Raw genomic sequence first — 50,201 nt, forward strand, 5'->3', positions numbered from 1 at the left:
TTAAGCAATGATAGAAGAAACCACACCCGCACCTACGGTACGGCCACCTTCGCGAATCGCAAAACGCAGACCTTCTTCCATAGCGATAGGTGCAATCAGTTCTACAGTGATGGCTACATTCTCACCAGGCATAACCATTTCTACACCTTCTTCCAAAGTAACCGCGCCGGTTACGTCGGTAGTACGGAAGTAGAATTGAGGACGGTAGTTAGCGAAGAACGGGGTATGACGACCACCCTCTTCTTTGCTCAATACGTATACTTCTGCTTTGAATTTGGTGTGCGGAGTGATGGTACCCGGTTTAGCCAATACTTGACCGCGTTCCACTTCTTCACGTTTGGTACCGCGCAGCAATACGCCTACGTTGTCGCCTGCCTGACCTTCGTCCAGCAGTTTGCGGAACATTTCAACACCGGTACAAGTGGTTTTTTGGGTTTCTTTCAGACCTACGATTTCGATCTCGTCACCAACGTGGATGACACCGCGCTCTACACGGCCGGTTACTACTGTACCGCGACCGGAGATGGAGAATACGTCTTCGATAGGCAACAGGAACGGTTTGTCCACAGCACGCTCAGGAGTCGGGATGTAGCTATCCAATGCAGCAGCCAGTTCAAAGATTTTTTCTTCGTAAGCTGCGTCGCCTTCCAAGGCTTTCAGTGCAGAACCTTGTACGATCGGGCAGTCGTCGCCTGGGAAGTCGTAGCTTGACAGCAAGTCACGGATTTCCATTTCAACCAGTTCCAACAGCTCGGCATCGTCAACCATGTCGCATTTGTTCATGAACACGATGATGTAAGGTACGCCTACTTGACGGGCCAACAGGATGTGTTCGCGGGTTTGCGGCATAGGACCGTCGGCAGCGGAGCATACCAAGATTGCGCCGTCCATTTGTGCGGCACCGGTAATCATGTTTTTAACGTAGTCGGCGTGCCCCGGGCAGTCTACGTGTGCGTAGTGGCGGGTTTCGGTTTCGTATTCTACGTGTGAGGTATTGATGGTAATACCGCGGGCTTTTTCTTCGGGAGCGTTGTCGATTTGGTCGTAAGCTTTTGCAGCACCGCCGAATTTTTTAGCCAAAATAGTAGTCAAAGCAGCAGTCAGGGTAGTTTTACCATGGTCAACGTGACCGATGGTGCCAACGTTTACGTGCGGTTTGCTACGTTCAAATTTTTCCTTAGCCATGAGCTAATTCCTTTACATTAAAGATCGATTAAAGAACAGAGGCCGTCTGAAAAATCATTTCAGCCTTTCAGACGACCTATTTGCCTGATTAGCCTTTACGGGCTTCAGTTACAGCAGCAGCTATGTGGGCAGGAGCTTCAGAATATTTCTTGAACTCCATAGAGTAAGTAGCGCGGCCTTGGGTTGCAGAACGCAGGTCGGTCGAATAACCGAACATTTCTGCCAGAGGTACTTCGGCACGGACTTTTTTACCGCCGATACCGTCATCATCCATACCCAATACGACGCCGCGACGACGGTTCAAGTCGCCCATTACGTCACCCATGTATTCTTCAGGTGTTTCCACTTCAACTGCCATGATTGGCTCAAGCAGAGCAGGATTGGCTTTACGCATACCTTCTTTGAAGGCTTGGGAAGCAGCCAATTCGAAGGCCAGTTGAGAGGAGTCGACGTCGTGTGAAGAACCGAAGATCAAACGTACGCGTACGTCAACTACTGGGTAGCCTGCAACGATACCGTTAGGCAGGGTATCGCGGATACCTTTATCAACAGACGGAATGAATTCGCGAGGAATCACACCACCTTTAATTTCATCGATAAATTCGTAGCCTGCGCCACCCGGCTCCATAGGTTCCATTTTGATCACAACGTGACCGTATTGACCTTTACCACCGGATTGTTTGGCGTGTTTGTATTCGGCTTCAACTTCTTTGCGGATGGTTTCGCGGTAAGCCACTTGAGGCGCACCGATATTTGCTTCCACGCCGAATTCGCGTTTCATACGGTCAACAATAATTTCCAAGTGCAGCTCACCCATACCGGAAATAATGGTTTGACCGGACTCCTCGTCTGTACGGACACGGAAAGAAGGGTCTTCTTTAGCCAGACGGTTCAGGGCGATACCCATTTTCTCTTGGTCGGCTTTGGTTTTCGGCTCAACGGCAATATGGATTACCGGCTCAGGGAATTCCATGCGTTCCAAGATGATCGGTGCGCTTTCTGCACACAAGGTCTCACCGGTAGTAACGTCTTTCAGACCGATAGCGGCTGCGATGTCACCAGCACGTACTTCTTCAATTTCAGTACGGTCTGCAGCAGTCATTTGTACCAAACGGCCGATACGTTCACGAGTGCCTTTTACAGAGTTCAATACGGTATCACCGGATTTCACGACGCCAGAGTAAACGCGGATGAAAGTCAGTTGACCAACGTATTTGTCGTTCAACATTTTGAACGCCAATGCAGAGAATTTCTCTTCATCGCTGGCTTGACGGCTGTCGGCTTCTTCAGTGTTAGGGTTAACACCTTGAACCGGAGGAATATCGGTAGGAGCTGGCAGCAATTCTACAACTGCGTCCAACATACGTTGAACACCTTTGTTTTTAAATGCGGAACCACACAACATAGGTTGGATTTCGCCTGCCAGAGTACGTTGACGCAATCCGCATACGATTTCTTCCTCAGTCAGCTCGTCGCCACCAAGGTATTTATCCATCAATTCTTCGCTGGCTTCTGCTGCGGCTTCAATCATGTTTTGACGCCATTCTTCAGCAGTTTCAACCAACTCAGCAGGAATGTCGCCGTAGGTAAAGGTCGTGCCTTTGTCAGCTTCGTTCCAAATGATGGATTTCATTTTCAGCAGGTCAACAACACCGCTGAAACTGTCTTCTGCGCCAACCGGGATTACGATAGGCACAGGGTTTGCGCGCAAACGGGTTTTCATTTGCTCGACAACGCGGAAGAAGTTGGCGCCTTGGCGGTCCATTTTATTTACAAACGCCAAGCGTGGCACTTGGTATTTGTTGGCTTGACGCCATACGGTTTCAGATTGCGGTTGAACACCACCCACCGCGCAGTAAACCATTACCGCACCATCCAATACACGCATAGAACGCTCTACCTCTACGGTAAAGTCAACGTGTCCCGGGGTGTCGATGATGTTGAAGCGGTGTTCTGGGAATTGTTTCGCCATACCGGACCAATAGGAAGTAACGGCAGCGGAGGTAATAGTAATACCACGCTCTTGCTCTTGTTCCATGTAGTCAGTAGTAGCCGCGCCGTCATGCACCTCGCCCAATTTGTGGGTCAAACCGGTATAGAACAAAATACGTTCTGTAGTAGTGGTTTTACCCGCGTCAATATGGGCGGAAATACCGATGTTGCGGTACAGGCTGATCGGGGTCTTACGAGCCATTTTATTAGCCTTTCAAAATTAGAAACGGAAGTGAGAGAATGCTTTGTTTGCTTCAGCCATGCGGTGTACTTCTTCACGTTTTTTCAACGCACCGCCGCGACCTTCGGACGCATCAATCAATTCGCCTGCCAAACGTAGGTCCATGGATTTCTCACCACGTTTGCGGGCCGCATCGCGAACCCAACGCATTGCAAGAGCCAGACGGCGCGAAGGACGAACCTCAACAGGAACTTGGTAGTTTGCACCACCTACACGGCGGCTTTTCACTTCCACGATAGGCTTGGCGTTTGCAATGGCTTCGTTGAATACTTCGATTGCTGCTTTGCCGGTTTTTTTCTCGATTTGCTCCAACGCACCGTAAACGATACGCTCGGCAACAGATTTTTTACCGTCAATCATCAATACGTTCATGAATTTAGTCAGCTCGACACTGCCGAATTTAGGATCAGGCAACACATCGCGCTTGGGGACTTCTCTACGTCTTGGCATTTTAATTTCCTTTAATCTATTCAGTTGGGTCAATTCCCATGAATACCCAAAAGAGTATTCACTTACTCGGCCGTTGTTCAGCTTAGGCGGCCGACGTGCCTATTTAAGCCCCTGTAATTATTTAGGACGCTTAGCACCGTATTTAGAACGGGCTTGTTTACGGTCTTTAACACCTGCAGTATCCAAGGAACCGCGTACAGTGTGGTAACGTACACCCGGCAAGTCTTTTACACGACCGCCGCGAATCAGTACGACGCTGTGCTCTTGCAGGTTGTGGCCTTCACCGCCGATGTATGAAATCACTTCAAAACCGTTGGTCAGGCGAACTTTACATACTTTACGCAATGCAGAGTTAGGTTTTTTAGGGGTAGTTGTGTATACACGGGTGCACACGCCGCGTTTTTGCGGGCAAGCTTCCAGTGCAGGCACTTTGTTTACGTACACAGGCTTTTGACGGCCTTTGCGTACCAATTGGTTGATAGTTGGCATATTTTCTCGTCCTGTTGAGTTAAATACTTGCCGACACCATGTCGACAAGAGTGGAATTATATTTTTATTGCAAGGCTTTAGTCAAGTAACTGATTAAAATTGTGTATTTTTATTCAGTTAAGATTGAGAGGCCATCTGAAAATAAAGAAACCGCAGACCAAAATCTGCGGTTTCTTTATTTTCAAGTCTTACCTAATCATTTGGTGGTAATATTAGAAAGATTTTCGGTCTCAGTAGCTATCTGCTCCACGTCATCCCACTGCTGATGGCGGCTACGGTGGTAAGTCAAACCTGTACCAGCAGGAATCAGACGACCAACAATCACGTTCTCTTTCAAACCACGCAATTCATCTTGCTTGCCCATAATGGCGGCTTCAGTCAATACGCGGGTTGTTTCTTGGAACGATGCAGCTGAAATGAAGCTGTCGGTGGACAAGGATGCCTTAGTGATACCTAACAATACATTCTCATAACGTGCAGGTTCTTTATTTTCGGCAACTGCTTTTTCATTTTCAGCCATAACGTCACCGCGTTCCACCTGCTCGCCGGTAATGAATACTGTTTCACCCGAATCAACTATGTTCACTCGACGCAGCATTTGGCGAATAATAACTTCGATGTGTTTATCGGAAATCTTCACCCCTTGGAGACGGTAAACTTCTTGCACTTCTTGGACGATGTAGCGAGCTAGGGCCTCAATACCTTTCAGGCGCAAAATATCGTGCGGATCTACAGCACCATCCACAATAGTTTCACCGCGATTTACCACTTGGCCGTCATGTACTAAAATTTGTTTCTCTTTAGAAATCAAAGTCTCATACGCTGCACCCTCGCTATCAGTGATAATTAGACGTTGCTTGCCTTTCGTTTCCTTACCAAATGAAACAGTACCGGTAATTTCGGCCAACATGCCTGCATCTTTAGGAATACGCGCCTCAAACAGTTCTGCTACTCGCGGTAACCCCCCGGTAATATCACGGGTTTTCGATGTTGCCTGAGGAATACGTGCCAATACGTCGCCTTTGCCAACCTCCTGACCTTCACGCACAGTAATCACCGCTCCAACAGGGAATGTCATTGATACTGGAGTCGAAGTGCCAGAAATACATACTTCCAAACCATTTTCATCCAACAGTTTCACAGTCGGACGCAGCAGTTTGGATGCACTGCTGGAACGGCGTTTACCGTCAATAACTACCAAAGTGGACAAACCGGTTACATCGTCAGTTTGTTTGGCAACGGTTACACCCTCTTCCACGTTCTCGAATTTCACCCAACCTGCGTGTTCGGTAATCATCGGACGGGTATGCGGATCCCAGGTTGCCAACGTTTGACCGGCTTTAATGGCTTCACCATCTTGAACCATCAAGATAGCACCGTAAGGCACTTTGTGGCGTTCGCGTTCACGACCGATGTCATCATGGATAACGACTTCGCAAGAGCGGCCGATGACAACCAATTCGCCTTTGTTATTGGCAACATAACGCATTTGGCTGCTGAATCGTGCCGTACCGTTGGATTTGGCTTCAACTTGGCTGGCTGCTGCCGCACGGGATGCCGCACCACCGATGTGGAACGTACGCATGGTCAACTGGGTACCCGGTTCACCGATAGACTGAGCCGCAATTACGCCGACTGCTTCACCGGCATTGACCAATTTGCCGCGTGCCAAGTCGCGACCGTAACAGTGTGCACACAAACCATGGCGGGTTTTACAAGTAATCGGAGTACGGACTTTGACTTCATCGACACCGGATTGGTCAATCATATCCACCAGTTTTTCAGTCAACAACGTACCGGCTTCAACCAAGGTCTCGCCACTTGACGGATCGACAACGTCAGACGCGGTAACACGACCCAAAATACGATCGCGCAATGCTTCAATCACATCACCGCCTTGTACTACCGCCTTCATAACAAAGCCGTCTGAAGTGCCACAATCGTCTTCAACAACGACCAAGTCTTGAGTTACGTCTACCAGACGACGGGTCAGGTAACCGGAGTTCGCGGTTTTCAATGCGGTATCCGCCAAACCCTTACGCGCACCGTGGGTCGCAATAAAGTATTGCAATACGGTCAGACCTTCGCGGAAGTTTGAGGTAATCGGCGTTTCAATAATCGAGCCGTCAGGTTTAGCCATCAAACCACGCATACCGGACAACTGTTTAATCTGAGCCGCAGAACCACGAGCACCAGAGTCTGCCATCATATAGATGGAGTTAAATGACTCTTGATCGACTTCTTTGCCATCACGATCGATAACCTTTTGTTTGGACAAGTTATCCATCATCGCTTTAGCGATTTTATCGCCGGCACGACCCCAAATATCCACAACTTTGTTGTAGCGTTCGCCGTTGGTTACCAAACCTTGACGGTATTGGTCTTCGATTTCTTTAACCTCGGCATTGGCTTCAGCCAACAAGGCTGCTTTTTCTTTCGGTATTTCCATGTCATCAACAGCAATGGAAATACCGCCTTTGGCTGCAAATCCGAAACCGGTGTACATCAAGTGGTCAGCGAAGATAACCGTATCGCGCAAGCCGCACAGGCGGAACGACGCGTTAATCAGTTTGGAAATTTCTTTTTTCTTCAGCGCCTTGTTGATGTACTCGAACGGCAGGCCTTTAGGCAGGATTTCGCTCAACAATGCACGACCGACAGTCGTTTCGTAACGGGTAACGACTGGCTCGAATTCGCCGGCTTCGTTTTTCATCCATTCACGCAGACGTACGGTGATTTTCGTACCCAGCTCAACCTGTTTGGTATGGTATGCACGATGCACTTCTTTCACATCAGCAAACAGACTGCCCTCACCTTTGGCATTGATGCGGTCTCGGGTCATGTAGTACAGGCCCAATACGATGTCTTGGGAAGGTACGATAATCGGTTCGCCGTTGGCAGGAGACAATACGTTGTTTGAAGCCAGCATCAGGGTGCGCGCTTCCATTTGCGCTTCCAAGCTCAATGGAACGTGTACCGCCATTTGGTCACCGTCAAAGTCGGCGTTAAACGCGGCACATACCAACGGATGCAGCTGAATGGCTTTACCTTCAATCAGGATGGGTTCAAACGCTTGAATACCCAAACGGTGCAGGGTCGGCGCACGGTTCAGCATAATCGGATGTTCGCGGATGACTTCTTCCAAGATGTCCCATACTTCCGGTACTTCTTGTTCTACCAATTTTTTCGCTGCTTTAACGGTAGAGGCCAGACCTTGTTTTTCCAGTTTATGGAAAATGAACGGTTTGAACAGTTCCAAAGCCATTTTTTTCGGCAGACCGCATTGGTGCAGACGCAGGTATGGGCCTACGGTAATCACGGAACGACCGGAGTAGTCCACACGTTTACCCAGCAGGTTTTGACGGAAACGACCGCCCTTACCTTTAATCATGTCTGCCAACGATTTCAGCGGACGTTTGTTGGCACCGGTCATGGCTTTACCGCGACGGCCGTTATCCAACAGCGAGTCAACCGCTTCTTGCAACATACGTTTTTCGTTGCGGACAATGATGTCAGGAGCGTGCAGTTCCAGCAGGCGTTTCAGACGGTTGTTACGGTTGATGACGCGACGGTACAAATCGTTCAAATCGGAAGTGGCAAAACGACCGCCGTCCAACGGAACTAGAGGACGCAAATCAGGCGGCAATACTGGCAGCACGTCCATAATCATCCACTCCAGTTTCATACCGGAACGGTGGAAGGCTTCCAACACTTTCAAGCGTTTGGCGATTTTTTTGATTTTGGTATCTGAACCGGTCGACTCAAGCTCTTGGCGCAGGATTTCGATTTCGCCTGCTACATCCAAGGTGCGCAACAATTCGCGGATACCTTCCGCACCCATTTTGGCATCGAAATCGTCGCCGTATTCGTCCAGTTTGTTGTAGTAGTCATCTTCAGTCAGCAATTGACGGCGTTGCAGCGGAGTCATGCCGGGGTCGGTCACAACAAATGCTTCAAAGTACAATACGCGTTCAATGTCGCGCAAAGTCATGTCCAGCACCATACCCAAACGAGAAGGCAGGGATTTCAAGAACCAAATGTGTGCCACAGGCGCGGCCAATTCGATATGACCCATGCGTTCGCGGCGCACTTTGGACAAAGTCACTTCCACGCCACATTTTTCACAGGTTACACCTTTAAATTTCAAGCGTTTATATTTTCCGCACAAGCACTCGTAGTCTTTGACCGGACCAAAGATTTTGGCGCAGAACAGACCGTCACGCTCAGGTTTGAACGTACGATAGTTGATGGTTTCAGGCTTTTTAACTTCGCCGTAAGACCATGAACGAATGGTTTCGGGAGAAGCAATGCCGATTTTGATGGCATCAAACTCTTCTTCCATGCCGGCAGTTTGCAACGGATTAAATAAGTTCAACAAATTCATTTTTGCTCCTTGAAGGAAGTATTTTTACCGCGTGGCGGATTTTCGATATTGGAAACGGTACGTTACGGTTTCAGACGACCTGATATTTTCAGATTTCGATTAATTCATTCTTATTCTGCAACCGCTTTTTCAGACGACCTTCAAAGAGGCCGTCTGAAAACTTCTGTTTAGTAACGTTCCAAATCAATATCCAAGCCCAGTGAGCGAATCTCTTTAACCAATACGTTGAAGGACTCAGGCATACCGGCATCAATTTTGTGCTCGCCTTTGACGATGTTCTCGTACATTTTTGTACGGCCTGTTACGTCGTCGGACTTCACGGTCAACATCTCTTGCAGTGTGTAGGCTGCGCCGTATGCTTCCAGCGCCCAAACCTCCATCTCACCGAAACGTTGACCACCGAACTGAGCTTTACCGCCCAGAGGCTGTTGAGTAACCAAACTATACGGACCGGTAGAACGCGCGTGCATTTTTTCGTCAACCAAGTGGTGCAGCTTCAGATAGTGCATCACACCTACTGTTACCTTGCGGTCAAACGGTTCGCCAGAGCGTCCGTCATACAGCGTGATTTGGGTTTTGCTGTCGTTAAAGCCCAGTTTTTCGACTTCAGGATCATTGCTCGGATAAGCCAAATTCAGCATTTCGCGGATTTCAGATTCTTTCGCACCATCAAATACCGGCGATGCGAAAGATGCGCCTTTACGCAGATTGGAAGCCAGTTCGATGATTTCTTCATCAGTCAGGGCATCCAAATCTTCTTTCTTACCGCTGCCGTTGTAGAGTTTGTTCAAGAACTCGCGCAGCTCGCTGGCTTTGCGTTGCTCTTTCAGCATACGATCGATACGCTCGCCGATACCTTTTGCCGCCCAACCCAAGTGAACTTCCAAAATCTGACCGATGTTCATACGGGAAGGTACGCCCAACGGGTTCAGTACGATGTCCACAGGACGACCGTCCGCCATGTAAGGCATATCTTCAACAGGCAGAATACGCGATACCACACCTTTGTTACCGTGGCGACCCGCCATTTTGTCACCGGCTTGCAGACGGCGTTTGATGGCGATAAAGACTTTCACCATTTTTTGTACGCCAGGCTGCAATTCGTCGCCTTGGGTCAGTTTTTTCTTCTTGATTTCGTACAACTCGTCCGCTTCTTCGCGTTTTTGTTGCAGACTCAATTTAATCAGTTCTAATTGTTTGGCCAAATCTTCATCAGACAAACGGATATCGAACCAATCGTGTTTACTAGGCAGACCCGCCAGATATTCTGTCGAAATTTCGCTGCCTTTGGCCAGCTTCATCGGACCGCCGTTGGCTTTTTGGCCGACGATCATACGCTCAATACGGTCGAATGCGTCGTTATCGAAAATACGCAACTGGTCGCCCAAGTCTTGACGGTAACGTTTCAGCTCAGAATCGATAATGGATTGAGCACGTTTGTCGCGTTGGATACCTTCGCGGGTAAAGACTTGAACGTCGATAACCGTACCGCTCATACCGGTAGGCATACGCAAAGAGGTGTCTTTTACGTCGGATGCTTTTTCGCCGAAGATGGCGCGCAACAGTTTTTCTTCCGGAGTCAGTTGGGTTTCGCCTTTAGGCGTTACTTTACCAACCAATACATCGCCTGCTTCCACTTCTGCACCGATGTAAACGATACCGGATTCATCCAAACGGTTTTGCATACGCTCGGACAAGTTCGGAATATCGCGGGTGATATCTTCCGCACCCAGCTTGGTATCGCGGGCAACGACATTCAATTCCTCAATGTGAATCGAAGTATAGCGGTCGTCTGCAGCTACTTTTTCGGAAATCAGAATCGAGTCTTCATAGTTATAACCGTTCCACGGCATGAAGGCGATAGTCATATTTTGACCCAAAGCCAATTCGCCCAAATCGGTAGATGCACCGTCAGCAATCAAATCGCCGCGTTGCAAAACGTCGCCGGCTTTGACGGCAGGACGTTGGTTGATATTGGTAGATTGGTTAGAACGAGTGAATTTAACCAAGTTGTAAATATCGACACCCACTTCACCGGCAGTCGCTTCATCGTCATGAACACGAATCACAACACGGTTGGCATCGACATACTCAACCACACCGCCACGACGGGCAACGATTGCAGTAGCAGAGTCAACAGCAACAGAACGTTCGATACCGGTACCAACCATCGGTTTTTCAGGACGCAGGCACGGTACGGCCTGACGTTGCATGTTGGCACCCATCAATGCACGGTTCGCATCATCGTGTTCCAAGAACGGAATCAGGGATGCCGCTACGGATACCACTTGACCGGTTGCCACGTCCATATATTGCACACGGTCAGGCGTTGCCATAATGGTTTCGCCTTTTTCACGACAAGTTACCAAGTCACCAATCAAATTACCGTCTTTGTCCAAATCAGCATTCGCTTGTGCAATCACATAGCGGCCTTCTTCGATGGCAGACAAGTAATCGATTTCCTCGGTTACTTTGCCGTCGATAACGCGGCGGTAAGGAGTTTCCAAGAAACCATAATCATTGGTACGTGCATAAACGGACAATGAGTTAATCAAACCGATGTTCGGACCTTCAGGCGTTTCAATCGGACATACGCGGCCATAGTGAGTCGGATGCACGTCTCGCACCTCGAAACCGGCACGTTCACGGGTCAAACCACCCGGGCCTAACGCAGATACACGGCGCTTATGGGTTACTTCAGACAAGGGGTTGGTCTGATCCATAAACTGACTCAATTGGCTTGAGCCGAAGAATTCTTTGATGGCAGCAGAAACAGGTTTCGCATTAATTAAATCATGCGGCATTAAGTTTTCTGATTCTGCCTGATTTAAGCGTTCTTTTACGGCACGTTCCACACGAGCCAAACCACTGCGGAATTGGTTTTCAGTCAACTCACCTACCGAACGCACACGACGGTTGCCCAAGTGGTCAATATCGTCCACTTCACCATGACCGTTACGCAATTCAACCAAAGTAGCAATAGAGGCAACAATATCTTCGACGCTCAGAACATAACCGCCTTTTTCGGCAGCACCTGCGAAAGTTTCGTTCAACAAACGGCCATACCAAGACTGCTGTTGTACTTCAGACAATTTTTGTTCATAAGTACGCGTATTGAATTTCATACGGCCTACGCGAGACAAATCGTAACTGTCTTCACTGAAGAACAAGCGGTTAAACAATTGCTCGACTGCCTCTTCGGTAGGTGGTTCTCCCGGGCGCATCATGCGGTAAATCGCAACACGTGCTGCTTGCTGATCAGCAGTCTCATCCGTACGCAGGGTATTGGAAATGTAGCCCCCCTGATCCAATTCATTAATGTAAAGCGTAGTAAGCTGTTTTACACCGTGGATATCAAATTTTGCCAACAATTCTTCAGTGATTTCATCATTGGCCACAGCCAATACTTCACCCGTTTCAGGGTCAATCAAATCCACGGCCAAAGCTTTGCCAATCAGGCTTTCCGGCTCCACATCCAAACGGGTTAATCCCGCATTGCTGATATCACGGATATTTTTTGCGGTAATACGTTTACCCTTAGCAACCAATACGTTGCCTTCTTTATCTAAGATATCAACTTTGGCAGTTTCACCTTTCAGACGACCTACGACCAAATCGGTTTGGACACCATTTTCAGACAGATAGAACGTTTCTTTATCGTAGAAAATATCCAAGATCTGCTCATTGTTGTAGCCCAAAGCCTTCAACAAAATCGTAACCGGCATTTTACGGCGACGGTCAATACGGAAATATAGCAAATCTTTCGGGTCAAATTCGAAATCTAGCCACGAGCCACGGTAAGGAATGATTCGAGCAGAGAACAACAATTTACCGGAGGAATGAGTTTTACCACGGTCATGCTCAAAGAACACACCGGGAGAACGATGCAACTGAGAAACAATTACACGCTCGGTACCGTTAATGACAAACGAACCACTTGGAGTCATCAATGGGATTTCGCCCATGTATACTTCATTTTCACGAACTTCTTTGACTGTCGGTTTAGACGCTTCCTTGTCTAAAATAACCAGTCGGATACGCGCGCGCAAAGGAGCTGCATAAGTGATTCCGCGCAATTGACATTCAGGAATATCGAACAAAGGCTCACCCAACGTGTAATGCACAAACTCCAGACGCGCATAACCATTGTGGCTTACGATAGGGAAAATAGAATTAAATGCAGCCTGCAGACCATCGTCAGTGCGCTGATCGAAAGCATTTTCTAATTGCAGAAATTTCGCATAAGAATCAATTTGTGTTGCCAACAAAAAGGGAACGTCCAATACGTTTTCTCGTTTTGCAAAACTCTTACGGATACGTTTTTTCTCGGTAAACGAATAGTTCATATACACTCCGAAAAGCAATTTTAAAGAAAGAGGTCGTCTGAAATAACGCCTATTGTTTGTATTATTTACATTTATTTAAACTTAACTTGCGAATAAATTGCAAATAAATGTAAATAACAAATTAACCTAATAATGATAAGCAAAATAAGGCTGGCAGAAAACTGCCAGCCTTCACAGGAAGCATCAAATTATTTGATTTCGACTTTAGCGCCGGCTTCTTCCAATTGTTTTTGAATGTCTTCAGCTTCAGCTTTAGAAACACCTTCTTTAAGAGTTTTAGGTGCACCATCAACGATGTCTTTAGCTTCTTTCAGACCCAGACCGGTAATTGCGCGAACTACTTTAATCACGCCAACTTTTTGGTCACCGGCAGAAGCCAATACTACGTCAAATTCAGTTTTTTCTTCAGCGGCAGCAGCACCAGCACCAGCAGGACCTGCAACTGCAACAGCAGCAGCAGAAACGCCGAATTTTTCTTCAAAAGCTTTAACCAAGTCGTTCAATTCCATTACGGTCAAAGAACCAACTGCTTCCAAAATGTCTTCTTTAGTAATAGCCATGCTATTTATACTCCAAATATTGTATTAAAAAATAATTGATTAACAGAAACAAAATTGATTAAGCGGCTTCTTCGCCTGCTTTTTTCTCTGCCAAAGCAGCCAAACCGCGCGCAAAGCCTGATACAGGAGCTTGCATAACGAACAACAGTTTGGACAACAGCTCTTCGCGGCTCGGAATAGAAGCCAACTCAGCAACCTGAGCAGCATTCATTACTTCACCATTGTAAGAACCGGCTTTAACTACAATCTTGTCATCTTTTTTCGCGAATTGGTGCAACACTTTAGCAGCAGCAACAGCATCTTCAGAAGCAGCATAAACCAATGGACCAACCATTTGATCAGCCAAAGCTGCGAATGAAGTACCCTCTACTGCACGACGAGCCAATGTGTTTTTCAGAACGCGCAAGTAAACGCCTTCTTTACGCGCATTTGCACGAAGCTCAGTCATACTGGAAACACTGATACCGCGATATTCAGCAACCACGAGAGTCTGAGCGTTAGCAATTGCTGCGCTGATTTCCTCTACGGCTACTTTCTTGGTTTCAATATTGAGACTCAAGGTCTACCTCCCACTGTTTATAAACAGGATATCGGAATGATATCCCACCAGCGCGGTAACCTAAAAAGACATCTTACAAGCAATCTTGCAATGTGTTTCAGGACTACCGTCTGCGTAGGGCAGTTACGATTAAATCTTGCGATCCCTACGGTCTTGGACATCTACTTAATTCTAAGTAGCCCAAATTCAAGCAACTCAAAAATAGAGTTGCTTGAAAATTTCTTAGATTAGTTATTCACGCTTGATGTATCAACGCGAACACCTAAACCCATAGTGCTGGATACAGCAACTTTTTTCAGGTACTGACCTTTAGCAGCAGCGGGTTTGGCTTTAACGATAGCGTCCAGCAACGCATCAAAGTTCTCTTTCAAATCAGCCTCAGCGAATGAAGCACGACCGATAGTTGCATGAACGATACCAGCTTTGTCTGTACGATATTGCACTTGACCTGCTTTTGCATTTTTAACTGCTTCAGCCACATTAGGAGTAACAGTACCCACTTTAGGGTTTGGCATCAAGCCACGTGGACCCAAGATGGTACCTAACTGACCAACGATGCGCATTGCATCAGGAGAAGCAATAACAACGTCAAAGTTCAGATTACCTGCTTTGATTTCAGCAGCCAAATCTTCAAAGCCGACAACATCAGCACCAGCTTCTTTAGCTGCATCAGCATTTGCACCTTGAGTGAATACTGCTACGCGGGTTGTTTTACCGGTACCTTTAGGCAGAACAACTGAACCACGGATAACTTGGTCAGATTTACGCGGATCAACACCCAAGTTGAAAGATACGTCAACAGATTCGTCAAATTTAGCAGTCGCTGCTTTTTTTACCAAAGCAATTGCTTCATCAATTGCATATAATTTATTGGCTTCAACAGAAGAGCGCAAAGCTTTCAAGCGTTTAGATACTTTAGCCATTATACAACACCCTCCACATCCAAACCCATTGAGCGAGCAGAACCAGCAATAGTGCGAACAGCAGCATCCAAATCAGCAGCAGTCAAATCAGGTTCTTTAGTTTTAGCAATTTCTTCCAACTGAGCACGGGTCAATTTACCCACTTTGTTTGTCAGAGGATTAGAACTACCTTTTTGCAAACCGGCAGCTTTTTTCAACAGAATAGAGGCCGGAGGAGTTTTCATCACAAAAGTGAATGACTTATCCGCAAATGCAGTAATTACAACTGGAATCGGCAAACCAGGCTCCATGCCTTGAGTTGCAGCATTAAATGCTTTACAGAATTCCATAATATTCAGACCACGCTGACCCAAAGCAGGACCAACTGGGGGAGATGGATTGGCTTTACCTGCAGGAATTTGCAGTTTGATATAGCCGATAATTTTCTTTGCCACTTATAGGACTCCTAAAAACGGGTATAGCGCGGAACCATTTCCGCTTCCCAAAAAAGAATTCAGTATTATATTTACTTAGAGATTTTTTTTCAAGGGATTTAAAAACTTAAATCTTTTCTACTTGACCAAACTCCAGCTCAACCGGGGTTTCACGACCAAAAATCTGAACAGAAACCCTCAATTTATTACGCTCATAATTCACTTCATCTACAATACCGTTGAAGTCAGCAAAAGGTCCTTCGTTTACACGAACTTGCTGTCCCACTTCAAATTCAACTTTAGGTTTAGGCTTCTCAACCCCAGAACGAACCTGTTGCAAGATTGCATCAGCCTCTCTTTGAGAAATCGGAGTAGGCTTATTTGCCGTACCACCAATAAAGCCTGAAACTCGAGGGGTACTTTTCACCAAATGCCATGAGTCATCGGTCATTTCCATTTCGACCAAAACATAGCCCGGATAGAACTTACGCTCGCTAATGGTTTTACGACCATTTTTAATGTCGACCACTTCTTCTACCGGAACAAGGATCTGCCCAAAATAACCTTCCATACCTTCGCGGGCAATGCGCTCTTTTAATGTCTTTTGGACATTTTTCTCAAAGCCGGAATAAGCCTGCACAACATACCAACGTTTTGACATTTTTACCCCCTCTTCAACAACACATCAAAGAACAGCCATGAAATAACACTATCCACCATATAAATAAACGCTGCCAAAATTGCAACAAATATGACAACAAATATTGTCATCTTAACTGCATCATCTCGCGCAGGCCAAACAACTTTTTTAAACTCAGACCATGAGTTTTTAAAATAGGAAAGCAGCCCTTCTCGCTTGGGAGGCATAGAATGATTGCCGGATGTTACAAGCTGACCCGACTTTTCTGCTTTATGTTCAGATGTATGTTCAGTCATCTTTACTCACTCACCACGGCATCAAAGTCGCACTATCTCACTCATGCAATGGTTCAAATTAATTACTAAAAAAGAAATGCAAAAAAATTAACCGGCGCAGGGCCGGTTAATTTTTTATTTGGCAGGCCAAGAGGGTCTCGAACCCCCAACCCTCGGTTTTGGAGACCGATACTCTACCAATTGAGCTATTGGCCTCTAAACTTAAGCAATGATAGAAGAAACCACACCCGCACCTACGGTACGGCCACCTTCGCGAATCGCAAAACGCAGACCTTCTTCCATAGCGATAGGTGCAATCAGTTCTACAGTGATGGCTACATTCTCACCAGGCATAACCATTTCTACACCTTCTTCCAAAGTAACCGCGCCGGTTACGTCGGTAGTACGGAAGTAGAATTGAGGACGGTAGTTAGCGAAGAACGGGGTATGACGACCACCCTCTTCTTTGCTCAATACGTATACTTCTGCTTTGAATTTGGTGTGCGGAGTGATGGTACCCGGTTTAGCCAATACTTGACCGCGTTCCACTTCTTCACGTTTGGTACCGCGCAGCAATACGCCTACGTTGTCGCCTGCCTGACCTTCGTCCAGCAGTTTGCGGAACATTTCAACACCGGTACAAGTGGTTTTTTGGGTTTCTTTCAGACCTACGATTTCGATCTCGTCACCAACGTGGATGACACCGCGCTCTACACGGCCGGTTACTACTGTACCGCGACCGGAGATGGAGAATACGTCTTCGATAGGCAACAGGAACGGTTTGTCCACAGCACGCTCAGGAGTCGGGATGTAGCTATCCAATGCAGCAGCCAGTTCAAAGATTTTTTCTTCGTAAGCTGCGTCGCCTTCCAAGGCTTTCAGTGCAGAACCTTGTACGATCGGGCAGTCGTCGCCTGGGAAGTCGTAGCTTGACAGCAAGTCACGGATTTCCATTTCAACCAGTTCCAACAGCTCGGCATCGTCAACCATGTCGCATTTGTTCATGAACACGATGATGTAAGGTACGCCTACTTGACGGGCCAACAGGATGTGTTCGCGGGTTTGCGGCATAGGACCGTCGGCAGCGGAGCATACCAAGATTGCGCCGTCCATTTGTGCGGCACCGGTAATCATGTTTTTAACGTAGTCGGCGTGCCCCGGGCAGTCTACGTGTGCGTAGTGGCGGGTTTCGGTTTCGTATTCTACGTGTGAGGTATTGATGGTAATACCGCGGGCTTTTTCTTCGGGAGCGTTGTCGATTTGGTCGTAAGCTTTTGCAGCACCGCCGAATTTTTTAGCCAAAATAGTAGTCAAAGCAGCAGTCAGGGTAGTTTTACCATGGTCAACGTGACCGATGGTGCCAACGTTTACGTGCGGTTTGCTTCGTTCGAATTTTTCCTTAGCCATGGCAATAATCCTATCTAAGTTAAAGCACTTCTTAACAATGAAGTTAATAGAGACAATATTTTATGATGGTGCCCATGGGCAGATTTGAACTGCCGACCTCTCCCTTACCAAGGGAGTGCTCTACCCCTGAGCTACATGGGCGAATTATGTTTGGAGCGGGCGAAGGGAATCGAACCCTCACCGTAAGCTTGGAAGGCTTCTGCTCTACCATTGAGCTACACCCGCTTTTTCACTTAATTGCTCCAAATGTGATTGGTGGAGGGAGAAGGATTCGAACCTTCGAAGCTCACGCAACAGATTTACAGTCTGCCCCCTTTGACCGCTCGGGAATCCCTCCAAAAGAGAGCGACATCTTATTATTAGTTTTATTCTTGGTCAAGAACTTTTTTAGAAATTTAAATAGTGCATTACTTAAGCTGGATGTTTTGTATACGATTCTTATTTAAAAGAAATAATCTTTTCATATTTTGCCATCAGCTCTTCATGTGTTTCAGGATGTTCTTCGTCAATTAAAATGCAATCTACCGGACATACCTGTTGGCATTGCGGTTCATCGTAATGCCCTACGCACTGGGTACAAAGGTTAGGGTTGATTTCATAAATTTCTTCGCCCTGCGAAATCGCATCATTGGGACATTCTGGTTCACATACGTCGCAGTTAATGCACTCATCCGTAATAAAGAGCGACATTTGACTTTCCTCTTTCATTATTTTCAAAACCAATGGCGGCGGATTATAGCATAAACCACCTATCCGGCATTCTGCCTCTGCCGATGTTTACACCCTGGTAATGATTATCAAATACCATACTATTCAGTGACTTGCATATATTTTAATAACTTAAATCTGCTCATCCCCGCCTTACCGCTCCGCCATTCTTGAATCCATACGGGAATTGGTGGCAGTCCCCATGCTTCAATATAGACCATTGCGTCGTTTTTCAAGTGCTCCTTTAGGACTTTGAGTAATTTTTCCCAGTCTTGCCAGACAAAGGGCGGATCAAGAAAAACCACATCGAACTGCTCCCCACAATCTTTCAAATAAGTGAGGCCGTCTGAAAAAACAATCTCGGCACCTAATTTTAACTGCCTGTTTATTTGTTGCAGATTCAACACAGTTTGGCGGTTGTTGTCCACCATAACCACTTTCGCCGCGTTCCTAGAGGCAGCCTCAAAACCCAGCGCCCCGCTGCCGCTAAACAAATCAAGTACGGTCAAACCGGTCAAATCCTGCCCCAGCCAATTAAACAGTTTTTCGCGCACGCTATCGGGCGTCGGGCGCAATCCCTCTGCTGAAACAAAGGTCAGTTTGCGCCCCCTGCATTGTCCGCCGATAATCCGTACCTGATTGACGTGCTTATTGTGTTTTGTATTTACCATTTTGATCCGTGATGAATGTGGCCGTCTAATAAAAATTCTATTCTGCAAAAATAGGGCTCAGACATGCCTTTGGCAACCTCAGCATGTAGTATTATACAGATTCTTGTTTTAGAACGATAAAGGCCGTCTGAAAATCAAAATATGGATTTTCAGACGGCCTTTTCTCTTTTAAACCAACCTAATCTCACTCTTTCGGCGCAGGCGGTTCAATCTGTTCTTTCCAGCCGCATTCTTTTTGCGGGCAGACTTTTTCCACGCCCCAGCGTTTGGTGGTTTTAATGGTCAGTACCGGCCAATGGCAGTTCGGGCATTTTTCGGCGACGGGCGGGTTCCAAGTGGCGTAATTGCAGTCGGGATAGGTGCTGCAACTGTAAAACAGTTTGCCGTAGCGGGATTTGCGCTCGACGAGGTTGCCTTTTTTGCATTGCGGACATTGGACGCCGGTATCTTTCGGTTTTTCCAGCGGCTCGACGTGTTTGCATTTGGGGTAGTTGGCGCAGCCGATGAATTTGCTGCCGGTGCGGCTGTATTTGTACACCAGCCGTCCGCCGCATTTGGGGCACTCGCGCCCGTCGAGTTCCGCCTGCTCGGCTTCGGCTTTGGCGATGCGCTCGGCGGCTTCTTCGGCGGTTTCGTTAACGTTGCGCGTGTAGCTGCACTCGGGATAGCCGGCGCAGGCGACGAAACGGCCCATTTTGCCGAACTTGATTTGCAGTTTGTGTTCGCCGCATTTCGGGCAGGTTTCGTCGAGTTCCTGCGTAGTGAATTTGGCGCGTTCGATGCCTTCTTTTTCTTCCACTTGTTTGATGAACGGTTTCCAGAATTTGTCCATCACGGGAATCCAGCGGCGTTTGCCGTCGGCGATTTCGTCGAGCTGGTCTTCGAGTTTGGCGGTGAAGTGGTAGTCGACGTATTGGGCGAAGTGTTCGGTCAGGAATTTGTTGACGATGTCGCCCGTATCGGTGGGCATGAAGCGTTTTTGCTCAAGGGTAACGTATTCGCGGTCTTTGAGCGTGGAGATGATGCTGGCGTAGGTCGAGGGGCGACCGATGCCGTATTCTTCGAGGGCTTTAACCAGCGTCGCTTCGTTGTAGCGCGGCGGCGGGGTGGTGAAGTGTTGTTCGCCGTAGAGTTTGTCCACAGGCAATTTATCGCCTTCGCTCATTTCGGGCAGTTTTTTGCTATCTTCGCCTTCTTCATCGTCGCTGCTTTCTTCGTAAACGCTGAGGAAGCCTGCGAAGGTTTGCACTTGTCCGGTTACGCGGAATACGCCTTTGCCAACGGTAATATCGACGGTGGTTTGGTCGAATTTGGCGGGCGTCATCTGACAGGCAACGGTACGCTGCCAAATCATTTGATAGAGTTTGAACTGGTCTGCGCTCAGGAAGGGTTTGACGCTTTCGGGCGTGCGGTACACGGAAGTCGGACGTATCGCCTCGTGGGCTTCTTGGGCGTTTTTGGATTTGGTTTTGTATTGTTTGGCGGCACTCGGCAGATATTCTTTGCCGATTTTGTTTTCGATGTAATGGCGGATTTCGGTTAACGCTTCATCGGCCAAATTCACGCTGTCGGTACGCATATAGGTAATCAGACCGATGGCGCCCTGCCCTACGTCTATACCTTCGTAAAGCTGCTGGGCGGTACGCATGGTGCGGTCGGTGGTGAAACCGAGTTTGCGCACGGCATCCTGCTGCATGGTGGAAGTGGTGAACGGCGCGGCAGGGTTGCGGCTTCGCTTTTTCTTTTCGATGGCGGTAACGACGGCCTCTTTGCCTTCAAGTTCTTTCAACACGTCGGCTTGCGCGGCTTCGTTCGGCAGGTCGAATTGTTCGAGTTTCGCGCCGTTGTATTGGGCGAGTTTGGCGGTGAACTTGCTGCGGCCTTTGTGGCTGTCGAGATGCACCGTCCAATATTCCTGCGCTTCAAACGCGCGGATTTCGTTTTCGCGTTCGCAAATCAAACGCAGGGCGGGACTTTGCACACGGCCCGCGCTCAAACCGCGGCGGATTTTTTTCCACAACAATGGCGAGAGGTTGAAACCAACCAGATAGTCCAAAGCGCGGCGGGCTTGTTGCGCATCAACCAAATCCATTTCGATTTCGCGCGGGTGGGCGACGGCGTCGAGGACGGCGTTTTTGGTGATTTCGTGGAACACGACACGCTGCGGCTTGATGTTTTTCAGGCCGCGTTTGGATTTGAGGATTTCAAAAAGATGCCAGGAAATCGCTTCGCCTTCCCTATCCGGGTCGGTTGCGAGGTAGATGTTTTCGGCTTCTTTGGCTCCCGCGACAATCGCATCGACGTGTTTGGCGTTGCGTTTGATCAGCTCGTATTTCATGGCGAAGTCGTGTTCGGGATCGACGGCACCGTTTTTGGGGATAAGGTCGCGGACGTGGCCGTAGGAGGCCAGAATTTCGAAATCGCCGCCAAGGTATTTTTTCAGGGTTTTGGCTTTGGACGGTGATTCGACGATTAAGAGGTTTTTCGCCATTGTCTGTTCTCTTTTAATGTATTGGATTTTATGTTTCAGACGGCCTCTTAAAAACAAAAGGCCGTCTGAAAAGTATTAATGCATGACGGCCTTGCCGTTTAAGGCGGCCATCAAGTCGTCGCCGATTAATACCGGCAGCTCGCTCTTGTGCGCCCACAATACCAGCAGTGTCAGTACTTTTGCCGTATCGACGGTAATTTCTTCGGACGGAATATGCATCAGGGCATGGATGACAATTTCGCGCTGCTCATAAGTAATAGCGCGTTCGCTGACCAAATACTGCATCAGCCCCATCACTTCCTGCGGCAGATTGTCGGTTTCTTCGTTGCTGTAAACGCGTACCGATTGGCTGTCGAGCGGTTCGGCGGCAAATTCGGAACTGTTGAGCAACACTTCCAGCATCATCAGCGTATTGCCGATTTCCGTTGCGTCAAAACCTGCGTCTTCCAGCAACCGCCCCAAATCCTCCGGCGGAGGACATGCGTCAAAATCCTGAAAATGTTCGATTAAAAAAGCAATGACTTCTGCCATGCCGATTCCTTATTTCTATGTTTCGATTCGTTGGTAACGTCCGCCTGCCAGCGAAGCCACCTTGCCGTCGAGTTCCAGTTCCAGCAGTTCCGCGTAAACATCGGCGGCGGGAAATTGCAACTGCTGCGCCAACGTATCGGGATGAACGGGATCGTATCCCATTGCGTCCAGCAGCGGGGAACTGTCTGCCTGCCGCCCCGCCTCCGTACCTACGTTTTCAGACGGTCTCCCGACAGTTGCCGGCGGCTCCGGTTTGCGTGCTTCACTTGTATCCCTTTTTATAGCATATGGCAGCAACGGGGAATTTTGCAACAGTTGCGGGCATTCCTGCACGATGTCATCCAGACACTCCACCAGTTTCGCACCGTCTTTAATCAGCTTGTGGCAGCCTTTGCTGTGCGGATTGTCTATCGAACCGGGCACTGCCATCACCTCCCGCCCCATCTCCGCCGCCAGCTTGGCGGTAATCAGCGAACCGGATTCCAGCGCAGCCTCGACCACCAGCGTAACCTGCGACAGCGCGGCAATCAGGCGGTTGCGGCGCGGGAAGTTGCCCGCAAGCGGGCGCGTGTCCAACGGAAACTCGCTGACAATCAGCCCTTTTTCGGCGATTTCATAGGCAAGGCTTTTATTGGACGGCGGATAAATGCGGTCTATGCCCGTTCCCCAGACGGCGATGGTGCTGCCGCCCGCCTGCAACGCGCCTTGGTGGGCGGCAGTGTCGATGCCCGAAGCCATACCCGACACGACGGGGATGCCCTTTTCACTCAACGCCCTGCCGAAATCCTTGGCAATCCGCATTGCCTGCGGCGTGGCATGGCGGCTGCCGATAATGGCGGCGGAATATTTGTGCAGTAACCCTGCGTCACCGCGCAAAAACAAAACCGGCGGCGCGGTAATACCCTGAGTCAGCATTTCAGGAAAATCTTGGTCTTGCAACAGCATTAGCCGGCAACCGTCCTGCGTTTCCCATTTTAAGGCGGCTTCGGCGGATTTTTGCGCCAAGTGGCGCTTTTCGACATTACGCCAAGCCTCTGCCGCCTGCTTGTGGCGCACCAGAGCGGCGATTTTCTCTGCCGGCACATCCAATGCGGCCTGCGCACTACCGAAATATTGCAGCAAAATCAAGAAGCTTTCTGCACCGATATAGGGTGTGAAAGCAAGTTGCAGCCACGCGAAGCGTTCCGTTTCGTTCATTGTCCGTATCCCGTTTTGTATTTCAGACGGCCTGCCCATATCGGCGGCCTTCGAGTTTATTTATTTTTAGTAAGCGGCCTGATATTTTTTCAGACGGCCTATTTTACAGAAATTCATCTATAGGTAAAGCATTGTAAGTGGAAAACATTTTACGTTTTCCCCGTTTAAATGCCGTCTGAAAGGCATCGCCAATGCCGTTATCTTAATTTTCAATATTTGCGCCGAACGGGAGCGAATTGCCGCTGAAATGAACCCGTTATTTCCATCCCGAATCAGGCAAAAAATCCTTACTGGAAAAAATCTTCTGAAAATTCATCAAGATTGGCATTATTCGTATGTTTCATCAGTATTTTTCCAAACCATTCGATACCTTCGCCCGACAGCCTTTTTAATACAACAGCAAGTAATATTAAAAAATTAATAAAGAAACAAATTTTCACTAAGTTCGAATAATCGTAAATTTTATGTTATAATAATGAATAACTTATAAAAACCATCACATTTTCATTTTTGAAATATCCAAATCCGGCGCTGATTTTCCATCCCGCCTTTCACATTGCACAGGCAATTCCGCCGCGTCTGAACAATAACTTAAGATAAAGGAGGTACGGTTTGATAGCTAAAACGCACAGACCTTTGAAACTTAACGATATTACGATTATTGAACGTGCAGACACCAAGAAAGCCATCTCGGCCGCGGCCTTAGGCAACGCCATTGAATGGTTTGATTTCGGCGTATATGGCTTTGTGGCTTTCGCACTCGGTAAAATCTTTTTCCCCGACGCATCGCCCAGCGTGCAGACGATCGCCGCACTGGGTACGTTTTCCGTTCCGTTTATTTTCCGGCCGTTGGGCGGCTTGGTGTTCGGAGCCCTCGGCGACAAAATAGGCCGGCAGCGGGTATTGGCGATGACGATTATCGTCATGTCGCTCAGCACTTTCGGCATCGGTCTGATTCCGTCGTACGACTCCATCGGAATTTGGGCGCCGATTATCCTGCTGCTTTTGAAAATCGCACAGGGTTTTTCGGTGGGCGGGGAATATGCCGGCGCGTCGATTTTCGTGGCCGAATACTCGCCCGACCGCAGGCGCGGCTTTATGGCAAGTTGGTTGGACTTCGGTTCGATTCTGGGATTCTTGCTGGGTGCAGGTATGGTTTCCGCGCTCCATCTGCTATTGGGCGATAGCAAGTTTATGGAGTGGGGCTGGCGCATACCGTTTTTCCTTGCGCTGCCGCTGGGCATCATCGGTTTGTATTTGCGGCATGCTTTGGACGAAACACCCGTTTTCCAAGAACATACCGTCAATATGCCGCATGAGAAGAAAAACAAAACCAGTCTGCGCGATTTGTTTAGAAAGCACAAACGCAACTTTTTGATATGCAGCGGCATCGTACTGACTACCAATGTTACCTATTACATGCTGCTGACTTATCTGCCCAGCTACTTCTCCCACAACCTCGGTTATCCTGAAAACCACGGGGTTTTGATTATCATCGCGGTAATGATAGGGATGCTGTTCGTACAACCGCTTATCGGCTGGTTGAGCGACAAATACGGCCGCCGCCCGTTTATCCTCACCGGTAGTTTGTCTCTTTTGTTTTTTTCGTGGCCTTCTTTCTACCTGCTGACAACCGGCAAACCCGTTCTTATTTTCTTCGGCCTGCTGGTGCTGGCCTTGTCGTTGAACATGTTAATCGGCGTGATGGCGGCAACCCTGCCGGCGCTGTTTCCGACTTCCATCCGTTATAGCGGTCTGGCCGTGGTGTTCAACATTTCAATCGTCTTGGCCGGCCTAACCCCGACCATTACTTCGTTTTTGGTGGAAACCACCCACAATCTGCACATTCCGGCCTTCTACCTGATGATATTCGGCCTGTTCGGCCTGATGGCGGCCAAACTGATGCATGAACCGGCCAACAAGCCGCTCACCGGCGGCAAGCCGCTGGCCAGCGACAAAGCCGAAGCCAAAGAATTGCTGGCCGAACATCATGACCGGATTGAGGAAAGCATTGAAGCCATCGATGAACGGATTAAAGAATTGCAGCGCAAACGCAAAATCCTTGCGGCGCAACATCCGCATATAGACTGATAAACTTCGCTTTGGAGCAAAATCGGAGGCCGTCTGAAATATTTTCAGACGGCCTCCGATTTGTCAGCAGGTTAAAAAACAATTGACGGTTTACTCGTCCGCGCCCTTATCTCCCGAACGGCGCGATACGCTGATGCCGAGCTGTTTGAGCTTGCGGTACAAATGCGTCCGCTCCAGCCCGACCTTTTGTGCCACGCGGCTCATATTCTGGCCTTCCTGCGCGATGTGGTATTCAAAATAACGGCGTTCCAATTCTTCGCGCAACTCGCGCAACGGCATATTGAAATTGAAACCGCCGACGATTTCGGAAGAAAAAGATTGCGAAGTCCTGCCCAAAGCCGTGCCGACTTCCTGCTCTTCCACTTCGCCGCCGTCCGCCCCCAGTGCCAAACTCTTGACAACGCCGCGCAGTTGGTCGAAATTGCCCGGCCATTCGTACTGGCGCAATACGGCCAATGCGCCGCTGCTGAATTTGACCGGTTGGATTTTTTGGGTGTCGGCCAACTCGGTAACGATTTGGTTGACCAAAAAAGCAATATCGTCCGGCTGACTGCGCAATGGTGGCAGGGCGACAACTGTTTTCGACAGCAATTCGAGCAGCCTGCCGTCCTGCACCGCGGTTTCCTCATTACCGCGGCTGTTGGCAGCGATAATGCGGACGTTATAGCGGTCGGCCTTACCCAAAAGGAACACGATGCCGTTTTGGATATTCTTGCTGTACTGTGCAATATCGCCGACATACAGCACGCCGCCGGTCGCTTTTTGCAACAGTTCCAGCGGGGTATCGACGATATGTTCCACCTTGGCCGGTTCCACCCAAGGCGTACCGTTTTTACGGAGATGGCGCGCCACTAATTCAAACGGCGAACCGACTTCGCCGCTTAAGAGCACCGGACCGCTTTGTTTGGCGGCGGCTTCAAGTTTGTGGTTCAAATCTTGGATGACCGGACTATTGCCGAGCTTGTCGAGAGACAGGCCGGAAGCCGCCTGCATCTCACCGTGTTTCAGCGCACGGTCAACCGTGGAAAGCAGCTTGTGCAGGGTAATCGGTTTTTCTAGGAAATCCAGCGCGCCGATTTTGGTGGCTTCAACGGCGGTATCGATGCTGGCATGACCGCTCATCATCACCACGGGCATGTTGAGCTGCCCGTTTTTCGCCCATTCCTTCAACAGGGTGATGCCGTCGCAGTCGGGCATCCAAATATCAAGCAGAACCATAGCCGGACGAACCTGATGGCGCAGTTGGCGCGCTTCTTCGGCATTTTCCGCCAAAGCCACGGAATAACCTTCGTCCTGGAGGATTTCCGAGAGTAAATCGCGGATACCCACTTCATCATCTACAATCAAAATATCACTGCTGCGCATAAGTTTCTACCAATCGGGGTAAGGCTGTTTTGACACAAGCACCGCCGTCCGGCCTGTTACTCAGGCTGATGCGGCCTCCGTGCTCTTCGATTATTTTTTTGACGACGGGCAGCCCCAATCCTGTGCCTGTCGGTTTGTCGGTTACATAAGGCTCGAAAGCATTATGCAGCATCTCTTTGCTGAAGCTCTTGCCGTTGTTGCATACGGTCAAAACCGCTTCCGCTCCGTCTTCCGTCTGCCCCGTAGCCACGGTAACAGACGGTTGTCCGTCGCTTTCCGCAGCTTCGGCGGCATTTTTGAAAATATTGTGCAATACCTGCCGCATGGCGGTGGTATCGGCTGCAATCCACAGCGGTATCTTACTGAGTTTGGCTGTGAATGTACACGCGCCGCCTTCATACAGCAATAAAACTTCCTCAATCAGGCAGTTCAAATCATGTTTTTCCAAATTCAACGACGGGGCCCGCGCATAATTGCGGAACGCTTCGACCATTTCTTTCAGCGCGGCCACCTGTTTGATGATGGTATCGGTGGAGCGCGTCAGGATGTGGGCGCTTTGTTCGTCCAATTTGTCATGCAATTTCCATGCCAATCTCTCGGCGGAAAGCTGGATGGGGGTAAGCGGATTGCGGATTTCGTGCGCCAGCCGTTTGGCCACCTCACCCCATGCCGCCTCTTTCTGCGCCCGAACCAACACGGTAATGTCGTCGATGACCATGACCAGGCCGTTGTCGTTGTCGTCTGGCAGCTCGGTTGCCTTGCCCAACAGGATGCGTGCATCGTCAGGCGCGGCATATCCGACCTGAACCGGTTTGCTGCCGCCCGCCGTTTCCGCAATCGCGGCGAAGGCTTCCGCCAAAATGGTCTGTTGCGGCGACTGGCCGTTCCAATCCTGCCAGATGCTGCCGGACAGCGGCATGAGCGGTACCCCCAAAATCCGTTCGGCGGCTTTGTTAAAGGTTTTCAGACGGCCTGCCGAGTCCAGCGTAATCACACCGGTTGTCAGGCTTTCCAATACACATTCGAGATAATGCCGCGCAGCTTCCTGTTGCAGGCGGTTTCGTTCGTCGGCCTCTTTGGCAATCGCGAGCTGCTCGGTCATATGGTTGAACAAGTGGGTCAGACGGCCAAACTCGTCATTGCGGAAAATCGACCGCCTCTGCGTGAAATCGCCCTGGGCCACCGCCCTCGCCCCCTCGGCCAACGACAAAACGGGTTCGACGAAACGGCGGGCAAAGTAAAGCGCCATGACCAAGGCCAAGAAAATCGCCAGCAGGGTCGCCACCAGCAGCGTAACTAGGAAGAATGTCTGCAAACCTTTTTTGGTATAGCTCAACTCGGCATATTTCGCCCGCGCCGACTCAATCAGCGTCGCATCTTCCGCCACGTTCTTCGGAATCGGCTGGCGGAAAAACAGCGCATAATCCTGCCCGCGGTATTTGCCGAGCGACAGCCAACCCTGCGCATACAGGATATTGCCGATGTTTTCCAGCCCGCGCACCGAACCGGACTGAAGCAGCAACTCCTTATCCTGCGCGCCGATTGCCGGCTGATTCAACTTCAGCGGGTTGATGCTTTTCTCAAATTTGCCGCGTTCGACATTGTAAAGCGCAAGCTGGGCAAATTCGCCCCTCTTCGCGTTTTCCTCCAATGCCTTGGCCAAATCGTTGTCCAGCGACGATGCGCCGATTAAATCAATCTGCACCGGCGTGGCATTACTGACTGCGTTGTCCACTGCCAGATTCAATGCGGATTTACTCAGGTTCAGGCTGCGCTCAAGGGCTTCGTGGGTATCGTTGCCGAACCAGGAATTAATCGTGCCGTTGATAAATTGGGCGGAAATGCCGAACAAAAACACGCCCGGCAACACCGCCACCAGCGTGAACATCCCCGACAGCCGCCGCGCAATCTGCGAGCCGAACACACCGCTGCTGCCGTCGCGCATCAACAGCAGCACATAACGCACCAGCACCGAGGCCAACACCACCATCAGCAGCACGCACAGCGCAATCATCCACCAGAAATAGTCGGCCAAACTGCTGCCGCTGCCGGTGGCGACGGTCAGGCCGTAAAGCAACAATACCGCAAGCAGCGCGGCAATCGGGAGAAAGCGCCGCATAGTTTATTCCTGAGTGATGGACAATGACTTCCAGCCTGAATCAAGATGCCAGTTTTTAGAAGTCAGCGCATTGATTTGAAAAGGCTTCGGCAGTTTTGCCGTACTCATCAGCAGGCGGACTTCCGCTTTGGCTTCTTTGGGCGAAACGCCGCTGAGCGTACCGCTGTCGAGCACCTTCCAGTTGGCAATCGCCCCTATGCCGCGCAGGGCGGTTTCAAGCTGGTCGTATTCGGTGGAGAACGTACCGACCGTTACGCGGTAACGGTTGGTCAGAGGATGGAACGAGAGTTTGTATTGGACGCTGCTGTCGTCATTGACGAACTGGCCGATGCGGAAACGGTAGGCCGCCACGGTCGGCGCGGAAAGCTGGCAGCTTAAGGTGAAATTGAGCGGCACGCCCTGCCTGAGCGCCTGCTTGAGCTGGTCGGGCAATTCGACTTGGAAACGGCTGCTCACGGCAAGCTGCCCCGAAGCCGTCAAAACCGCTTCGGCGCGGGTCGAGCTGATGCCTTCGCCCGACGCGTGCAACGATACGGCCAGCAAAAGCGGCAGCAGAAACAGTTTACTGTTTTTCAATAAGCGCGTAATAAAAGCCATCTTGGTATTTGTTCGGTAAAAGCACATGCTCTCCGGCTGGTTTTGCATCGGCATGGCGGTTGAGGAATTTTTGCAGTTGCTGTGTGTTTTCTTCCACAAAAACCGAGCAGGTTGCCAGCAACATCCTGCCGTTTTTCGTCAGGGTTTGCCAAAGCGCGTCTAACAAGGCTTCCTGCTGGCGGGCGGTTTTCACCGCGTCAGTCGGTCGGCGCGACCATTTGATGTCGGGATTGCGGCGCACGACGCCCGACGCAGTGCACGGGACATCGGCCAAAACCGCGTCAAACTGTTTTCCATCATACCATGCCGCCAAATCCCGCGCATCGGCGCAGTATAGAGAGGCCGTCTGAAAACGAGTTTTACGAGTTTCGCCAAAACCTAAACGATCGAGATTGTCCCCCACACGTTTCAGACGGCCTGCATCAATGTCCAAAGCGGTAACATGACAATCCGCCAGTTCCAAAATATGCCCCGTCTTGCCGCCCGGCGCGGCGCAGGCATCCAAAATCCGTTCGCCGTCTTTAGGGTTTAACAGATACGCTGCCTGCTGCGCGCCGAAATCCTGCACCGACACCAGGCCGTCTGAAAAGCCGGGCAGGCGGCTCACCGGCACGGCTTCTTCCAACGTAACCGCATATTCGTCCAACGCCTTTGCCGCGATACCTTCCGCCGCCAATTTTTCCAGATAAACCTCCGCATTGCCGTGGCGGCGGTTGACACGCAGCGTCATCGGCGGATGCGATTGCAGCGCGGTGGCGATGTTGTGCCAGTGTTTCGGATAATGGTTTTTCAGGTACGCCACCCACCACAGCGGCAGGTTGTGTTTCGCCACATCGTCTTTTTTGCACGAAGCCTCCAGCTTCTGCCGCTCGCGCAAAAAACGCCGCAAAATCGCGTTGGCAAACGAACGGAACTGCCCGCGCCCAATTTTCGCGATGCTCTCGACCGCCTCGTTGACCACCGCATGAGGCGCGTTGCGCGTGTAATGCAGTTGGTACATCGCCGCCAAAAGCAGGCTTTCGAGTTGCGGGTTGCCAATCGGCTTTTTCAGCATCTGCGCGAGCATATATTTCAAGCTGCCCAGATAACGCTGGCAGCCGTAGGCGATGTCTTGCAGCGCGCCGAGTTCCTGTGCCGTCAGTTCAGGGTGGGCTGCGCGGATAGCGGCCAATACGTCTTGCAGGTTGCGGCCTTTGGCAACGGCGGCAATACTTTCGGCGGCGAGTTGTTGGGCGAGGGACATGCTCATGACAGTTTGCTTTCTGATTTTGGGGTATCGGGATGTGTCGTTTTTTCAGACGGCCTTGGGAGGATTTGAGGCCGTCTGAAAGCGGGTTTCGTGAAGATTGAAGGTTGTTTTACAGCACTGTTCCCGCTTCAACCGTATGTCCCGCGGCAAAAGCCGCGATGTTCATCCGTTTGCTGCCAGAAGGCTGCAATTCGGTAATTTTCAGCGCGTTCGCACCGCAGGCGACAATCAGGCCGTCTGAAGAACAGGACAACACTTCGCCCGCCCTGCCTTGTTGCGCTACTACTTCCGCCCGCCAGATTTTCATCGGCTTGCCCTGATATTCCACCCACGCAGCGGGAACGGGGTTGAAGGCGCGGATTTTGCGTTCAATCACTGCCGCGCTTTCTTTCCAATCGATACGTGCTTCTTCTTTGCTTAATTTTTGTGCATAAGTCACGCCTTCTTCGGGCTGTTTGACGCTTTTCAGACGGCCTTCTGTTTTTAATTGTTGCAAATCAGCAACAATTGCCGCCGCACCGAGCTTCATCAGCGCGTCGTGTACTTCATTCGCCGTATCGGTCGGTTGAATGGCGTAACGGTGTTCGCTGACCACATCGCCGGTGTCCAAACCGATGTCCATCTGCATGATGCACACGCCCGTCTCGGCATCGCCCGCTTCAATCGCCCGCTGAATCGGTGCCGCGCCGCGCCAACGGGGCAGCAGCGAGGCATGGATGTTGAGACAGCCGTGTTTCGGCGTATCCAGCACGTCTTGCGGCAGAATCAGTCCGTAGGCAGCAACGACCATCACGTCGGCCTCAACCTCTTTGAGCATTTGCAGGGCTTCGGCGTTGTTGCGCAGTTTTTCAGGCTGCGCCACGCGCAAACCCAATTCCAATGCGGCCTGCTTCACGGGAGACGGGGTAAGCTGCATCCCGCGTCCTTTGGGACGGTCGGGCTGGGTCAACACCAGCGGGATTTCAAAACCGGCGGCGGCTATGGCTTTTAAGGCGGCAGCGGCAAAATCGGGCGTACCAGCAAAGATGACTTTCATGGGGAAACTCCTTGGGAATGGGTTTCAGACGACCTCTGTACCGCAACGGCAACCTTGTCTCCGTCTGACGGAAAGGAACAGATTACGAGATACGGCTGTTACTGTTTTTAATCACTATATTATATTTAGTGCAGGCTGCTTTTTAACCTTCGATGATGCCCTATTTAAGTTGATACCGTTGTTTGATGTAGCGGTAAAAGAAACCATAAAATTCCCTGTCGTTTTCATATCTGAACGGGCTGTTTTTATCACTAAGCCTGTCTTCGGGAATCCTGATTACCAATATAATGCCGGCAAACAGATAAACGATACCCAAAGCCCAATCGTAACCGGACAAAAGGTTTTCAGAGATGACCGTATGCAGATAACGGTATGCGCAAAAACCACCGGCCAACCAAGCCGTAAGCAGTCCGGGACTGTACAGCGGAAGACCCTTAGCCCTTGGAAGAAATGCCAAGACGGTATGAATCATCACTTCCAATCCCCAAAATACTGCAACGCCTATCCCCAGAAAATAAAGCGAAGGGAAAAAGGCAGATATTGTCAGGAATAAGACCCCAAGAAAATTAACGGTCATGGAAATCATCGGGTTCATAGGATAACAATCCGAATAATCCTTTGGATTCTTCACCGTATTAAATGAAAAACCGAAGCCGCCGGGGAAAAATTCTTCTTCAAAAATATGCAGTAAGAGTGCAAACGCCATCCCTATTTGATATTTATGATGAAGCGGCAAAGAGTCGTTAAACAGATACAAAACAATCAACTCTATTAGTCCGACGGCAACAAGGAAAACAGGCCAGCATTTTTTTAAGACAGGGAAAATTATCTCAAATTTTTTCATGGCTTCTCTCCGCATAAAATCAGGTTAAAAATAAACAAGCGCCAAAAGCGGAGTTTGTCTTAATAATCATATACTTTTAAAACAGTTTTAAGCCACTTTTACCGCCTTATTTTTGAGCCGCGCCTGCCAATACGAGCGGAAAGACAACTGTTAAGCACATCAAACGGATACCGTACCGCAACAAAGAATACGACAAACATTGCGACAGGTCGTCTGAAAGTTTGAAAAACAACGGCTTGCTGCCGCTTTCCTCTTTCAGACGACCTGTCCAATCGTATCATTCGGCTTTTAGATAGTGTGTTTCTGACGTTTTTTCAGTTTGGTCTTAATACGACCCTGCTTGAGCTGCGACAGGCGTTCGACAAAAACGATGCCCATCAGGTGATCCAACTCGTGTTGCACGCAAATCGCCAACAGCCCGTCCGCTTCCAGCGTAAATTTTTCGCCTTTTTCGTTCAAAGCCTCAACCTTGACGCGTTCGGCGCGGGTAACGGTGTCGTAAATGCCCGGCACGGACAGGCAGCCTTCTTCGTAAGTAGTTTCGCCGTCTTTTTCAACAATAACGGGGTTGATAAACACGCGCGGCTCGCTGCGGTCTTCGGTCAAATCCATCACAACGACACGCTCATGCACATCGACCTGCGTCGCCGCCAGCCCGATACCGCGTGCTTCATACATGGTTTCAAACATATCGGCAACCAGCTTTTGGATGCGCTCATCGACTTTTTCGACGGATTTTGCCACGGTGTGCAGTCGCTCGTCGGGGTATTGCAGGATGTTCAGTAAAGCCATTTCTGGGTACTCTCGTTAATTTGGGTTCGGGCCGGTGCGTTTGTTTTCCAAATAGTGCGCTTTGCAGACAGGCAAACCGCCCCGCCGGCCTTCAAATGTGTGTATTTAATACATGGCGGCATGTGTTTTGCCACAATTTCTATGATGACGGTAACATTCAATGTTAAAATAGTGCCTCGTTAATTCTAGTATAGGCCATACTTAAGCACTCATTGATATTTTTTACGAGTGATTAATGTAATCTTTTTCAGTTAAATTAAAGACAAACCGAATCAATTTCAAGGGGAACGGTTATGCAAAAACGTATTATAACCCTGCTTTGTGCCGCAAGTATGGCGGTTTCCGCCCAAATTCACGCCGCCGCGCTGAAAGTGCGGCCGAACGCACCGCAACGTTACGTTGTCAAGCAGGGCGATACTTTGTGGGGTATTTCCGGAAAATACCTTTACAGCCCGTGGCAGTGGAACCGCCTGTGGGGCGCAAACCGCAGCGACGTGCGCAATCCGCACATGATTTATCCGGGACAAGTGTTGCTGCTGCGCTATGTCAACGGCCAGCCGCGCCTCGGCTTCGAAAGTTCCAGCTTCAATTCAGACGGCATTCCCATTATCAAACTGCATCCGCGCGTACGCGAAGCCTCTTCCGGCTACGGTATCCAAACCGTCAATGTCAACTTCTACCGCATGTTTATGCAGCATCCGCAAATCATCGACCAGATGAAAACGCAAAACGCCCCCAAACTTATCGAAGGCCCCGACAACCGCCTGATGTACAGCAAAGGCGAGCGCGTATACGCCTACGGCATTACCGAACCCGGCCGTTATCTGGTTTACCGCGCCACCAAAGACATCACCGACCCCGATACGCATAAATATCTCGGCCAGGAAGTCGTATTCAGCGGCATCGTCAGCACCCTGCCCTACACAAACAGCGCTTTGGAAGCCGCCAGCGATAAAGATAAGGAGTACTTGAAGGAAGGCGAATACTACACCCGTATCCACCCGTTGGCGAAAGTGCCTACTCAAACAGCCCAGCCTATGGTGGTGGAAGAAGCGGTATCCGAAATCCGCAAAGGCGATTTCCTGCTGAAAATGACTGACGAAGGCAAAAGTTTCCAGATGATGCCTCATGCGCCGACACGGCATATCGATGCCAAAGTCGTATCTATCTTCGACGGCGTGAGCGAAGCCGGCCAATTCCAAACCATTACGCTGAACAAAGGTGAAGCCGACGGTTTGGACAAAGGTACGGTTCTCAGCCTTTATAAACGCAGCCGCCAAGTGAAGGTGGATTTGGAAAACGGTAAAAAAGGCAGCAAGAGCGTGGTGAAATACGTTTCCATCCCTGCCGAAGAAGTCGGCTTGGCCATGGTGTACCGTACCGGCGAGCGTTTGGCGTCCGCCATCATCCTCGAAAGCCTGACCAGTGTGAACATCGGCGATACCGCTTCCGAACCAGGCCGCGATTTGGACAATATGGCCGACGACAAACCGCATGTCCGCAACGAACCGCAAGATTCGCACGATACGAGAAACAACGAATACAACTTCCGCAGCAACATCAATCTTTATTGATCGCCTGAAATAATCCGAATCTTGTTTAACCGTATCACAAGGCCGTCTGAAAATCTGATTTCAGACGGCCTTGTTTTATTTTTTCTTCGTTTGAATCGCCACTTTACGGTTTCAGACGGCATCCGCGTTACCAATCCGGCCTGATGACGAGATGAAAAATTTTAAATACCGGCGTTCCAAAGTTTGTGCAAGAAATATAAAGATAACGGCACGCCTCCGTTTCGAAATGTCGATTGGGTATTGAAACATAACCGCAAAACGGTATCCGACGCCCGCCCGTATGTAAATCGGCGAAAGAATTAAACTCCTTTAACCGCCCTCTTCCGACATTTCAACGGAAACAAGCCTGCACCGGACCTCCGTTCAGACGGCACGATTCAAGCCGGCCAATTCCAGCACGTTTTCCGATTTGCAGGTTTCGCCAAATGTATTTTGGTATTCGAGACGCAATTTGACCACGCCGCTCAAGCCGTTTGGCGGTAACTGCGCGGTCAGCTCTTCTACATCGGCGAATGCGCCGCTGTATGTTTCGCCTGCGGCCAGCATGTCGAGGCCGTCTGAAAAAACCGGCAACCGGCTGGCGGCCGCGGTAACAGCGTTGCTGGCTGCATGGTTGGGCAGGGCTTCGATATGGAAACGCACTTTGCCGGCCGCGCCTTTGCCGTGGTTTTTCACCGACAACACTAATGCGGCGGGGCTGCCTTCCATGCGTCGGATGGCGGCATGGAGCACGGGGTGAATCTGTTCCCGCTGAATCCGCTGTTCGCGTTGCATCCATTCCGTCTGGCTGCGTACTTTATACATGACCAGCAGGCACACCAGCCATGCGGCGGTCAGTGCCGCAACTGCCGTTACTGTCGGGGCGAGGTCGGAAAGATAATCTTGCGGGTTGAACCAGAGGCAGGCCGTGAGAAATCCGGCAAAGTAAATCAAAACATAGAGCAGCGGAGCGGAACGGGTCTGTACGTTTGAGGGCATCGGTCTGTATTTCCTGCTTTTGTAGTCAAAGGCCGTCTGAAACGACGGAATCGGCGACCGAAGGGATTTGCCGGCAGGCAGCCATCTTGGAACTTACATTCCGTATCATTCTTCGGCGCTTTACCCGCATATTTTCAAATATATTTGCACAATTCGGGAAACGGGACGATAAAAGGCAGCTTTCTTTGACTTTCCGTAAGGTGGATGAAACGCAAAAGGCCGTCTGAAAACGGAACCGGTCAGGGTCGGGTTATTCCGTTTTCAGACGGCCTTTCCATTCGGGAAACAGCGTCAAATGCCTTAACCGTTAGGCCTCGGCTACCGAATCGCGGCTGTATGTTTTCTCGCAGTAATGGCATTTCAGACGGGTTTGCCCATTTTGCGTTTTGACGTAGAAGCGGCTTTTCACCGGTTCGCCGTGGCTGGCGCAGTTGGCATTGGGGCAGCGGAACACTTCGGCAATTTCGTCGGGCAGGGTCAGGTGGCGTTTGGCCACCACTTTGAAATCGGCGATGGTATTGACGGTAGCTTCGGGCGCGAAGAGGGCGAGGCGGTTGGCGGCTTCATCGTCGAACGCCACGCCGGAAATTTTGATGATGTCTTTGCTGCCTTGGGTTTTGCTGGGCAGGTTGAAGCCGACGGTTACGGCGCTACCGTAATGCAGCAGTTTGAACTGGCGCAGGATGGTCAATCCCAGCCCGGCAGGGATGTGGTCGATGACGGTGCCGTTTTCGATGGCTTCGACGCTGAGTTTTTTATTTTCCATGTTTGCTCCTTACACTTCTTCGTTCAACACCAGCGACAAAATCGCCATGCGGGCGTAAACGCCGTTGGTCGCCTGCTCGAAATAGTAAGCGTGCGGCGTGGCATCGACGTCGGGGTGGATTTCGTCAACGCGCGGCAGGGGGTGCAGCACGCGCAGGTTGGGGCGGGCGTTGGCGAGCATGGCGGCGTTGAGGTTGAATTTGCCTTGGATTTTGGCAAACTCTTGTTCGTCGAAGCGTTCGCGTTGGACGCGGGTCATGTACAGGATGTCCGCCCATTCGATAGCGGCTTCGAGGTCGGGCAGGATTTGGTAACGGCAGCCTGCGGCTTCGAGTTCTTCGGTGATGTATTCGGGCATGGCGAGGCTGGGCGGGGAGACGAAAGCGAATTCGCAGTCCCAGCGTTTGAGGGCTTGGCAGAGGGAATGGACGGTGCGGCCGTATTTGAGGTCGCCCGCCATGGCGATTTTGAGGTTGTTCAGACGGCCTTGGGTTTCGTAGATGGTAACGAGGTCGAGCAGGGTTTGGCTGGGGTGTTGGTTGGTGCCGTCGCCGGCGTTGATGACGGGGACTTTGGAAAACTCGGCGGACACGCGCGCCGCGCCGTCTTTGGGGTGGCGTTGGATGATGGCGTCGGTGTAGCTGGAGATGATGCGGGCGGTGTCGGCGAGGGTTTCGCCTTTTTTCGCGCTGGTGTTCGCACCGTCGGCAAAGCCGATGACTTTGCCGCCCAAGCGTTGTACGGCGGTTTCAAACGACAGGCGCGTGCGGGTGGAGGGTTCGAAAAAGCATGAGCCGATGAGTTTGCCTTCGAGCAGGTCGTCGCGCGGGTGCTCTTTCAGCTTCAAGGCCGTCTGAAGCAGCAGTTCGAGCTGTTCGGTACTTAAATCGGAAATGGAAATGACGTGTTGGCGGTAAAGCGGATTAGGCATGGGGGCTTCCTTTGTCCATAAAAAACCCGCCTTCTGACAAATGGCGGGATGGGGCAAACGGCGAAACCGCTGCGGCCGGCAGCGTGGCACAGGGGCGGTATCCGGTGGAACGAATCATTTTTTGCCGTTTTAGAGTGTTTGACCGATGAGCGGATTATCGCATATTCGAAGGCCGTCTGAAAGCGCGGTCCGCCGCGCCGGCGTGTTATTTCAGACGGCCTCCGCGCCCTGCCGCGCCGGATACCGCCGTCCGCCCTTGGGCCGTTTCGGGCACCCTTCGTCAAACCACCTTAGCGGGAAACGGGCGGTGAAGGTATAATTCACTTATTGTTCCAAATTATCTCAGGAAAAACGCCATGTTAGTGTGCAACCCATACGAAGTTGTGATTCACGGTACGACAAGCAAAGGTAAGATTTTCCGTCCGAGCGACTGGGCGGAGCGGCTGTGCGGGATTTTGTCGTCGTTCGACAAAGACAACCGCCTTTCCTATTCGAACTGGGTGCGGCCGATTCTGGTGGACAAAGTGCGCTGCGTGGCGGTGGATAAAAAACTGGAAGAAGCCAATCCGCCGATGTTCCGCTTCCTGATGGACTTCGCCGCCGACAACGATTTGCGCATCATCGACTGCAAGCAGCTGTTGGAAGAACGCGAGAGCGGCGTGCAGGAAGATGTGCCCGAAACCCAAGTGTTGCTGGCACAGGCGATTGAGGAAAAACACGCCGCCGAACGGGAGGAGTCCGTCCTGCCCATCAAAACAGGGGCAGAAGCGGCGGAGACCGTGTTGCGCGAAATCACGGCGGAAGAAACCGCCACCGCGTTTGCCGCGCTGAGCGTGCTGCGCCCGAATCTGACCGACATCAACCGTTTCGTCGAACAAATCAACACCCGCCAGCGCGCCGCCGGATACCGGCTGTTCGGTATTTTCGAGGAAGGCAAACACAATGCGGTGTCGGTATGCGGTTTTCACGAAGCGTTCAATCTGGCCAGCGGCCACCATCTGCACATCGACGACATCGTAACCCTGCCGCAAAGCCGCAACAAAGGCTACGCTTCGCGGCTGTTGCGCGAAGTGCGCAAGACGGCGGCCGAAGCGGGCATTGCGAAAATCCATTTGAACGTCCACGTCGATCAGGAACGTGCGCCCGCCCACCGCCTGTATTTCAATAACGGCTTTTCCATCAGCGCCTACCATTTCCGTTGCGATGCGCAATGAGGCCGTCTGAAAACACAAACGGAGAAATTTTATGATGAAATCCCTCAGCCTTGCCGCCCTGCTTCTGTTGGCCGCCTGCGCGGGCGTGTCCGGCAACGGCGGAACGGAAATGTACGGCGAAATCACTACCGGCGTGGAAACGGGGCGGACGACGTTCGGACGTTGATTCCGCTTTAACCGGCGCGATGTTTCCGCCGCCCTTCCCGCACGGTCGGTAAGTTCTAATAAATAAGGCCGTCTGAAACGGATGTTTCAGACGGCCTTATCGTTTGCCCAGCGGATTATTTGAATTTATAGCTGTATTGCAGCCCTACGATATTGGCGTAGTTTCGGAATTTCGCATAAGCCGTGCCTTTGCTGTCCACATTGTCGCCGGTCGAAGCGGCGGCGGAGAAGGTGGTGTCGTTGATGTGGATGTGGCTGTATGCGACGTCGAACACATGGTTTTTGCGGAGCGTGTATTTCGCACCGAACGAATACCAAATGCGGTTGCCGTCGGGAAGCGTGTTCAGGCGGCTTTGCGCGCCGCGTACCGGACTCTGGTCAAAAGCGATGCCGGCGCGAAGCTGCAAGGGTTCGCTGTATTGGTACGAACCGCCGACGGCGACTTTGTAGGTATTGCGCCAGTTGGGCGTGATGATGGTGCGGTCGGAAGTTTTGCCGACGCCGATGGCTTTGATGTTTTCAAACACCAGCTCGGCTTTGTTGAAGCGGCTGTGGCGCGTCCAGGTAACGTCGCCGAACAGGTTGAAGCGGTCGGTGGCCTTGTACATGCCGTGTAACGACAGCGATTCGGGGGTAACGATTTCCACCTCCGCCTTTTCATGCGGGACATAGCCGCTGCCGCCCGCGGCAACGGGCACACCGATGCGGGCGGCGTAAACGGGTTTGACGTAGTCTCCGTCGGCATACCAATCGGCGCTGCCTTTGAGCTTGTGTTTGACTTTGGAGCGGTAGTTCGCACCGACGCGGACGCGGTCGTTAATGTCCCACAACCATGCGAACTGGTAGCCGAAACCCCAGTCTTTGCCTTTGACTTCGGCATGGCCGTCGGCATGGCCGGTCGCATCCACGCTTACCGGGCGGCCCGCGGCCTGCGACGCCTGACGGCTTGCCAGCGCACTGACGGTACCGGAAGCGTCCCAGTCGGCGTATTTGCGCAGCTCGGCGGAAGAGTGTTGGGCAATCAGGCCCGCGCCGACGGAATGTTTGTCGTTGAATTTATAGGCAACCACCGGCTCGACGGCGATACTGGTCAGGCCGAGGCGGTTGAGGTGATGGCGCAGTACCGACTGCCCGCTGTAATCGGTGGCTGAGGCAAACGGCACATACACGCCCAAACCGACGGTAACGTCGCCGGCTTTATATGCGCCGTAGAGATGCGGCGCAAACGTGGCTTTTTTGGTGATGGTGCCGCTGGTTTCACCGCCGACGGCCGTTCCGGTACGGCGGTAGGCCGCTTCGGCACCGGAGTATTCGATGTGCGGCATGACGATGTTGGCGGCGGCGGTGATTTCACTGTTTTCCAGTTTGGCCAGGCCGGCGGGATTATAGAAAATGGTGGAAGCATCGACGGCTTCGGCAGCGGCGGCGTTGGCCGTGCTTTGCGCGGTTACGGACTGGGTGCCGAAATGGTAGCCCGATGCGAGGACGGGCTGGACGGAAAAGACGGCTCCCAAAAAAGCGGCAATGGTTTTCAACGGTGTTTTCATGTGCATCATAACTTCGGTCAACGCGCGGGCGGTTTTTCGTGAATAAGGCCGTCTGAAAAGGAACGCCCGCGTTTTCAGACGGCCTGTTTAGTATAAGTGCTCCATTCTATAACAGGGACGGTGTTTACGGTAGGTTTTTTAAGACCTTATCGGCGGCAGTGTGCTATTCTGCTGCTTTTCTGCAATTTCGCATCCGCCGTTTCCGACCCTTTTGGAGGCCGCCCGAACATGACCACCGTCTGCCTGACCGATTCCGCCACCGATTCCGCCCGCCGTTTGGCGGAGCAGTTCGGCCTGACCGTTGCCGCCTCCCCGCCCGAGTCCGGTGAATACCTGCTGGCGGATTCAGACGGCCTCAGCCTCTGCCGTGCGGGGGAAAAGGGGCGCGTCAAGGTTGATTTTTCGGGAGGGGCGGCCCAATACCGACGCACCAAAGGCGGCGGCGAACTGATTGCGAAAGCGGTCAACCATACGGCGCGGCCTACGGTATGGGATGCGACCTGCGGTCTGGGGCGCGACAGTTTCGTGCTGGCCTCGCTCGGCCTGAGCGTACACGCTTTCGAGCAGAATCCCGCCGTAGCCTGCCTGCTTTCAGACGGCCTGACCCGCGCCCTGCAAGACGGCGGCATCAGCGACATTGCGCAACGCATTACCCTGCATTTCGGCGACGCCTGCGCCCTGATGCCCGAACTGGCATTGAAGGCAGGCCGTCCCGATGTGGTTTATCTCGACCCGATGTATCCCGAACGGCAGAAGTCGGCGGCGGTCAAAAAGGAAATGGCTTATTTTCACGGACTGGTCGGCGCGGCACAGGACGAAGCCGCACTGCTGGCCGCGGCACGGACCGTTGCCCGAAAACGCATCGTCGTCAAACGCCCGCGGCTGGGTGTTTTTTTAAACGGCGAAGAACCGGCCTACCAGTATGCGGGCAAGAGTACGCGGTTTGACGTCTATCTGCCGTTCAGTCCCGTTTCGGAAAAATAAGGCCGTCTGAAAACCCGAAAAGGCCGTCTGAAATTTCAGACGGCCTTTTTGCTGCTTCGGTATCAGGCGTTTTCGGATACGCCGACAGGTTTGTTGGATGTTTTAATCATGACGGTCAAGCTGGCGGCAATAACGAGGAAGACGCCCGCGAAGATCATGGCGTTGGATGGATTCGCACCGAGGAAAGTTTTATAAATCCAACTAAAGGTAACGGTTTCGATAAACATCGGAATCACAATCATCATGTTGACGATGCCCATATACACCCCATAGCGTTCTTTCGGAATGGAATGCACGACAATCATAAACGGCACGCCCATCATACTCGCCCAGCCGATACCGAAGCCGATCATCGGAGCGAACATCAGGTATTTGTCGGTGATGTGCGGAATCGCCAAAAGGGCGAGTGCGGCAAGGGTAACGGCAAAGGCGTGGACGTATTTGGCAGCGTATCTGCGCGTCATCCACATCAGTCCGAAGGCGGAAATAAAGGTAACGACGTTGTAAAAACCGTTGACCAGCCCCGTCCATGCAACTGCCTGTTCATAGGCGGCTTTGTCAGCAGAAGTGGAATGCCAAACGGATTGAACGATACTGTGGGAGATGTATTGCCAATAAACAAAGAGTGCATACCATTGGAACAGGTAAACCGAAGCAAGCTGCCATAAGGGCGTCGGCATTTCTTTGATGGCGATGCCGATGTCTTTGATAGCATGGACGGGGCCGCTGGGTTGGGCTTTAATCGCTGCCATTTCTTCAGGGGAAGGTTCGTGTTCGGGAGTAGACAATACGGTAACCAAAACGGAACCGATGGAGCAGACGGCACCGATGTAAAAGGAGCCGAATACCCAGTAAGGAATGCCTGCTGCGGAGGTTTGGTTCAGCCAGCCGACTTGCTGGAGGAGGTAGAGCGATATGTTGGCAAGGGTAATGCCCAAACCGGTAAATACGGACTGCATCAAAAAGCCGGTGGATTGCTGGTGTTCGGGAACAGTGTCGGCGATGAAGGCGCGGAAAGGCTCCATCGCGGTATTGTTACTGATGTCCAACAGCCACAGCAGCAAGACGGCCATCCACAGTGCGGTAACGTGCGGATATAGGAACAGACACAGACTGCAACCGATGGCGCCGATTAGGAAATACGGGCGGCGGCGGCCGAGTCCGGGTATCCATGTACGGTCACTCATCGCACCGATAAGAGGCTGAACAATCAGGCCGGTAACCGGACCTGCCATGTTGAGGTAGGGCAGTATGCTGGGATCGGGATTGAGGAAGCTGAAAATCGGATTGATGGCGGTCTGTTGCAAGCCGAAGCTGTACTGGATACCGAAAAAGCCGAAATTCATCAACATAATCTGGCGAAGCGTCATCGCCACTTGTGGGGATACTTTCATTTGGAGTTTACTCCTGTTGATTAAAAGGCTGAAAAAAAATCTCCGTATGCCGGAAGCGGCAGTATCGAGACTGAAAACCGTCTCTTCTGTTGAGCACCGCACCGGCTCGGTACTGCAGACGGATGGAGTTTCGCCCGCAGCCTTGGTTCTTATAACAAAACCAAATTAAATATTTTCCCGCTTATCCCAAACCCGCTTCCCAAAACAGAACGGCGGATTGTTTCAGACGGCCTCCCGTTTAGGAAGAAGCCCTCCTCGTTGATTCATTTCAGGCTGACGACAGACTGCCGCCATATGGTTTCTCCGGCAACCCGGACGATATGTCCCGTTTCTTTTTTGCCGTCGGCCGCACCCAGCAGCATATCTGCCGCCAGTGCGCCCATGCGCATATAAGGCAGCTCGGTACTGGTCAGCGGCGGAAACAGCGTTTCCGCAATCGCGCTATGGTTGTCGTAGCCGGCCACGGAAACCTGTTCCGGCACGCGCAATCCCCTCGTCCGCAGGATACCGTACACACGCACCGCCATTTCATCGTTGCCGCAGCAGATGACGCTCGGCGGCTGCGGCAGGGCCGTCAGGCGCAGAATTGCCGCCAACAACGGTTCGCTGTCGTTACTATGGTCGGGGTATCCCGTTTGCAGCAGCTCAGGATCAAACGCAATGCCCGCACCTTCCAGCGCACGACGGTAACCTTGAATGCGCAGCCTTGTGGCTTCTATGCCTCGCGGCAGGGTAACGTAGGCAATGCGCGTATGGCCGTGCCGGATAATCTGCCGCACCAAATCGTATTGCCCCTGCTCGTCGTCGGGCAGCACCGACGGCGTACCCGACGCATCGAAACAGTTGACCAACACGATCGGACAGGCATTCGTGATTTCGGGCAGGGCGACTTCCTGATGGTATTCGGCCACATAAAGGATGCCCTCGGCACGGTGTTCCATAAAGGTGCGGATAAGGGGCTCGATTTGATCGGCTCGGTTTGCCGTATCGGCAATCATCAACGTTTTACCCGCCGCACGCATCTGCTGCTGGATGCCTTTAATCAGGAACATGTCGGGCAGACCGTGCACGCGGAACGCTTCGCCGGTGCGCGAAATCGCACCGGTAATCAACCCGACCAGCCCCGAACGGTTGGAACGCATAATCCGCGCGGCGGAAGACGGGATATAGCCCAATGCCGCAATCGCTGTCTCTACTTTTTCACGCGTCGCGTCACTTACCGCCGCATCACCGTTAATTACACGGCTGACCGTTTTCGGGGAAACGCCGGCGCGGGCGGCAACATCATAAATGGTAGCCATCAAACCGTCCTACACACCGCTGTAATTTTCAATATTGTTACAAAGCATATCACAACTGACATCGGTGTCATACTGTATTTTTAATACAAAATTGACCGAAATCAAGCAATCCCCGAGCGTAAAACATACACTTCTTAACCATACCGCCTTTTTTTCGCGCATTTATTCTAATTTTTAAAATTTTGTTACCCGACATATTGTTACAAGTCAAAAATATTGCTATTTCGTTCTCTATTTTCATTTAGACATACAAAATTTGCTCTTAAAAGTAATAAAATAACAATCAGATTGCAGCGGAAGTGTTAAGCCGGCCTGCGGACAAGGCCAAACACCGACAGAGGCCGTCTGAAAATATCTGAAAAACAGCCGTCCGGCTCAAAGCCGCCTTGAAATTTACACGCCAAACATCTAAGATATTCTATTGATTTATAAATATTTTTATCAAACAAGAATAATACGCGCAAGCTATTTCCTTTAAATTCAGCAGGTTGCGGGGCAACACCCCGCCTGCCACATCCGAGTTTCCTCAAACCTCAAACCCATGAAAGAAAGCCTTATGACTACCCAATCCCCTGCATGGCAAAAACTGGCTGAACACCAACAAGCCACATCCCAACTCCATATGCGCGACCTGTTCGCCGCCGATGCAAACCGTTTCAATGCGATGCATGAAACGTTGCACGGGCTATTGTTCGATTACAGCAAAAACCGCATCACTGAAGAAACCCTGACCCTGCTGTGCAATCTGGCCGACAGCGCGAAGGTCAAGCAACGAATGCAGGCCATGCGCCGTGGCGACAAAATCAACACCAGTGAAAACCGCGCCTCGCTGCATATCGCCCTGCGTCTGCCCGAAAACGCCGACCCGATTATGGTGGACGGTGAGAATATCGTTCCCAAAGTGCATACCGAGCTTAATCGCGCCCTTTCGTTCGCCGGAAGCATCATTGACGGTTCGCACACCGGCATTACCGGCAAACGCATTACCGACCTTGTCCACATCGGCATCGGCGGTTCGGATTTAGGGCCGCAGATGGGTGCGCAGGCACTCTATTTTTACCGTACCGGCGTGCGCGTGCATTTCGTCAGCAACTCCGACGATGCCGACATCGCTCAAACCTTGACGACACTCGACCCGGAAACAACCGTATTCAGCATTGCCAGCAAATCCTTCGGTACGCCGGAAACCTTGCTCAACGGACAGGCGGCCCGCGACTGGTACCTGCAACACGGTTTGCCTGAAGAAGGCATTTCCCACCACTTCTGCGCCATTTCCAGCAATGTCGGTGCCGCCATCAAATTCGGTATCCCCCCAGAACGCGTATTCGGTATGTTCGACTGGGTCGGCGGACGCTACTCCATCTGGTCGACCATCGGTTTTCCGATGATGGTGGCCGTCGGTCCCGAAAACTTCCGCGAGTTTCTGCGCGGCGCCCATGCGATGGACGAACATTTCTTCAATACCGAATTCCGCCACAACATTCCCGTCCTGATGGCGCTGCTGAATGTGTGGTACAACAATTTCTACCATTCAGACGGCCACACTACCGTGCCTTACAGCCACAACATGCGCCGTTTCACTGCTTGGCTTAACCAGCTCGATATGGAAAGCTGCGGCAAACAGCGTACCCTCGACGGCAAACCTGTCGACTGCATTACCGGCGGCATTATATTCGGCGAAGAAGGGCCGAACTGCCAGCACGCCTACTTCCAGCTCCTGCATCAAGGCACACGTCTGATTCCGGCCGATTTCATCGTGCCCATGACCACACCTTACGGCATCGGCCGCCAAAACCGCTTTACCGTTGCCAACGCCTTTGCCCAATCCGAGGCGCTGATGAAGGGCAAAACGCTGGAGGAAGCCCGCGCCGAGCTGTCTGCCCTGCCCGAAGCCGAACGCGAAAAGCTTGCCCCGCAAAAAGAATTTCCCGGCAACCGTCCGAGCAACAGCTTCCTCTTTGACAAACTCGACCCGTTCAACCTCGGTATGCTGATGGCCGCCTACGAACACCGTACTTTCGTCCAAGGCGTCATTTGGAACATCAACCCCTTCGACCAATGGGGGGTGGAATACGGCAAAGTGCTGGCCAAAGCCATCGAACCAGAACTGGAAAGCGGCACATCCGCACACGACAGTTCCACCAACAGTTTGGTCGCTTTCTACCGCCAATGCCAGAAATAAAAACCGGATAGGACCGGTGTCCGTTAGTTAAAACGGAGAGGCCGTCTGAAACAATGTTTTCAGACGGCCTCTTTCATTATCGGAAACCGAAATCAAATACCGCGCAACAATTCGTTAACGCTGGTTTTAGCGCGGGTTTGCGCATCCACGCGTTTGACGATAACGGCGCAGTAGAGGCTGTGGCTGCCGTCTTTGGAAGGCATACTGCCGGATACGACGACAGAGCCTGCCGGTACGCGGCCTTGGTAAATTTCACCGGTAGTGCGGTCGAGGATTTTGGTGGATTGTCCGATGAACACGCCCATGGAAATCACGCTGCCTTCTTCGACAATCACGCCTTCGACGATTTCGGAACGCGCGCCGATGAAGCAGTTGTCTTCAATAATGGTCGGGCTGGCTTGCAGGGGCTCGAGTACGCCGCCGATGCCGACGCCGCCGCTCAAGTGAACGTTTTTACCGATTTGTGCGCAAGAGCCGACGGTCGCCCAAGTATCGACCATCGCGCCTTCGTCAACGTATGCGCCGATGTTGACATAAGACGGCATCAAAACGACGTTTTTGGCAACAAAGCTGCCGCGGCGCGCAACGGCACCGGGTACGGCGCGGAAACCTGCCGCACGGAATTCGTCTTCCGACCAGTCGGCAAACTTGGTCGGCACTTTGTCGAAGTATTTGTTCACGCCGTCGTTGAGAACTTCGTTGTCTTGGATGCGGAACGACAGCAACACGGCTTTTTTCGCCCATTCGTTGACTTTCCATTCGCCCACGCCCAAGCGTTCGGCAACGCGCAGTTTGCCTGAATCGAGTTGGCGGATGGTTTCCAACACGGCTTCTTTGACTTCGGGGGTAACGGTGGACGGGCTGATGTCGGCGCGGTTTTCAAAGGCGGTTTCAATGATATTTTGCAAAGACATGATGTTTCCTTTTGATGAAGTTGAGGCCGTCTGAAACTCCGCTTCAGACGGCATGACCGCAGTATTGTGCCATGTAAACCGCCATCCGTCAGCAGCGGCGGGGCATTTCAAAGCAGACCTTTTCTGAAAAAACATTAAGGCCGTCTGAAAAGGTTTAAATCCGGTCTTCAGACGGCCTCCAAACCAAAAAAGCAGGCCCGAAAGCCTGCTTCCCATATTTCCGTATCAATCCACGCTCATAACTTGCAGCATATTGGTCGAGCCGGACTGACGCATTTGCGAACCACTGGTAATAATATATTGGTCGCCCGGTTTCAGGATCTGGCGGTCGACCAAAATAGATTCCACTTCTCTCAGTGCGGTATCGTGATCGGTACTGGTCGCCAAAATCATGGGGCGGACTCCGCGGTACATCGCCATACGGCGCTGCGCGGAAATGCTCGGCGTCAGCGCAAAAATCGGCAACTGGATATTGTGGCGGCTGATTTCAAAAGCCGTCGAACCGCTTTCGGTCAACGCGACAATCGCCTTGGCATCAACCGCACGCGCCACACTGACCGCACCACCGGCAATCGCCAAGTTGATGTTGGCCACCACACCGCCGGTGTCTTCATCCACCCCGTTCAACGAATCCTGCTCATTTTCGGCTACAGCGCAGATAGTCGCCATTTGGGTAACGGTTTCAAACGGATAAGCACCAACGGCAGTTTCAGCCGAACACATTACGGCATCGGTACCGTCCAGCACGGCATTGGCGACGTCGCTCACTTCGGCGCGGGTCGGCACAGGATTGGTAATCATGGATTCCATCATTTGGGTCGCAGTGATGCTGAAACGGCGCAACTCGCGGGCACGACGAATCATGCGCTTTTGCAAGGCAGGCACGGCGGCATGACCGACTTCCACAGCCAAATCACCGCGCGCAACCATAATGCCGTCGCTGGCTTCGATGATTTCATCCAAGTTTTCAATGGCCTCCACGCGTTCGATTTTGGAAACCAAACCCGGACGGATGGCATTGCTGCCTTTCATCTCTTCTTCCACCTTCGCCCGAGCCATATGCAGGTCTTCCGCCGATTTTACAAAACTGATGGCCAAATAGTCGCAACCGATGGCTATCGCCGTTTTCAAATCACGGAAGTCTTTTTCAGTCAACGCCCCCGCCGACAATCCGCCGCCGCGTTTATTGATACCTTTGTTACTCTTCAACTCATGACTGTTTTCAACGGTCGTCGTGATTTTACTGCCGTCGACCGAATCCACAGTCAACGTCAGCAAGCCGTCATCCAGCCACAAAACATCACCGCTTTGCACGTCTTTCGGCAAGTCGCGGTAATCCAAACCCACCGCTTCCCTTGTGCCTTCGCCTTCCAAAGCAGCATCCAAAACCAACTTCTCACCTTTGTTCAACTGAATACTGCCGCCTTCGATTTTACCAACGCGGATTTTCGGCCCCTGCAAGTCGGCCAGGATTGCAATTTCCTGTCCCGCACGTTTCGCAGCTTCGCGCACGATGCGCGCATTTTCCTGATGGAATTCAGCCGTACCGTGGCTGAAGTTGAACCGAACCACATTCAAGCCGCCCACGCGAATCATATCTTCGAGCAACTGGACATTATTACTGCCCGGGCCAAGCGTTGCGACAATTTTAGTATTGTGGCGGATACGGGTTAAATCACGTTTTGAGGTATTCATGAAGTGTCCTTTCCAGTCAGGCATTTGTTATTGATAGGAAATTGTAACTCTAATTGCCACGGATTTGGTAGAAAATTACGGAAAAATCACAAGATTTTCTGACTTGGGCTAAGTTTACCCGTTGGCCAAACTTTGTCTTAAATCATAATAAAAATGAAAACAAAGGAACGTTCTTCCGACCATATTCGCTAAATCGAAAATTCGGAAACATTCATTTCCAGACGGCCCTCCGGCCTTAATAAAATGTTTGACCGTGGTTACACGTTTGCTGATAAAATGCCGCTAAAATACTGCGTATAAAGGATTATTTTCCAATGAGACGGTTTCTAAGTTCAATCCCAATTTGGATTGTTTTGGCTGATATGGTTTACGGATTCACCTTGAACGTAACCCAAAGCCTCAATTCCCGACACTCAGCCCCCACCTCTTCAGACGGTTTGCCACTCACTCCCGACATCGCATTTAATAGTCTACAAACCCTCTCCAACGGCGGGATGATTCTTATTATTGGCTTCGGTCTTGTAGTTTTACTACAACTTAACCGTACCGTATTAAAAAAACAGATTCTTCCTATCGGCGTATTTCGTACCTTGGGACTCTTAGCCGTACTGGCATTTAGTATACCCTCTCTATGGGAATGGTTTTGGGCGCTAATACGTCTGACTGGTGGTGAGAGTGTACTTAATTTTAGCAACATCCGATATTTAATTACATCTATTTGCTTACCTCTAATCGCGCTTACCTGTATTTTCCGCCTATTCGGCTGGTCCCGCCTACATAAGACATTGCCTAATGAGATAGGAAATAACATAGAGGATACAGAAATACAAAGACTCTAATTTAATATTGATGGTGCTTATATCTACTTTTGGTAACGGAGCAGACCAACAAGCGTTTGCGGAAGCCCGCATGTTGAACATCGTTGGCCATGATGGAGCTGGCATATAAGAAGCTGGGCAAACCGCAGCTGGCAGCGGACAGCAGACGCATTCTGGCCGGCAA

At 51.0% G+C, this 50,201-nt stretch carries 39 protein-coding genes, 4 tRNA genes and 3 pseudogenes; 8 read left to right on the forward strand and 38 right to left on the reverse strand.

Annotated elements, in window-relative coordinates:
• From tuf (ACI43T_RS10495) to dprA, 23 genes and pseudogenes are all read right to left on the reverse strand, one after another.
• Positions 1-1,185: an elongation factor Tu gene (gene tuf, locus ACI43T_RS10495; RefSeq protein WP_003742643.1), complete on the reverse strand. Its 1,185-nt coding sequence runs from the start codon at positions 1,183-1,185 to the stop codon at positions 1-3.
• 88 nt (positions 1,186-1,273) lie between these two features.
• The gene (fusA, locus tag ACI43T_RS10500) at positions 1,274-3,379 is read right to left on the reverse strand and encodes an elongation factor G (RefSeq protein WP_405386958.1); all 2,106 of its coding nucleotides are present in this window, start codon (positions 3,377-3,379) and stop codon (positions 1,274-1,276) included.
• Between the two features lie 18 nt (positions 3,380-3,397).
• Complete coding sequence (gene rpsG, locus ACI43T_RS10505) at positions 3,398-3,868, reverse strand: 30S ribosomal protein S7 (protein ID WP_003745196.1); 471 nt, start codon at positions 3,866-3,868, stop codon at positions 3,398-3,400.
• A 117-nt stretch (positions 3,869-3,985) separates the two neighbouring features.
• Entirely contained in the window at positions 3,986-4,357 is a 372-nt protein-coding gene (gene rpsL / locus ACI43T_RS10510) for a 30S ribosomal protein S12 (protein ID WP_002218431.1), read from the reverse strand.
• Positions 4,358-4,553: 196 nt separating this feature from the next.
• Positions 4,554-8,741 carry a DNA-directed RNA polymerase subunit beta' gene (gene rpoC, locus ACI43T_RS10515; RefSeq protein ID WP_405386963.1) on the reverse strand — a complete coding sequence of 1,396 codons (4,188 nt, stop codon included), beginning with the start codon at positions 8,739-8,741 and terminating at the stop codon, positions 4,554-4,556.
• Between the two features lie 167 nt (positions 8,742-8,908).
• Positions 8,909-13,087, reverse strand: coding sequence for a DNA-directed RNA polymerase subunit beta (rpoB, locus tag ACI43T_RS10520; protein WP_405386965.1), 4,179 nt, complete (start codon positions 13,085-13,087; stop codon positions 8,909-8,911).
• A gap of 188 nt (positions 13,088-13,275) precedes the next feature.
• On the reverse strand, positions 13,276-13,647 hold the full coding sequence (gene rplL, locus ACI43T_RS10525) for a 50S ribosomal protein L7/L12 (RefSeq protein WP_003677916.1): 372 nt from the start codon (positions 13,645-13,647) through the stop codon (positions 13,276-13,278).
• Positions 13,648-13,705: 58 nt separating this feature from the next.
• Positions 13,706-14,206 (reverse strand): 50S ribosomal protein L10, encoded by a 501-nt coding sequence (rplJ, locus tag ACI43T_RS10530; RefSeq protein ID WP_003760504.1) that lies wholly within the window; start codon positions 14,204-14,206, stop codon positions 13,706-13,708.
• Positions 14,207-14,433: 227 nt separating this feature from the next.
• A complete protein-coding gene (gene rplA, locus ACI43T_RS10535; protein WP_003742647.1) occupies positions 14,434-15,129 on the reverse strand; it encodes a 50S ribosomal protein L1 in 696 nt (231 codons plus the stop codon).
• Positions 15,129-15,563 carry a 50S ribosomal protein L11 gene (gene rplK / locus ACI43T_RS10540; RefSeq protein WP_002220151.1) on the reverse strand — a complete coding sequence of 145 codons (435 nt, stop codon included), beginning with the start codon at positions 15,561-15,563 and terminating at the stop codon, positions 15,129-15,131. Before rplK ends, rplA begins: the two co-directional genes overlap by 1 nt.
• A 106-nt stretch (positions 15,564-15,669) precedes the next feature.
• On the reverse strand, positions 15,670-16,203 hold the full coding sequence (gene nusG / locus ACI43T_RS10545; protein WP_003760509.1) for a transcription termination/antitermination protein NusG: 534 nt from the start codon (positions 16,201-16,203) through the stop codon (positions 15,670-15,672).
• 2 nt (positions 16,204-16,205) lie between these two features.
• The gene (secE, locus tag ACI43T_RS10550; RefSeq protein ID WP_405386971.1) at positions 16,206-16,478 is read right to left on the reverse strand and encodes a preprotein translocase subunit SecE; all 273 of its coding nucleotides are present in this window, start codon (positions 16,476-16,478) and stop codon (positions 16,206-16,208) included.
• A gap of 119 nt (positions 16,479-16,597) precedes the next feature.
• Positions 16,598-16,673: transfer RNA gene (locus tag ACI43T_RS10555), tRNA-Trp, on the reverse strand.
• 6 nt (positions 16,674-16,679) lie between these two features.
• On the reverse strand, positions 16,680-17,864 hold the full coding sequence (gene tuf / locus ACI43T_RS10560) for an elongation factor Tu (protein WP_003742643.1): 1,185 nt from the start codon (positions 17,862-17,864) through the stop codon (positions 16,680-16,682).
• A 66-nt stretch (positions 17,865-17,930) separates the two neighbouring features.
• Positions 17,931-18,005 (reverse strand) — tRNA-Thr (locus ACI43T_RS10565).
• 10 nt (positions 18,006-18,015) lie between these two features.
• A tRNA-Gly gene (locus tag ACI43T_RS10570) sits at positions 18,016-18,089 on the reverse strand.
• A gap of 28 nt (positions 18,090-18,117) precedes the next feature.
• Positions 18,118-18,201, reverse strand: a tRNA-Tyr gene (locus ACI43T_RS10575).
• A 101-nt stretch (positions 18,202-18,302) separates the two neighbouring features.
• Positions 18,303-18,554 (reverse strand): YfhL family 4Fe-4S dicluster ferredoxin, encoded by a 252-nt coding sequence (locus tag ACI43T_RS10580; RefSeq protein ID WP_009175238.1) that lies wholly within the window; start codon positions 18,552-18,554, stop codon positions 18,303-18,305.
• Positions 18,555-18,673: 119 nt separating this feature from the next.
• Complete coding sequence (rsmD, locus tag ACI43T_RS10585) at positions 18,674-19,243, reverse strand: 16S rRNA (guanine(966)-N(2))-methyltransferase RsmD (RefSeq protein WP_405386974.1); 570 nt, start codon at positions 19,241-19,243, stop codon at positions 18,674-18,676.
• Between the two features lie 184 nt (positions 19,244-19,427).
• The gene (gene topA / locus ACI43T_RS10590) at positions 19,428-21,734 is read right to left on the reverse strand and encodes a type I DNA topoisomerase (protein ID WP_405386976.1); all 2,307 of its coding nucleotides are present in this window, start codon (positions 21,732-21,734) and stop codon (positions 19,428-19,430) included.
• 75 nt (positions 21,735-21,809) lie between these two features.
• Positions 21,810-22,265, reverse strand: coding sequence for a DUF494 family protein (locus ACI43T_RS10595; RefSeq protein ID WP_293279263.1), 456 nt, complete (start codon positions 22,263-22,265; stop codon positions 21,810-21,812).
• A 15-nt stretch (positions 22,266-22,280) separates the two neighbouring features.
• Positions 22,281-22,493 (reverse strand): annotated as a pseudogene (locus ACI43T_RS10600) (DprA-like winged helix domain-containing protein); the annotation flags it as partial.
• A 71-nt stretch (positions 22,494-22,564) separates the two neighbouring features.
• A pseudogene (gene dprA / locus ACI43T_RS10605) lies at positions 22,565-23,462 on the reverse strand (DNA-processing protein DprA); the annotation flags it as partial.
• Between the two features lie 612 nt (positions 23,463-24,074).
• Here dprA and proP point away from each other — a divergent pair.
• Entirely contained in the window at positions 24,075-25,553 is a 1,479-nt protein-coding gene (proP, locus tag ACI43T_RS10610; protein ID WP_293279267.1) for a glycine betaine/L-proline transporter ProP, read from the forward strand.
• A gap of 90 nt (positions 25,554-25,643) precedes the next feature.
• Here proP and ACI43T_RS10615 read toward each other — a convergent pair whose 3' ends face one another.
• The 7 genes from ACI43T_RS10615 to def all read right to left on the reverse strand — a co-directional run bounded on the left by ACI43T_RS10615 (position 25,644) and on the right by def (position 33,555).
• Positions 25,644-26,918, reverse strand: a complete 1,275-nt coding sequence (locus tag ACI43T_RS10615) for a sigma-54-dependent transcriptional regulator (RefSeq protein ID WP_405386979.1) — start codon at positions 26,916-26,918, stop codon at positions 25,644-25,646.
• Positions 26,905-29,037 carry a sensor histidine kinase gene (locus tag ACI43T_RS10620; protein ID WP_405386981.1) on the reverse strand — a complete coding sequence of 711 codons (2,133 nt, stop codon included), beginning with the start codon at positions 29,035-29,037 and terminating at the stop codon, positions 26,905-26,907. Before ACI43T_RS10620 ends, ACI43T_RS10615 begins: the two co-directional genes overlap by 14 nt.
• 3 nt (positions 29,038-29,040) lie before the next feature.
• A complete protein-coding gene (locus ACI43T_RS10625; RefSeq protein WP_405386984.1) occupies positions 29,041-29,634 on the reverse strand; it encodes a DUF4390 domain-containing protein in 594 nt (197 codons plus the stop codon).
• Positions 29,600-30,883 carry a 16S rRNA (cytosine(967)-C(5))-methyltransferase RsmB gene (gene rsmB / locus ACI43T_RS10630; RefSeq protein WP_405386986.1) on the reverse strand — a complete coding sequence of 428 codons (1,284 nt, stop codon included), beginning with the start codon at positions 30,881-30,883 and terminating at the stop codon, positions 29,600-29,602. Before rsmB ends, ACI43T_RS10625 begins: the two co-directional genes overlap by 35 nt.
• Positions 30,884-30,992: 109 nt before the next feature.
• Positions 30,993-31,919 (reverse strand): methionyl-tRNA formyltransferase, encoded by a 927-nt coding sequence (gene fmt, locus ACI43T_RS10635; RefSeq protein ID WP_405386988.1) that lies wholly within the window; start codon positions 31,917-31,919, stop codon positions 30,993-30,995.
• Between the two features lie 160 nt (positions 31,920-32,079).
• Positions 32,080-32,763 carry an HXXEE domain-containing protein gene (locus tag ACI43T_RS10640; RefSeq protein ID WP_314107748.1) on the reverse strand — a complete coding sequence of 228 codons (684 nt, stop codon included), beginning with the start codon at positions 32,761-32,763 and terminating at the stop codon, positions 32,080-32,082.
• A gap of 288 nt (positions 32,764-33,051) precedes the next feature.
• Positions 33,052-33,555 carry a peptide deformylase gene (gene def, locus ACI43T_RS10645; RefSeq protein ID WP_308022599.1) on the reverse strand — a complete coding sequence of 168 codons (504 nt, stop codon included), beginning with the start codon at positions 33,553-33,555 and terminating at the stop codon, positions 33,052-33,054.
• A 293-nt stretch (positions 33,556-33,848) separates the two neighbouring features.
• On the opposite strand from def, the gene ACI43T_RS10650 reads away from it, so the two are divergent.
• Entirely contained in the window at positions 33,849-35,129 is a 1,281-nt protein-coding gene (locus ACI43T_RS10650) for a LysM peptidoglycan-binding domain-containing protein (RefSeq protein WP_405386991.1), read from the forward strand.
• A gap of 363 nt (positions 35,130-35,492) precedes the next feature.
• Here the strand turns inward: ACI43T_RS10650 and ACI43T_RS10655 are convergent, their stop codons facing one another.
• From ACI43T_RS10655 to pyrB, 3 genes are all read right to left on the reverse strand, one after another.
• Complete coding sequence (locus ACI43T_RS10655) at positions 35,493-36,107, reverse strand: hypothetical protein (RefSeq protein WP_297955431.1); 615 nt, start codon at positions 36,105-36,107, stop codon at positions 35,493-35,495.
• Positions 36,108-36,414: 307 nt separating this feature from the next.
• Positions 36,415-36,873, reverse strand: coding sequence for an aspartate carbamoyltransferase regulatory subunit (gene pyrI / locus ACI43T_RS10660; protein WP_405386993.1), 459 nt, complete (start codon positions 36,871-36,873; stop codon positions 36,415-36,417).
• Positions 36,874-36,882: 9 nt separating this feature from the next.
• Positions 36,883-37,803, reverse strand: a complete 921-nt coding sequence (gene pyrB, locus ACI43T_RS10665; protein WP_297955425.1) for an aspartate carbamoyltransferase — start codon at positions 37,801-37,803, stop codon at positions 36,883-36,885.
• A 356-nt stretch (positions 37,804-38,159) separates the two neighbouring features.
• Here pyrB and ACI43T_RS10670 point away from each other — a divergent pair, with 356 nt between their 5' ends.
• Complete coding sequence (locus ACI43T_RS10670; protein ID WP_293279289.1) at positions 38,160-39,017, forward strand: GNAT family N-acetyltransferase; 858 nt, start codon at positions 38,160-38,162, stop codon at positions 39,015-39,017.
• Positions 39,018-39,048: 31 nt separating this feature from the next.
• On the forward strand, positions 39,049-39,183 hold the full coding sequence (locus ACI43T_RS10675) for a hypothetical protein (RefSeq protein WP_256359130.1): 135 nt from the start codon (positions 39,049-39,051) through the stop codon (positions 39,181-39,183).
• 115 nt (positions 39,184-39,298) lie between these two features.
• Here ACI43T_RS10675 and ACI43T_RS10680 read toward each other — a convergent pair whose 3' ends face one another.
• Positions 39,299-40,738, reverse strand: a complete 1,440-nt coding sequence (locus ACI43T_RS10680; protein ID WP_405386996.1) for an OmpP1/FadL family transporter — start codon at positions 40,736-40,738, stop codon at positions 39,299-39,301.
• A 219-nt stretch (positions 40,739-40,957) separates the two neighbouring features.
• Between ACI43T_RS10680 and ACI43T_RS10685 the strand changes: the two genes are divergently transcribed.
• Positions 40,958-41,713: a class I SAM-dependent methyltransferase gene (locus tag ACI43T_RS10685; RefSeq protein WP_405386998.1), complete on the forward strand. Its 756-nt coding sequence runs from the start codon at positions 40,958-40,960 to the stop codon at positions 41,711-41,713.
• 62 nt (positions 41,714-41,775) lie between these two features.
• Here the strand turns inward: ACI43T_RS10685 and ACI43T_RS10690 are convergent, their stop codons facing one another.
• Together ACI43T_RS10690 and ACI43T_RS10695 are read right to left on the reverse strand one after the other, a co-directional pair.
• On the reverse strand, positions 41,776-43,107 hold the full coding sequence (locus ACI43T_RS10690; RefSeq protein WP_009175258.1) for an MFS transporter: 1,332 nt from the start codon (positions 43,105-43,107) through the stop codon (positions 41,776-41,778).
• A gap of 263 nt (positions 43,108-43,370) precedes the next feature.
• Positions 43,371-44,408: a LacI family DNA-binding transcriptional regulator gene (locus tag ACI43T_RS10695; protein ID WP_405387001.1), complete on the reverse strand. Its 1,038-nt coding sequence runs from the start codon at positions 44,406-44,408 to the stop codon at positions 43,371-43,373.
• 556 nt (positions 44,409-44,964) lie between these two features.
• On the opposite strand from ACI43T_RS10695, the gene pgi reads away from it, so the two are divergent.
• Entirely contained in the window at positions 44,965-46,590 is a 1,626-nt protein-coding gene (gene pgi / locus ACI43T_RS10700; RefSeq protein WP_314107676.1) for a glucose-6-phosphate isomerase, read from the forward strand.
• 92 nt (positions 46,591-46,682) lie between these two features.
• On the opposite strand, the gene dapD is transcribed toward pgi, so the two are convergent.
• Positions 46,683-47,504 (reverse strand): 2,3,4,5-tetrahydropyridine-2,6-dicarboxylate N-succinyltransferase, encoded by an 822-nt coding sequence (gene dapD / locus ACI43T_RS10705; RefSeq protein ID WP_297955405.1) that lies wholly within the window; start codon positions 47,502-47,504, stop codon positions 46,683-46,685.
• A gap of 225 nt (positions 47,505-47,729) precedes the next feature.
• Positions 47,730-49,199: a pyruvate kinase gene (pyk, locus tag ACI43T_RS10710; RefSeq protein ID WP_009175263.1), complete on the reverse strand. Its 1,470-nt coding sequence runs from the start codon at positions 49,197-49,199 to the stop codon at positions 47,730-47,732.
• A gap of 314 nt (positions 49,200-49,513) precedes the next feature.
• On the opposite strand from pyk, the gene ACI43T_RS10715 reads away from it, so the two are divergent.
• Positions 49,514-50,038 carry a hypothetical protein gene (locus ACI43T_RS10715; RefSeq protein WP_039851387.1) on the forward strand — a complete coding sequence of 175 codons (525 nt, stop codon included), beginning with the start codon at positions 49,514-49,516 and terminating at the stop codon, positions 50,036-50,038.
• An 80-nt stretch (positions 50,039-50,118) separates the two neighbouring features.
• A pseudogene (locus ACI43T_RS10720) lies at positions 50,119-50,201 on the forward strand (outer membrane protein assembly factor BamD); the annotation flags it as partial.

Source organism: Neisseria oralis, from assembly GCF_045062685.1.
In the GTDB taxonomy this organism is placed as follows: domain Bacteria; phylum Pseudomonadota; class Gammaproteobacteria; order Burkholderiales; family Neisseriaceae; genus Neisseria; species Neisseria oralis.

Coding starts and splice junctions, on each gene's coding strand:
- tuf (WP_003742643.1), bottom strand. CDS start 1,185: ATGGCTAAGGAAAAATTTGAACGTAGCAAACCGCACGTAAACGTTGGC.
- fusA (WP_405386958.1), bottom strand. CDS start 3,379: ATGGCTCGTAAGACCCCGATCAGCCTGTACCGCAACATCGGTATTTCC.
- rpsG (WP_003745196.1), bottom strand. CDS start 3,868: ATGCCAAGACGTAGAGAAGTCCCCAAGCGCGATGTGTTGCCTGATCCT.
- rpsL (WP_002218431.1), bottom strand. CDS start 4,357: ATGCCAACTATCAACCAATTGGTACGCAAAGGCCGTCAAAAGCCTGTG.
- rpoC (WP_405386963.1), bottom strand. CDS start 8,741: ATGAATTTGTTGAACTTATTTAATCCGTTGCAAACTGCCGGCATGGAA.
- rpoB (WP_405386965.1), bottom strand. CDS start 13,087: ATGAACTATTCGTTTACCGAGAAAAAACGTATCCGTAAGAGTTTTGCA.
- rplL (WP_003677916.1), bottom strand. CDS start 13,647: ATGGCTATTACTAAAGAAGACATTTTGGAAGCAGTTGGTTCTTTGACC.
- rplA (WP_003742647.1), bottom strand. CDS start 15,129: ATGGCTAAAGTATCTAAACGCTTGAAAGCTTTGCGCTCTTCTGTTGAA.
- nusG (WP_003760509.1), bottom strand. CDS start 16,203: ATGTCAAAACGTTGGTATGTTGTGCAGGCTTATTCCGGCTTTGAGAAA.
- secE (WP_405386971.1), bottom strand. CDS start 16,478: ATGACTGAACATACATCTGAACATAAAGCAGAAAAGTCGGGTCAGCTT.
- tuf (WP_003742643.1), bottom strand. CDS start 17,864: ATGGCTAAGGAAAAATTCGAACGAAGCAAACCGCACGTAAACGTTGGC.
- ACI43T_RS10580 (WP_009175238.1), bottom strand. CDS start 18,554: ATGTCGCTCTTTATTACGGATGAGTGCATTAACTGCGACGTATGTGAA.
- rsmD (WP_405386974.1), bottom strand. CDS start 19,243: ATGGTAAATACAAAACACAATAAGCACGTCAATCAGGTACGGATTATC.
- topA (WP_405386976.1), bottom strand. CDS start 21,734: ATGGCGAAAAACCTCTTAATCGTCGAATCACCGTCCAAAGCCAAAACC.
- ACI43T_RS10595 (WP_293279263.1), bottom strand. CDS start 22,265: ATGGCAGAAGTCATTGCTTTTTTAATCGAACATTTTCAGGATTTTGAC.
- ACI43T_RS10615 (WP_405386979.1), bottom strand. CDS start 26,918: ATGCGCAGCAGTGATATTTTGATTGTAGATGATGAAGTGGGTATCCGC.
- ACI43T_RS10620 (WP_405386981.1), bottom strand. CDS start 29,037: ATGCGGCGCTTTCTCCCGATTGCCGCGCTGCTTGCGGTATTGTTGCTT.
- ACI43T_RS10625 (WP_405386984.1), bottom strand. CDS start 29,634: ATGGCTTTTATTACGCGCTTATTGAAAAACAGTAAACTGTTTCTGCTG.
- rsmB (WP_405386986.1), bottom strand. CDS start 30,883: ATGAGCATGTCCCTCGCCCAACAACTCGCCGCCGAAAGTATTGCCGCC.
- fmt (WP_405386988.1), bottom strand. CDS start 31,919: ATGAAAGTCATCTTTGCTGGTACGCCCGATTTTGCCGCTGCCGCCTTA.
- ACI43T_RS10640 (WP_314107748.1), bottom strand. CDS start 32,763: ATGAAAAAATTTGAGATAATTTTCCCTGTCTTAAAAAAATGCTGGCCT.
- def (WP_308022599.1), bottom strand. CDS start 33,555: ATGGCTTTACTGAACATCCTGCAATACCCCGACGAGCGACTGCACACC.
- ACI43T_RS10650 (WP_405386991.1), top strand. CDS start 33,849: ATGCAAAAACGTATTATAACCCTGCTTTGTGCCGCAAGTATGGCGGTT.
- ACI43T_RS10655 (WP_297955431.1), bottom strand. CDS start 36,107: ATGCCCTCAAACGTACAGACCCGTTCCGCTCCGCTGCTCTATGTTTTG.
- pyrI (WP_405386993.1), bottom strand. CDS start 36,873: ATGGAAAATAAAAAACTCAGCGTCGAAGCCATCGAAAACGGCACCGTC.
- pyrB (WP_297955425.1), bottom strand. CDS start 37,803: ATGCCTAATCCGCTTTACCGCCAACACGTCATTTCCATTTCCGATTTA.
- ACI43T_RS10670 (WP_293279289.1), top strand. CDS start 38,160: ATGTTAGTGTGCAACCCATACGAAGTTGTGATTCACGGTACGACAAGC.
- ACI43T_RS10675 (WP_256359130.1), top strand. CDS start 39,049: ATGATGAAATCCCTCAGCCTTGCCGCCCTGCTTCTGTTGGCCGCCTGC.
- ACI43T_RS10680 (WP_405386996.1), bottom strand. CDS start 40,738: ATGATGCACATGAAAACACCGTTGAAAACCATTGCCGCTTTTTTGGGA.
- ACI43T_RS10685 (WP_405386998.1), top strand. CDS start 40,958: ATGACCACCGTCTGCCTGACCGATTCCGCCACCGATTCCGCCCGCCGT.
- ACI43T_RS10690 (WP_009175258.1), bottom strand. CDS start 43,107: ATGAAAGTATCCCCACAAGTGGCGATGACGCTTCGCCAGATTATGTTG.
- ACI43T_RS10695 (WP_405387001.1), bottom strand. CDS start 44,408: ATGGCTACCATTTATGATGTTGCCGCCCGCGCCGGCGTTTCCCCGAAA.
- pgi (WP_314107676.1), top strand. CDS start 44,965: ATGACTACCCAATCCCCTGCATGGCAAAAACTGGCTGAACACCAACAA.
- dapD (WP_297955405.1), bottom strand. CDS start 47,504: ATGTCTTTGCAAAATATCATTGAAACCGCCTTTGAAAACCGCGCCGAC.
- pyk (WP_009175263.1), bottom strand. CDS start 49,199: ATGAATACCTCAAAACGTGATTTAACCCGTATCCGCCACAATACTAAA.
- ACI43T_RS10715 (WP_039851387.1), top strand. CDS start 49,514: ATGAGACGGTTTCTAAGTTCAATCCCAATTTGGATTGTTTTGGCTGAT.